Here is a 57,671-nt window from a genome sequence, read left to right on the forward strand (position 1 = left end):
TTTTCTGATATTTTTTTATAGAAAAATAAGAATATAAAAATTTATCACCTTCAATTCTTATAATCTCTGGAAGGATACTGGTGTAGAATATGACAGGATTAATTGTTCCTAAATCGAGATCTAAACAGACTAAGCTGTGTTTTAGAATGTCTTCGTTGAAATCAATTAAATAAGTTTTGTAATAATTATCTATAAATTCAATTATATCATTATTCTGTATGCCAAATACCGTACTAGTGAAAATACCATATAATTGTTTTGTAAGCAACTGATTATTTGAAACTAATATGTCGGCTTTATGTCGTCTTGTAGGATCCCAATTCGTAGATCTTATCGCCTCTAAAGTACTAACATGGGATATGAGATCAGACGTTAGGAACATTTTTTGATAATCGGATAACTGAGAATCCAGATGTTTTCTTATTCTTAAAAGTTCTTTGAGCTTCTGTTCTATTACTAAAGGCGTTTTCCCCCGAAGATTTCCGAATAATTTGTTAGCCTTTAGAATGATTGTTGGCAGAATATCCAGAGGGTCGTTTAATATTTTTGCTTTTGCAAGCATTGATAATAAGGAACCTCTACTATCAAAGCATTCATTGTCTAATATTTCATCAATGTTAAATAAAGGGAAGATTATTATATCAATAACGAAATTATCATCGGTTATAAAACCTCGAGAAGTAACATTGCTGAACAAAGGTTCAATTACTATTACATCTATATCAGATGTAATAGTAAATGTTTGATTATTATGCTGGCTTCCGGTTAATAGAATACCCGTGTTCCCGGGAAAATCAGAGTTTATTATTTTTAATAGAGATTCTTTATCCATTGATAACTATTTGAGCTCATTAGGTGTGTTATTCAGAACGTGAATATCCTGGGTATAAATCTTCGTATGTCCAAGGTCTTCCTGTTTTACCACTTATCCCACCATTCCCATTTTGACTTCCAGAGCCACCACCGCTACCGGGCCAGCGAAAAACGTTACCAGTTCCATCCTGTGGATAATAACCTTCAGAACCACCACCGCCAGAATTACCACCATTACTGCCATCATCATTTGATGGAAGGTTATCGAGTGGCGAGGAAACATTTCTGATAGCAGGATTTGATTTTATTATATCTCTTGGATGTAGTAAAGTATCATCCATCATCGCTTTAAAAAGTTTAGTCTCCTTTATAAATCCATATTTATTCATAAATGGGAAATAGGTAAATGTGTCATTCAAAGATTTAATGGGGTCGTCATTTTTTCCTGTTGCCAATTTATAAGTGGAGCCAGTAGCGAAATTCTTCTCCAACACATTATAATTATCAATGTTGAAATTGCCATTAAAAAAAATATCATCCCATGCATTTTTGAAAGCTTTCTCACTTTCTGTTTGTGGATCTCCTAAAGTAACACTTATCCCTGTTCTTATATGTGAATTATCGTCATTATAAGATAAGTTATGTACAATATCATACTCAACCGTAGCCATAAAAGCGAACATAGATGCATCAATTTCACTTCTCAGATTATTTCTATATTGTTCGGAAGCTCTTGTAGCAGTTCCTGAAAATAAAACAGAACCTAAATAAGCATGGAATAGCTCATGTGATATTATTCCAAAATTTAAAGATGCACTAGAATACGGGTCTGTAGTGTTGGTGTCAAGTTGACCTAAATAAATTTTACTTACTGATGATGAGGTTTTTACATATTGAGCAAGAGCTTTTGGATCAGTAGGCATATCACCAGTGATAAATATTTTGTCACTTTGTGCGTTGTAAAGTGCTTCGAGCATTTGATAACCAACGGCTGTAGATGCTAAATCGCTAACTTCTTTTTTAAAAACAGAAATTGTATTTGCGCTAAGATTTGGATTAGTAAAATCAAATACTTGAGCAAATAATTTATCTATAAAATCATCACCACCAATTACACTCTCCATCTCAATATTAGATAGAGGCTTAAAATTATACAGAAGATTGTCTAAAGTTTTAATTATTCTCATTTAGTTCTAGTGTTTTAGATAAAATTTTTATTAAAGTGGCCATAGCTTTACCTCTTTGTTGATCGGGATCAATGAGGTTTCCATCAGAATGATATTCTAAATTCCTGAATTTTTCATTTACCTTAATCTCAAATTCATAGTTTGCATGTGAATCGTAAAGATTTTTATTTGGGTCTTTTAGAAATTTTTCATTTAAAGAGCTTCCTTTTACTCCAAAGAAGTTATTCGAAATTAATTGAGAGTAAAAATCGCAGTAATTATTCTTACTACTCTTTTGTTTTATGGTCGCAGTATTTACGGTGTAATTGTTTTTCCTTTGAACGATTTCATACTTTGGTATACCGGTTTTACCAGCTATCCGTATTTTCTTATAGGTGATGTAGGCACTGTCAGCAGTTGCCTGAAGAATCATTAAATCTATTATATCTGAGGAAATCCAAGTTGAATATACTCTTATTTCTAAAGGGAACTTACTCTCTTTGATGGATTTAATAGCCGTATATTTTACATATCTATTGTTAAAACTAAACATAGAATCTACTACAAAATTTTTAATTGATAATGTTTTTTTATCACACTTTATATAAGATTCTTGTGCCTTACAGTTGTGGAAAACACATATTATTAGGATAACGAGAAGGTTAATTACTTTCTTCATAAGATGAAATTGTGTCTTTATAGTTAGTTTATTTTTTTTAACTTTTATGCTATCAAAATTATAAAAAAACACAGTTAAATTAGTTAAAATTGTAAAAAAATAAATTCATATCAATTTTTAATGAACTTTAAATTATTTCCCTTAGAGAGGCAATTGGATATCATGGATTGTGGACCGGCCTGTTTAAAGATGATAGCAAAATATTATGGTAAATTTTATTCACTGCAATACTTACGTGATAAATGTGGGATAACAAAAGAAGGTGTCTCTTTTTTGGATATTAGTCATGCAGCAGAATCTATCGGTTTGCGTACACTTTCTTTAAAAATGACAATGACTGACCTATTGTTAAAGGTTCCAATGCCAGTAATTATCCATTGGAATAATAGCCATTTTATTGTTGTTTATGATGCCAAAGTAAAAAAAGAAAAAGATGGAAAATTAAAAGGGTATTTAAATATAGCAGATCCAGCTAAAGGTCGTGTTCGTTATACAGTTGAAGAATTCAAACTTAAATGGATTAAAGAAAATCACGATATAGGTGTTCTGATGGCTATAGAGCCACAAGCAGATTTCTATGAACGGCAGGGGGAAGAACGTATAGAAAGAAGAAAAACCTTTGAGAATTTTTTTGGTTATTTTAAACCTTATAAAAAGAGCTTTGTAAATCTTTTTATAGTTATGTTAATTGTAACTGTTTTACAGGCTTTGCTTCCTTTCATTAGTAAAGCTGTTATAGATGTCGGTATTCAAACGCATGATATAGATTTTATAAATATTGTACTTGCGGCAAATATCGCCATTATTGTAAGTGTCTTGTTAAGTAATATGGTTCGTGACTGGATATTATTACATATTACTTCCAGAGTTAACATAGCCTTGATTTCCGATTATCTTATTAAATTAATGCGCTTGCCTATAACATTTTTTGAAAATAAAATGGCAGGTGACATCTTGCAGCGTGCACAGGATCATGAACGAATCAGAAGTTTCATCATGAATAATTCATTAAACATGGTGTTTTCAGTGTTTACGTTCATCGTATTTGGTGTGATCATGTTTATTTATAATCCAGTTATCTTTTACATTTTCTTAGGTGGTAGTGCTTTATACGTGGCATGGGTAATGGCATTTTTAAAAATCAGAAAGAAACTAGATTGGGAATATTTTGAATTGGTCTCTAGAAATCAAAGCTATTGGGTCGAAACAATCAGTAATATACAGGATATTAAGATTAATAATTACGAAAAGCAAAAACGATGGAAATGGGAGGATATACAAGCCAGATTGTATAAGGTCAATCTCAAAGTATTAAGTATAACTAATACTCAAAATCTTGGTGCTCAGTTTATTGATAGTTTGAAAAACTTATTCATTACTTTCTACTGTGCAAAGGCAGTTATCAATGGAGAAATAACCTTTGGAGTAATGATTTCAATACAATTTATTATTGGTATGCTTAACGCGCCAGTAGTCCAGTTTATTCAGTTTATTATCTCTTTTCAATTTGCTAAAATTAGCTTTTTACGCTTAAATGAAATTCACCAGCTGGATGATGAACACGATAATGTGGGTAGTAATAATATTGAACTTCCAGAAAATAAAAGCTTGATTATTAATAATGTAGCCTTTCAATATACACCTAATGGTAAGTTTGTGTTACAAAACATCAGGATTATTATACCGGAAGGAAGAGTAACGGCTATTGTTGGAGATAGTGGTAGTGGAAAATCAACACTCCTGAAGTTACTACTAAGATTATATAAACCAAGTCATGGGGAAATAATGATTGGTAGTATGAATATCAATAATATTAGTTTGCGTCAGTGGCGGGATAAGTGCGGAGCAGTAATGCAGGATGGAAAGATCTTTAATGATACCATTTTAAACAATATTGTTCTTGATGATACAAAGGTAGACTATGAAAAACTAAAAAAGGCCCTGAATACGGCTAATATCGCTCAAGAAATAGAACAGTTACCTCTTGGATATCAAACTGTAATGGGTGAACAAGGAAGAGGTTTAAGTGGTGGGCAGAAACAACGGATTCTAATTGCGAGAGCACTCTATAAAAATCCTGATTATCTGTTTTTTGATGAAGCGACTAACTCTTTGGATACTATAAATGAACAGAAGATAACAGCTGCTCTTGATGATGTATTTAAAGATAAGACTGTAATAGTTGTCGCACACAGATTAAGTACGATCAGAAAAGCCGACCAGATCATCGTAATGCAGAACGGGGGAATAGTTGAAATGGGAAATCATAAGAGTTTAATGGAAAATAAAAAGCGGTATTATCAGTTAGTTCAGTCACAATTAGATTTAACAAATGTGATTGAAAATCAAACAGTGCCAGGATTAACTGTAATTTAATAAATATCAAATTGGAAAATACTAAATTAAATATTGCATTACAGACTGAAAGAAATGAAGAGGTTCAGCATATTATTGATCGCATGCCAACGCGATTCGGTTTTTGGGTGAGTATGATCGTGTTTTTTATTTTTGTACTTATGCTGTCTTTCGGATGGCTTGTACGTTATCCAGATGTTGTAAATGGACAGATTATAATCAATGCTAATTCAGCTCCTGTAAAACTCATTTCAAATAGTAATGGAAAGCTCCACTTCACTAAGATTAGATCTATGGGAACGGTTAAAACCGGTGAAATCATTGCCTATGTTGAAAATTCAACAAATCCTGTTGTTGTAAATTATATTGACAGCATAATAAGCCTTTCTAATCCGAATAATAAGACGATTACACAGCTTAAGGGGAAATTACCTGAGAATGTTTCTCTAGGCGAACTTAATGATAAATACTATTCTTTTATAAGTGCCTTACAAAAACTTATAAATTACGATCAGGATAATCTATTTGGAAAGCAAGAACAAGGATTAAATGAGATATTGCTTGAACAAAAAAAATCATATGAGGTTATAAAGCAACGGCTAGAAATGGGGCAAAATACGCTTAATTATATTCGTAAATTTTATGTGCGTGATTCTGGTCTATTGGTAAGGAAGGTGATCAGTGAGTCGGAGTTGGATAAATCTCATCTTAATTATATTTCGGCTAAGGATGCTTATCAGAATAGTTTAAATAATCTAATCAATACGAAACAACAGATCCAGCAAACTCTGAGTAAATTGCAGGAATTAGGTATTAATAAACCCGAAAAGGAAAAAGAGATCAGACTTGAAGTAACTGCGACTTATAACGTGCTGATTGATAATATAAAAAATTGGGAATTAAAATATGTTTTCAGGGCTCCTTTTGATGGAAGAGTTCAGTTTTTAAAATTTTATACTGAAAATCAGTTTGTGCAATTAGGAGAAGAGGTTTTTACTGTTGTACCTAAAGAAGATAAAATTTTGGGGCAAGTGATTTTACCTGCTCAGGGCTCCGGCAAAGTAAAAGAAGGTCAGGAAGTAATCGTAAAATTAGATAATTACCCATATTTGGAATATGGATCAATAACTGGGACGGTTAATTCCATTTCTCTAATTACCAGCACTCTAAAATCCAGTAAAGCTGATATTGATACTTATCAGGTACTGGTTAATTTCCCAAATCAATTAATCACAAATTACGGAGCTAAGTTAGCTTTTAGAGCAGAAGCTAAAGGTAATGCAGAAATTATTACTAATGATAGGAGACTAGTACAACGATTATTTGATAATTTAAAATACATCATGAAAAAATAATTTAAGGATCTCCCTTAATCATACAAATAAGTCCTCTTAAACTTCAGGTCTGATAGTTTGACATACCCAAAAAGTTGTTTTCCATTAGACATTAGTGTTGCAAAACCCCAGTCCCCTTCAAAAAGCTCTTCAATATTAATTACCTCAGGCGTATTTGCAAAACCTTTCTTTCTTGATTTATCGTCGGGTTTGCTGTAGAAATAGCAAATATCAGCGGAAACAATGTATTCTCCGGTTACGTTATCCGCAATCTTGGCATAAATGCCATTGAAACGATCTGTGAGTTGATAATTATCGCAATCCTGGAAACTCGCTTCCAATGAATCTTTTAGAAACGTAAGAGATACTTTGCAGAGCAGTGATTTTTTCTCTGACTTGATGGTGGTTTTATTATCTGTCAATGTTCCTGTCCCTGTAAATTGACCATAAGTTCCAGCCTTATTGTTCCAGTTAGCAAGGACGTTTACTTCCACCTGATCGTCTGTTCTCCTGACTGATATATTGCTCGAAGTACCATTCTCCTTATTTATTAATTTATAAGTAGCTGACTGAGAGAATATTTTTTGCGAAGAGAATAAAAGGACGATAATAAAGATATATCTCATTAATTATTAATATATAATTTAACTTTTTATTCTGATCAACTATAACAAGTACTGCTGACTATATGTTTTGAAGAATGGCTTTTATTTTTTGAACAGTTTAGCTAGATTGGGCATTATGAATATAACAATAAGAGAAATTCAGCCGAAGGATAATGCTGCAATGGCAGTAATTCTAAAAACAAGTCTGGAAGAATTTGGTCTGAATATTCCGGGAACCGCTTATTTTGATGAGAGTACAAATCACTTGTATGAATCTTTTCGTGTGTCAGGCAGTAAATATTATGTTGTTGAACAGGGAAATGAAATTTTAGGTGGAGTAGGATTGTATCCTTCAAACGGACTTCCTGAAGATACTGTTGAACTGGTGAAAATGTATCTGGGCTCAGCACACAGAGGCAAAGGATTAGGTAAAATATTAATGCAGAAATGTATTGCACTGGCAGAAGAATTAGGATATAAGAATATTTACCTCGAATCAATGCCGGAACTCTCTGCTGCGGTTTCAGCTTATGAGAAACTGGGCTTCAAACTATTAGATAAGCCAATTGGTAATACAGGCCATTATTCCTGTTCCATCTGGATGTTATACACGATAGGTTCCCGTTAAATCTGCTGACCTTATTTTAGTCAATTGATTAGTTGTTGTTTCCATTGTTTGTTTATGAGGTTAATGAATAAATTGAACAAGGTTTAATATTTACAGCGTGAATTACGCATGTCAGTATCTTTAAAACCCTGTTTGAGTTAAAGGAAGATGGCTAAAATCAGGCTGTTCATTTTAAGGAATACAAATAGCTGTATTAAATGGCACACTTGTGGATTATTTAATTAATAGTGTAATAAAATACGCAATTATTTAAACAGGTACTTAATCACAAGCTATGCTTCTACTCATTGTAGTCTTCCCTATAAAGACAAATCCCCTGTCTGTAATTAGTATTGCAAGTAGCCAGGAAAAGGAATTGATCAAAGGTCTGAAATTAATGGATATAAGAGCATTCTCTTTCTTGTATCAGCAGTATTCATCGGCATTGTTATCCATTATCATAAAGATTGTGAAATCCAGAGAAACAGCAGAAGATGTTTTACAGGAAACCTTTACAAAAGTGGCATCCAGAATTGATCAGTACGATGAAACTAAAGGCAGATTATTTACCTGGATGGCAAGGATTGCAAGAAATAAAGCCCTTGACCAGATAAAGGCACGCGGATCGGCTAACAGTGCCAGAAATATAAAAATAGAGGAAATTATGGATCTGGTAGAAATGAATAACGTCTGTTATTACAATCCTGATGTCATAGGAATCGGACAATTGACCACCACATTAAACCCTTTTCAGAAAGAAGTGTTGGATTTGGTTTATTTTCAGGGCTATTCACATGCTGAAACTGCAAAGATTCTTAATATTCCAATTGGTACAGTTAAGACCAGGATAAGGATTTCTATCCTGACATTGAGAAAATATTTTACCGTGCCACTGGTGTTTGATTTATAATGTTAAATTCTTAGAAACGTTTATTCTATTGTTCAGTATTAATAATTGCTTTTTTATTTATGTTTGTTTTATTTAAATTAAACAATAATGGTGTGTAATAGTTATTTATTTAATTTCATTTATTTGTGTTTATTATATGTTTAAGATATTCTTAAATGAGTGAGATATTTATAAATGGGCGGTAACAGACCAAGAAGAACAAATGAGCTAATAGGTGAAATAGTTAAAGATGATCCATTAGCCTTTACTAAGAACCGATGCTCAGATAATGCGAGAATGGTATTGACTAAGGCCGAAGGGATTGAATTTGATATATGGTTTGACAAGCATTATTACCATCGGGAGAGGCATGGTGATGACGATGGTAAAAGAGAGGGGATAAGTCATGATTTAGTTCAGCAGCTCATTATTGATGCTGCAAAGCATTTGTTATTCTACTCAATAAAAGTAAAGGGTTTTTCATTTGTGAATTTTGAGTTGACTATGAGAAACAAGAGAATTACTATTACACAGAATCTTAAAGAAGAGACAAAATTGAATATAGTAGCTGAATATCATTATCTAAATTTGAATAGATACGAGGTAACTGTTATAACTGCGCTAAGAAAAGATGATTTTCATTTTAGTGATGGTGAGTATCAGATTGAAATTCATCTAGATGGTACTTCTTCATTATTCAAAATGGAAAGGCGCAATATTAAGATAGCGGATCAATATTTGAAATAAATAAGGGTAAACTATTATTGTTATAATAAAAATAGTTACATTTGTATTAGTATTTGAGGCAGGATAATACTCTGGGTAGCTGTAAAAAGCAGGACAAAATTCTGGGCAGCCTCACAACATTGAAGCCCCTTAATTGGGGCTTTATTTGTTTTAGATCTTACGTCAATAATTATATACACCTAATTGGTCAATTCTGACGCCCGTTAAAATCTACTCATCAAATTTTAATGGAATTCTAATTTAAACTATCCCATATTCTTTAACTCCTATAGTTATGAAATTTAAAACTCATACTTATGAAAAAGATTGCAAAAATTAGTCTTTTGCTTTTAGCAATGACTTTTGCCAGGACAGCTGCATTTGCGCAGATTAGTGTAGGCATTAATATATCTGCAAGAATTGCTCCGCCAGCACTTCCGGTTTACTCACAACCCCCTTGTCCGGCGGATGGTTATTTATGGACTCCCGGTTACTGGGCATATGACGACGCTGATGGATATTACTGGGTTCCGGGTGTATGGGTACATCCACCGCGTGCAGGTGTATTATGGACGCCCGCCTATTGGGGCTTTGATGGCGGGGTTTATAGTTTTCACTCAGGCTACTGGGGCCCTCACATCGGTTTTTATGGTGGTATAAATTATGGCTTTGGTTATGGTGGTTCAGGTTTTTATGGCGGAAGATGGGAGGGAGGAGCCTACAGGTATAATACAGCCATCACCAATGTAAATACTACTGTCATTCATAACACTTATATCGATAAAACTGTAATTAATAATACGGTGAATAATAACCGTACAAGCTTTAATGGTAGGGGAGGTGTAAATGTCCAGCCTCGTGAAGAAGAACGCAGAGCAATGAACGAAAACCATATACAGCCAACTGCTTCTCAATTATCTCATCAGCAACTGGCAGGTAAGGATCGCAATCAGTTCGCGAATGTAAACCATGGTAAGCCTGGAAATCCAGCGATGGAAAGAATACATAACAATGGAGGAATGAACAACCATCAGGCTAATGATAATAATGCCGTGAAAGGTGACAAACTAGCTGGCGGTGCTAAATCACCTCAGCAGTGGCATCCTGGAATTAACAGGCATCCAAACGCGATGCAGCAACAGCCACAACAACCAAATCATGTGCAACAGCCACATCCTAATCAACAACAACAACATCGCATGCAACAACCACATCCGCAACATGAAGCTCACCAGCCTCATGAAGGTAACCCGCACCGCGAAGAAAGGGAACACCGATAATTATCAAAGAAAAGGCCTCTTAAACTTAAGAGGCCTTTTTAATATTATTCAGATAATAACCTGATTTCATGATCACCGATGGTAATCAAACGCTCCTTGTAAAGTGCACCAGTTGTTTTCTTGAAAGCTTTTTTACTGATCTTCAACAGGTCATAAACCTCTTCCGGTGAACTTTTATCACCCAAAGCGATCAGACCCTGGTTTTCTTCCAGCATTTTAATCAGAACTTCCTTCGTATCCAGAATATGACCATAACCCATAGGCTGTAAACTCAGGTCAATCTTTCCTTCTACTCTAACCTTTTTAATCCATCCTTTTCTTACTTCTCCAGGATTAAGCTGATCAAATAATTCATTCTGATATAATAAACCTATATACTTATTATCAACAATAGCATTGTAACCTAAATCACTGCGGTCTGCTATTAATAAGCTTACTTCATCACCTTCTTCAAAATTGATTTCTTCTTCTTCCACATAATTCGTTAATCTGGATGAAGCTACCATACGGTCATTGCTATCATCAAGGAAAACATAAACTACATGTTTATCACCCTTAAACATCGGGCGTTTTTGTTCCTTTTCAGGTACATATACATCTTTATCGATACCGATATCCATGAAAACACCATTCTCACCATCTTCAACAACAGTCAGGTAAGCAAAATCGCCTACACAAGCCAGAGGTTTCTGTGTGGTTGCATGAAGTTTTCCATCTTTATGCATGTAAATAAAAACATTGATATTATCTCCAATTTCCGCATCCTTAGGAACGTGGTTGTAGGGCAATAGCGCTTCCTTATCGCCATCAGACAGTATTAGTCCTGATTCTGTCTTGTTTATAATTCTTAACTCGTTGTATTGTCCTATCTGTATCATTGGTATTTCTTAATATTCAATCTGCAAAGGTAGCAATATCAGCAAGAATATGAGAACATCTTTCCACCCTGTGTGTTATAAATATATCATTAAACCCTGATCATAAACCGATATAAAGAATGAACGAGCCAATTATCCCTCCACTGAAAACTGCCTTTCCACCAATTGTTGATCAAAACTGTAAAGTTCTGTTACTCGGCACTATGCCCGGCGACCGGTCTTTAAGTCTTCAGCAATACTACGGACATGCAGGTAATCATTTCTGGAAACTGATTTATACACTTTTTGAAAAACCAGTTGAGTCTGATTATGAAGCAAGGAAAAGATTCTTGCTTGATCATGGGATTGCGCTATGGGATGTGTTGGAATCCTGCACCTGCGAGGGTAGTCTGGACAGTAATATTAAAAATGAAGTAGTCAATGACTTTGGTACCTTCTACAAACAATATCCCGCTATCACGGAGATATTTTTTGATAGTAGAAAAGGAGAGCAATTTTATCTTAAATATGTGAAGAAAAGCGCGGATAAAAACTATCATTTGTTACCCTCTCCAAGCCGTGCAAATGCTTCAAAAACATTTGAACAAAAACTGGAACTATGGAAAGATCTTTTGCCATATGTTAAATTATAAGAAGCAATAATTTAACGATTTAAATATAACTCCTTCTTATATTTGCACTATAAATGAAGGATACAATCACCAAAAACAAACACAGAATATATCTAAGTCTCTTTTTCTTTATGTCCGGCTTCAGTTTTGCGACCTGGGCATCAAGGATTCCAACTATCAAAATGGCCTTTGGCTTTAATGAAGCTGAACTCGGGACGATTTTACTGGCTATGCCCATTGGCTCTTTGATCGGTTTACCAATTTCAGGCTGGCTGGTCTCTAAATATAACAGCCGTGTTCCGCTTGCCGTTGGTTATGGTTTAAATGCAATCGCACTTGCGATCATCGGATTTTCTCAAAATACCTTTAGCCTGGTTGTAGCAGTTGTACTGTTTGCCTTTACCACAAGGATTTTCAATATTTCAGTAAATACGCAGGCCATCACCCTGCAAAAACAATTCAGTCAGAAAATTATTGGTTCTTTCCACGGTTTCTGGAGTACCGGTGGAATTGCCGGAGTTGCCTTTTCTACACTGTTATTGACTTATAACGTCTCCTTACACATGCACTTATTGATTGTAGCGATCATGTGTTTGCTGATTACCTGTTATTCCTATCAATTTTTACTCAAAGGGGACCGGTCTGAAAAAGGTAATAAAATCATTGTGGGCAAGCCCGATCCATATATTCTATATCTTGGATTTATTATCTTTTTTGCTGCAATATGCGAAGGAGGGATGTTTGACTGGAGTGGAATCTATTTTCAGGAAGTACTGCATGTAGAGATCTTTACTTACGGCTATTTAATTTTTATGACCTTTATGGCTGCATCAAGATTCCTGTCCGATCTGATTATTGCAAGGATTGGAATGCCCGCTACTTTCCTGATGTGCGCACTGCTTGTGGTTTCCGGAATTTCACTCGCTATTATTGTACCACAGTTCTGGCCTGCTATGGTTGGCTTTTCGATGGTTGGTTTTGGTACGGCAGCAGTAGTACCGATGAGTTATGCCCTGGCAGGCGCTTCCAGTAAATATTCACCAGGAATGGCGATCTCAATTATTGCCACTTATGCGATTACCGGGATGTTGCTTGGGCCTCCGATTATAGGATATCTTGCACATGCTTTCGGGCTGAGGGTTGCATTTATTATTTTTGGTTTCAGTGGATTAATGCTGATACCGATTTCACAATTATTCTTCAGCTATCAAAAGAAGATGAAGACTATGGCCGGGAATATAGAATAGAAGCCTGGGCAATTATAACAGTAAACAAAGAATAAGCTAACCAAAAATACATGAATCAGATCATTGATAACGTCAGACAAGTCAGAGCAAATTTCATTGAAAGTATCAGTGGATTATCAGCTGAACAATTAAATGAAATACCAGAAGGATTTAACAATAACATCATCTGGAACATGGCGCATATGGTGGCTGCTCATCAGGGAATCTCTTACATCAGGGCGGGACTGGAAACTTTCGTGGATAAAGAATTTTATCTGAGTTATACCGGAGGTACTAAACCAAATGGCCCGGTTTCTGAAGAAAATATTGCGGAGATCAAGCACTTATTAATCTCCACACTCGATCAGTTTAAAATAGACTATCATAACCAGATATTTGATAACTATAAAGGATGGACTACCCGTTACGGCGTTAATTTAAATACTATTGACGATGCAACAAACTTCCTTAGTTTCCACGAAGGCATGCACTTAGGCTACATTATGGCGCTAAAAAGATTAATCTTAAAAAATATTTAAGGTCATACATAATAATATCAAATTATAAGCGTCTATATATTTGAGAGCGTTAATTTAGATGGCGGGGATACTGCGAGAGTGGGATCCCCGCTTCTTTTTTAAACCAATATCCTTATGGCAAACTTTGCAGAAATTATTAAATCAGATAAACCAGTATTGGTAGATTTTTCTGCCGAATGGTGTGGCCCTTGTAAAATGATGGCGCCAATCCTGCAACAACTTAAAGGGATGCTCGGTGATCGCGCAACCATTTTGAAAGTTGACGTAGATAAAAATCAGGCCGTTTCCAGTAAATATCAAATCCAGGGCGTACCCACTTTAATACTTTTCAAAAATGGAGAGATCAAATGGCGTCAGTCCGGTGTAATTCCTGCCAATCAATTACAGGGAATTATAGAAAGACATTTATAGCGGTTACAATTCTTTAGCCTTGTATCTTCTTAAATCTATGTCTGTAACATAGAAGTAACCTTGTGCATTTCCGGAAACATTACCTTGCGCGTTTACCGGAACACTGGAAAAAAGACCGCTCCAGTCCGTCTCCAGGAAAACATCATAAAGGTATCTCGCGTATCCTTTGGACAGAGAGAACTTATAAATGGTAATTACATCCTCGCTCAGCAGATTAAAATCACGTTTAAGATTGTTCAGTGGATATAGAGAATTTGGTGAGCCCAGAAAATGAGTGTAATTATAATATTGTACGCCATCAAACTTCGAAGGATTCCACGCTGGTATTCCTGTATAATTTATCCACCATTTATTAGGATTAAGATAACCAAAAGTATGTTTAGGTATTGTTCCATCATAAGAACCACTGCTGTTTATCTTCACCTTCAATGGTAAAAAGTCATCTACAATATTAACGACCTGTCTTAACGTATCCACTGCCGTATAAGTTTTTTTATTATAAGTGATGGTCAGCAGATAAGCTTTATTGTAATTTGGGCTATTGTTATTCGTTGCTGTGTATAAACCAGGTGTCGTTGTTTCTTTAAATATGATATCCGATTTACTATCATTTACAATAACAACTGCCTTTGAAATTGCTGCCGGCATTACGCCAAGACTTAAAGAAGGCTTGCTTAGTTTAATAAACTGCGTTTTCGTTAACGTATTAATTCCCCCCTCCACAGCCAGATCATATTCATGCTTAGGTTTATCAAATGAGATCTTATCATCCTTTTTACAAGCGCTGAGCAGTATTGTACAAAAAAACAAAACGAAGAAATAATGCTGCTTTTTCATCTTATAATTTAAAACTGTAAGAGACCCATGGTGAAATTCCAAATGCATATTCCAGAGAACTTTTCTGATCAATTGAAGAGTCCGTAGTCAAATGATAATACAATGGATTTTTTCTATTGTATAAATTATACACCCCCATAGAAAGTGTACTTGATAAAGCTCTTTTCCTGGATAATTGCGTCTGGAAATGATACTGACCTGAAATATCCATTCTGCTGAAATCAGCAAACCTGGAAGTATTCCTGCCCTCATAAATGGGGACATTGATTCCATCATGCTGATAATAACCAACAGGCAGGGTCAATGGCCTGCCGGTAGCATAAGTGAAAAATGTCTGGACAGAAAACCGATCATTGAAAAGATAAGTTGCACTTAATTTCACCTCATGCGGGATGTCATAATTCGCAGCAAACCGGTTTCCATCATTGATACCCTGAATCGTTCTGAAGGCTCTGGAATAGGTGTAAGCCAGGCTGCCCGTAAACTTACCAGTTGTTTTATTGAGTTCCACTTCAACACCATACACATCAGATTTACCTGCTTTAAGCTGATTTCTGATATCAGGGTTCTGAATGATCTGTGCGTGACCGGTTAAATCCAGCTGATTGTGTAATTTCTTATAATATCCGCTCAGGGAAAAAAGGAAGCCATCCGGTGAATAATTATACCCGGCTGAAAAGAGATCTGAACGCTGCGGAGCTATAGTTGCAGAAGCGGATACCCACGGTTCCAGAGAAGAAAATGCCAGTGTGCTGTTTTGTACTAATTGCAGGTATTGAAAACTGCGGTTATAAGTGACAAAGAGTCGCTTTTTATCATTTAATAAGTAACTCAGGTTAACTCTCGGTTCCGGATTGATAAATGTTTTATAGTCATTTTGTTTGACCCTGTTTCCCTGCGGATCAAAAACATCAAGACGTTCTTCCGCATTTTGGAACATTCCCAGGCGCAGGCCATAATTCAGCGTGAAAGAATTGTCAAAGGAAATCTCCTGATTATAATAAACAGCAGACTCCACAGATTTGTCTTTTGCAATATTGAACTCGTTACTTTCTTTATTCTTGGTCTGACCGGGAGTAAACTGGTGGTAAGTAGTTGAAACTCCGAATTTGATCAGGTTAACCGGACTGCTGTAAAAAGTATAATCTGCTTTAACGGTGATATCCCTTACCCCGGTACTCCATTGACTTTTCTGCGACAACGTGTCTGAATTCAGATCCAGCAGATTGCTGTAATTGCTGTAAATTGCGGAAGCATTCATAAACAACCTGGAATTAAAGATATGATTCCATCTTAGCGTAGAGGTTATATTTCCCCAATCATTACGGAATGAATTCTCTGAGAGCAGTCTGTCCTGGCCGGCATAAACCGAATAAAACACGCTATTGTTCTTGTTGATCCTGTAATTTGCCTTAGCATTGAGATCGTAATAAATAGAATTCGGATTGAATAATTTAAACTTACTTCTAAAGACGTCGAGTAAACTTCTCCTGAAGGCCACAATGAAGGACCCTTTATCTTTGACGATAGGGCCTTCTGCCGAAATCCGTGCAGATAACATATTGATCCCTCCATTGATATGAAACTCCTTGTTATTACCCTCGGCCATGCGGTTAACGATAACAGAAGAAAGTCTTCCACCAAAATTAGCTGGAATATAATCTTTATACACCTGTATATTATTGATGGCATCGGGGTTGAAAACAGAAACCAATCCATATAAATGGGAAGGATTATAAACTACGGCTTCATCCAGTAAAATCAGGTTCTGATCTGAATTGCCACCCCGGATAAATAAGCCTGAACTTCCCTCAGAAATCGATTTGATGCCATTCTGCATCTGTAAAGCCTTGATCACATCAGTTTCGCCAGCATAATAAGTTTTCATCTCTAAGGCGGCAGGACTATAACTCTGCTGATTCTGTAAAATCGGGTTCGGCGTAAGTGTTTGCTTAATCTCTACTTCAGGCAGTGATTTGGTTTGTGCGGACAACTCAGTTTCCAGTTCTGTATTTTCAGTGAGACGAATATTTTTGCGTTTTGTTTCATAACCCAGATTAGAAATCAATACCTCATAAGTTCCCTTTGGAATACTTAGCGAATAAAAACCATACTGATTAGTGACTACACCCACCTTAAGTTTAGGAATATATAAAGTGGCGCCGATTAATTCTTCCCCATCTTCCCCGTCACGTATATGCCCATGAATTGTACAGATATTGGCTCTTGATTTTGTAATAACAATGTTATTTCCAATCAGGTTAAATGTTAGCGCTGTACCCTTAAAAACCTTTTTTAAAACCGAGGTCATGGGGGTATTTACGAAATGCATTTCAGTGATCTGGTAAGCGCCGAGCAGATCAGACTCATAAGAAAAAGTTACCGCATAATTTGCCTGCAACTTAGAAAGTACGCTGACCAGAGAGCCAGCCTTTAAATCAATACTTACCGGGCGTTCGAGGATTGTTTTATTCTGAGCACAAAGTCTGCCTGTCTGCAATAAACATACAAAAAGTAACAATGCAAAAACCTTATTTAACATACATCTTTTACCAGGGAACAGAAGTCGTTTGGAAATTTAGTTATTTTTCCGCTAAAATATAACTTCCTTCTTCATTAATAACCTGGCATTGTAAAGTTGCAGCAATAACTTTTAAAGCGCTGTCTGGTGTCTGGTAGTGCAGGTGTGCGGTTAACTTGCGGTTTTCCAGGCTGTCTCCATCAATGGTGATCGAGTTCTTGTAAACTCTGCTCAATTGTTTAACAACTTCGTTAAGTGGTGTTTCTGTAAAGATGAACTCTTTATTTAACCACGATTTATAATTGATATCTGTATTTTTTTCGGCTGTAAGTTTTCCGGTGGCAGAAGAATAACGGCCTGTTTTTCCGACTGTCAGCAGTATGGACTTTGAAGCTAGAGGCTGTTGTAAAGCAACTTGTCCTTCTTCTACGGTTAGTACAATATCCCGGTTACGTTTAGAAATATTGAAACTTGTGCCCAGATCCAAAGCATGGACATCACCAAGGTCTACCAGGAACGGGTATTTAGTCTGATGGATAACTTTAACAAAGATTTCACCATTTAATAGCTGGACTCTTCTATTTGTTTTGAAACTCCCGGCAGCATATTTTATTGTTGCCCCGGCATTAAGCTGTACAGATGTGCCATCAGGAAGAGTGATCGTTTTTGCAGTAGCGCTCTGCTCATTGCTAACTACCGTGTAGGTATTCTTGTTGATGAAATAATAGCCTAAAGCAACGACCAGCAAGACAGATGCTGCAATACCATACCAAATTTTAGTATGTGCATTTCTCTCTTTTTGCTTCCATGCGTATTCCAGGTTGTCAATTTTATAATCCAGCGCTTCCCACGAAGATTCAATCGTATAAGGTTCTGTACTATATAGTTCATTAATATTTTGCTCTACCTGAACAAATCCCTGGTATGTTTTCTCATTCTGGTCACTTGCAGCCCGCCAGTTTTCCAGAAGGATTTTGTGCGCAGGACTGATTGTCTCTTCGAGATCATCAAGAATCAGTGAATAAATGAACTGTTCGTTACTTTCAAATGCTTTCATGGTATAATTTATACTGGCTCTAATATTTATAAAGTATCAGAAGCAGCAATAATAGATTTTGCTGTTGTTTTTCCAATAGTTCTCTCAATTTTTGAAAACCGTAAGTCAAATGATTTTTAACTGTTTTAATAGATATATTCATTTGTGTTGCGATTTCCTGTTGTTTTAATTTTCCAAAACGGCTTAAATACATTACCTCTCTGCATTTTGGAGGCAAAATAGCCATTGCATCCTCCAGGCTATTCAGCAAAGATTCTTTTTTGGCGCGTTGTTCATTTTCAATGTCCGGATCACTTTCCACTACCAGGAAAGCATGTTGCTTTCCATTGTTAATCTTTTCTTTTTTGATGAAGTTCAGAGAAGAGTTAATCACTGCTCTGGATAAATAACTTTTAATAGAATACTGAACCTTAAGTGCCCCGCCTATTTTCCAGATCGTCAGAAACACATCATGAACAATTTCCTCAGCAACCGGCGCCTGTCCAACATAACGGTAGGCCAGTGCAAACAGTCGCCTGTAATGTTCTTTATACAGTTTTTCAAAAGCCTTCCGATCATGCATTTTTAACGCTGCGATCAATGCTTGTTCTTCATCCGGAAGAGAGTATTTTTGTTCCTCGCTCATCCGATCATTATTTTTGCTTCAGGGTCAGATATCCAGAAATATCAGGCGCATCAGACACTGTATTCATAGCTACAAACCATAATCCTTTTAACAGATTCCGTTCTTGCAGCGGATTTAAATTAAGCCTGCCGGTAATTTCCAACTCGGAAATTTGTCCGTTGCTCTTGTATATCTCCTTGACCAATTCTCCAACTGATCCCTTGGTGCCGCTTCTCAGCGTAATTATTGTGGGCGCAATTTTCTCAAAATTAAGTGTATAAGTCAATTGCTTGGTACCTTCATCGTATGTTCCTTTTAAAATGCCAGTGCCTTCAGCGTTTGTATTCGTACCTTTTTTATCAATTCTAGCTGTGATTATGTAACTTTTTACTGGTGGGTTAATTTTAGTTTCTCCAGTTGAAGATTCTTTTTTGCAGGATACCGATAATACGACCATCAAAATTAAAACCACCCCTAAAACATTATATAACCTTGATTTTCTAACCTTCATTGCATTTAATACAGGAGGCTAAAATACTAATTATAGCTTAAACGTATTGTTAATTAAATCTAAATGTTCTCATACTCAGGAACCCATATTCCAAAGAACGTTTGCTATGAAAATTTTTATAGTAACCCAATAATGTGAATAAGACATATTTTCTGGTATTTAGTTTAATCCAAATATTATCTTCTGATAATTCGTGAGCAGTCTTTTCGGCGTTAACCTGGTATATTTCTGCTTCCGCAACCGAAAGTGCTTTAGTATATGGCTTATAAATGTGCCTAGCTACCTTACGGTCCAGGTAATAACCCGGTGAAGATAAACGGTAGGCATCGCCTTTAATATACTGGAAATCATGGAAATGATAAAAAACAAGCTCAAAAGAAGCCTGTGTGTCCAGCTCTTTACCCTTAACCTGTTTATCCTGAGTTGCAAACTCATATTGCTGCACATTCCACGGTGCAACCCCGCCACCAATATTCTTCAATACATGAACGGTATCAAAACGGGTAGTCCAGTCATCGAGATATTTCTGGTCACCGAATTTGTTGTCTTCAAAACGGTTAAAACACCATTCTATACAAGCATCTACCCACCAGTTCAATACTTCCATACCTGCTTTTGTATTTTTAAAAGTCATAAATTGCACGCAATAAATGCCACTTGTTGAGGACTGGTCATAACGTGGTGTATATCTGTGTTCGGTAATCAGCACAGATTTTTCACCCATTTCATTTATTAAACAAGCAGGATCACTGAAAAATAACAGATCCGCATCAATATAAGTACAATGATCCAATGCATATTTTTCAATACAATACTTAATCGTTGAGGATGCACAGGTCCAGCAATATTCACCTGCGGTACGGCCAGCTTTTATAGCAAGCAGCCGGTCATTCTCAAAGGTAAATAAGCTGATAATACTTGCATTTTTTAATGCCATTTTTGTAAGCACATCAAAGCAATAATCATCAAAAGCGAAAATATACAAATGGAAATCCTCACAGTGTTGTTCCAATGAATTGTACATCGCGATTCCGCGGGAAAGATAAGTTGTATTAAATAAGGTGCAGAATTTAAGCATATTGTGATTTATTTACGAAGTAAAATCCTTTGTTATAGCCAATTGGTTCGTGATCAATAGGGATTACCGATTCTCCCTTAACATAAGAAGGGAATTCACAAACTGTCTCGTAATCAGCAGTGAAATGGGTTAAAAACCGGTCTTCCTGAAAAAACCATGCAGGATAAGCCGCTTTGTAAATTTCAGGAGGTACAATTTGTAAGGTTAACCGGTCTTGCTTGCCATAATGAAAAGCAGTGCGGTCAAAAATCACAAAATCGAAATCATAAGACACTAATTCTTTAAGAAAGCGGTGCGGTTCAGGCAGGTATTGAACAGAGCCTGACAGTAAAATCAAATCTGCATCCTGTACGCGCAGACAGGCGTCAATGGATGGATAAAATTTTAAACGCTCATCTTCAAAATGTTCCCTGCCGGCAGTTACATAATGTGGTTGTTCTACTACATTCCAGCTGGCGCAGATGTCTGCTCCGATCAGGTCTTTAGTTTGAAAGTAGGTACTGCCTAATGATCCTCCAAAATCAATAATATGAAGAGGTCTTTGTAGTATGGCAGCGCTTCGCAGTATGCAGGTTAACAAAGGGAAAGGATGCTCCACTTTATCAAACACGACTGAGTCGCGTTCGTATACAGCATTTCCACTTTTAACTTTTAATAAAGCATCCTTGGTTTTTTCCAATATGCTTACTTCACTGTAGCCACCGACAGAATCGGTCAAATCGTCCCAGTTGGAATAATTTCCAAACCAGCCGTAAGATGATTTTTTAGAGTTAGAGGAGAATAATTTGAACATTATAAGCTTTGCATAAACGATTTTTCATATGCATGACAACCGATTATGCAAAAAGTCCTATAAGGATTTCAGAATTATTTTTTTATTTAATGCAGGCTTTAATGATGGCTTTGTATCAATGTAATTTCAAAGGTAGTTCCGTTTCCGATCTCAGAATGGATGTCGAAATTTCCATGTAAGCTATTCACCAGATGTTTAACCAGTGAAAGTCCGAATCCATAGCCTTTTTCTCCGACAGTACCATTTGTTGTAGCGGTTTTCCCTTCCATAATACAGTTGATTGTATCTTCATCCATCCCCACACCCGAATCTTCAACTTTGATCTTTAATTTATACTGACCAACATCTACTTCAAGATCAAGATTTACCGTTACGGTACCATCTTGTGGGGTAAATTTCATTGCATTGGAAATAAGATTTCCTGTAATCTGGAGCAGCTTATTTTTGATGAAAGGAATATGTTCGTTTTTCTCGTTGATATAAATCTGAAAAGTGATGTTTTTATTCATCGACTGTGGCAAATATAAACGCTCCAGCTTTTCCTTGAATACCAGCAGGTTAAATTCATCATTCTTTAAAACAGGCGTTTTTCCTTCGGTCAGGATTTCATCGGCAAGCTCAAGAACAGACCGGCCACTCTTATGGATCATCGTGATAAACTCCAGAACCTCATCCAGATTATTGTTGTTGCCTTGTTCTGCAATAACTGCCGCCAGACCAACAATACCGGCAATAGGCCCCCGGATATCGTGTGCTACCTTTTTCTGAGTTTCTTTAACCTCATCTAATTTATGTTTAAGACCATCGATAGCTTTTAAAGCTTTTAATCTGTTGACCACCTCATCAGCTACAATTTTTAGCAGCTCAATCTTTTCAGGGCTTTGTTCTCTCAGTCTATGGTCCATTACGCAAAGTGAGCCAATGTGAGATCCCTCAGAAGTTGTTAAAGGAACGCCAAAATAATAACGCAGATTAGGTGGCCCGGTCACCGCAGGAAATCCTTTAAAACGATCATCGGCCGACATATCAGGTACTTCAAAGTATTCCTCTGTGGAGGATAATGATACTGTATATTGACAGACAGTCTCTTCCCTGGGATTTTGAACTATACCATCAAGCCCATAACTGGAATAGGTCCACTGTGTAAAAGTATCAATTAAATTGACCAGGGATATTTCCGTACCAGCGATTTTTGCCGCTAAATGAGCCAGATCTTTGAAATTATTCTCCATACAAGAATAATCAATGTCAAATTCGGCCAGACTTAATACGCGTTCCTGCTCGTTTTCGGGGATAGGATGCTGAAACATCTTCATACTGTTTATGAATTTCGGTTTAACCTGCTAATTAATTCTGCACTTTGTAATCTGCCCTGTTCCAATCTGTCATTAAAGAAGTTTTTAGTCTGATCAAAGTGTTGTTTATAGCCATTAATATCTCCATAACCAATAATAGACGACCATTCCCTTACTGAAGAATGGAATTCAAGATCATCTGCGCGGATTTGTTTGTCATAAATGGCAGCGGCAATCGATTCTTCCAGTAACTCTTCGTTTCTGAACAAATATTCCACAATTCCCAGGCGTAAACGAAAGGGTGGGGTCTGACAAATCAGGTTGTCATATGGATTGATTTTCAGGTGGTACCAGGCATCGGCCATACTCAGTAAGCTTAAATGTGAATTGGGTGTATGTGGTGCCCCGGTTCCTGATAATGAAAACTCCTTCATGACCTGGTTGTCCAGTAACAGGAATTGTTTGTCATCAGGAAAAAGGAAATGCTTAACTTCTTTAATACGTTGGCGGAATTCTGCCTCTTTTTCCATGATCATCAGCTTAAACAGCTCTGATTCGGATTGCGCATAACGTTTGATCTGGTGACGTGCATAAGGGTTCATGATTGCCAGACCTGCATAAATGTGAGATTTGTAGCTGAAAATCCGCAGCATTGTCAAAATCTTTACATTATCTATCCCACCCAGGTAAGATGGGTTTTCCCATGGAAAAAATCCTGCTTCTTTCCATGCCGTTCCCATACTTTCAAAACCCATGTGGGTTACTGCTTGTGTATCGGCTACAATTTTATCGTGTTCATGGTAATCTTTCATTTCTACGATGTCAGAACCTAAAACTGCAAGCAGATCAGTCATTCGGGTATAAGCAGCCGTATCACAACGGTGTGGAATAACAATTAAAGTTTGCCCTTTGGGGTCAAAGCCAGGGCCATGTAAAGAATGACAGGTAATAATATTAACGTCCTTCGGTAAATATTTCTCAAAGGCGGCGATCTCCGGATGTTTTACAGAGGTTTGGCCGGCGACAATAGCACCGTATTTAGTAGAAGCGCCATAAAGTGCAACTACTTCTTCTATTTTTTCCGCTTCCACAGCATAAAATATCACGTCACACTTGCGGGATACTGCATTTCCGTCAATTAATATTTCTATACCGAAAGGGGTTAATTCCTCTTCCAGCTTTTCTCTGAAGACCGGGAGGTCTGCACCGCAAACCTGATGTCCTGCTTTAGCAAAATGCTTTGCATAAAGTTTGCCCATGTCTCCCAGGCCAATAATTCCTATATCCATCTCAATATTATATATGGCAAATAAGCGAAATTCTATGGGAAATGGAATGATTATCGCCATTTTTATCATAACGATCACGGTGATAATTATTTGTAAAATAGTTTATTTTTGTAATTATTTATATTTGTACTTTATTTAAAAAATAATCATGCGTCAATTTCTGGTACAGAATTTTGCTGCCGGAGATGGTAAATTGATTAGAATATATTTATGATGGATCAAAAACAAAACGAGGTTAAAATTATTCAGACTTCCCGTGAAAATTCAAATGCTGCTATTCTTAAAGGAGATGCAGCGGGTGTTGCACAGTATTGGATGGATGATATTATTGTTATTTCTGGTGAAGGTGGTCAGTATGCAGGAAAAAAGCTACTGTTGAAAGTGTTTACAGAAATGTTCCAGGAAGACAAGCCTGTTTTTGAACGGATACCTTCGGTGATTACGATTGGGGACAGTGGTGTACTGGCATGGGAAACAGGAGAATGGAATTATAAAACTGAAAAGTTCAGAGGTAATTATTCGGCTATGTGGCGGAAAATTAAAGGAAAGTGGCTTACACAAGCTGAGCTTTTTGTTTCGCTGGATTAGAAGAGATAATATAACTTATTTTAATTAATAGTTTATACTGGGTTTGTTTTGTTACAAAAAATACTAGAAACTGCCTTTGTTTTGTTACAATATTAGGTTAGATTTGGATTTGTTATGTTACAAAGTCTGATAATTTAATATTATGGCATTTAGAGAAATGTTGAAAACTATCTCAATCATTGGAAATTAAGCACCGGTCGCAAACCTCTTATCCCAAGGGGCGCACGTCAAGTTGGTAAAACTACTTTGATACGTGATTTTGCTAAGACTTATAAATATGGAATAATCTTAAACCTTGAAAAATTAAATGATCGCAGTTATTTTGATGATTTCGATGATGTTCAGACAATTTTAGAGGCTTTATTTTTGGCTTATAGTATACCCTCATCGGCTATTTCAAATACGCTATTATTTATTGACGAAATACAAGAAAGTCCAAAAGCTATTCAGTTATTGCGTTATTTCTATGAAGAAATACCCGATCTTCATGTGATTAGTGCTGGATCTCTTTTGGAGTTTGCAATGCAAAAAGTCCATAGTTTCCCAGTGGGGAGGGTAGATTTTTTATATCTTCATCCATTAAATTTTCAGGAATATCTGTAAGCTACAGGAAAACAAGAATTGTTGAAACATTTGCAATCTGCTCCTGTCAATATAATTGCTCATAAACTATTGATGGAAGCATTTCATCGTTATGCAATTATTGGGGGGATGCCAGAAGTGATAAAAACAGACGTCCAGCAACATAGCCTTTCCGATTTACCCAGGATATATGAAAGTATTTGGGGTACTTATAAAAATGATGTCGAGAAATATACATCCAATGAAACAGAGAGGAAGATTATTAAGCATTTAATGGACACTTCTCCCTTATACCTTGATGAACGGATTAAATTTCAAGGATTTGGTAATTCAAACTATAAATCAAGGGAAGTTGGAGAGGCGTTCAGGACGCTTAATGACGCGAAAATTGTACTTTTAATTTATCCTACAACCGACATGCATCCTCCGGTGAAAGCAGATTTGAAAAAATCGCCGCGTTTACAATTCCTTGATACTGGTTTAGTTAATTATTCTGTCGGTATTCAGTCGGAAATGCTTGCGATGAATGATTTAAATAATGCTTACAAGGGGGCAATTATACCACATTTAGTCACGCAGGAACTAATATCGCTACAAAGTATTTCAGCACACACACCTAATTTTTGGGTGAGGGAAAAGTCTCAATCAAATGCGGAGGTAGATTTACTTTATTCTTATCAGCGTTTTGTTATTCCTATTGAAATAAAATCGGGAAGCACAGGCAGTTTAAAGTCACTTCACCAATTTATTGACGCATCTGATCATCCTTATACTATTCGTATGTATGCAGGTTTTTTTAATATTGAGAAAGCAATTACACCAAACAAAAAACCATACCTGCTAATGAATTTACCTTACTATGCAGGTACTTCACTGCCACAATACATCGAATGGTTTGTCAAACAGGAATTTTAATTCAAACTGACTTCTACAGGCATCAAAGGAAATTCAAAAATCTATTTACAATATACTTTTACTAATTCCATCAATTCACGGTTTTTTCCAGCTAAATATACTTTTTGCTTTTCAAGCCAGAGTGCTTTTCCAGCAACATCTTCTTTACCGGTAGTCAACATTTGCGTCACTGAAGCCATGGCTGGCATACCTGGCCCTGTTTTATGTTCCACGCTTTGCACAGGATCAAGCGCTGCCTGTAACTGCTTTTCAGAAATGGCCAGTTCCTGTCCTAACCTTTCCTTAGCTGCGTGCTGAATCATTGCTATAGTAATATGATCAGCGGTTTTCTTTTCCTTTATCGCCTGATTAACAACAGCTGCAATGACTTCATGTGCATCTCTGAAATCAAGATCAGCACTCCTGACCAATATATCCGCAAGATCAGTCATGGTAGAGAAATTTTCCCTTGCGTATTTAAGCATAGTTTCCTTATTGACATGCAAAGTACTCACCACACCGGTCATAGTATGTGTTGCGGCCAAAAGTGCATCCAGAGACTTTGGTTCCAGCATAACCCTGACACCACTATGCTGATACTCAATACCATTTAATGAGGTCAATATGGACATCAATTGTCCGGTAGTTATTGCTGCTGCTTTGCGGGTTCTCTCCAGCGCATCAGGATTCTTTTTCTGCGGCATCATGCTACTTATCCCCGCATAGGAATTATCCATTTCTACCGAGTTATATTCATCAGTACTCCAAAGCTGTAATTCCGAAGCCAGGCGACTCAGCTCACTCATGAAAATTGCGTTATCAGCAGCGAATTCAGCGATATGATCCCAGCCAGCAGCTCCTTCTATGGTATTGACTACAAGTTTATTAAAGCCCATCAGCTCAGCAACTCTAAATCTATCGAGGTTCCAGCTCGTACCACCGCTGGCTCCAGATCCCAGAGGACATTGATCAATACGTTCATAAAGCTGAAGATAGCGGTCCGAACTCTTTGCAAGACTTTCATCAATCGCCGTTAAATAATGAGCTAATGTACCCGGTTGTGCCTCTTTTCTATGCGTATAAATCACCATTACAGTTTGCAGGTGATCCGCAGCTTTAGTCTGAATTGCTGTGCGCAGTTTGAGGACAGCTCCGATCACTTCAAGCAGCTGGTCACGTAAAAACATGCGATTGATAGTATTGTCCAGATCATTACGGCTGCGGCCAATGTGCATTTTTCCACCAACACTGCCCACTTCTTTGATCAGTTGTGCTTCATAAGGAAGATATACCTGTAAAGACGGATTTCTTAGTGCAAGCTGATCTGTTTTTAGCAAGCCGTTAAGTATAGTTTTAGCTTCTTTACCGCTGATGATCTTTTGTTCGGCCAGCATGATTACATAAGCTTTATGCGATAGTGTCTGATAAGGGAATGTAACGCTGACCAGATTCTTAGTACTGACTTCATAATCATAAAGCTCCTGAAATTCCGGAGCCTTTGATCCCGAAGTACGTCCGATCCGGCTGGCATCTTGCAGGTTTTTGCCCGTGGTATTATTTGAACTCTCCATTGTTAAACCTTTTTCGTTTATTAACTGCGCTTCCAATTTTAATGGCAAAAACAAATTAATTGCCGTTACGAATAAATAGTAAAATTTAAATTTCATAATGAACGCAAAGTATGGAGAAATATTTATTTAATGAAACAAAGTTGCATTAAATAAATAATGAATAAGTATTGGAAAGCCTGCTTGTTGTAAATGGATTGTGCAGCTTTTATGATTTGAAATTACCTTGATATAGAAACGTTTACAATATTGAATATTTGTTGAACTTCTTTAAGCTTTATCTTGAAATCTGTGTAGATTGCCTTATCAGGATTTAAGGAATGACATGTTATTATACCTTTTTCAACATCATGATCAATAATTCTTTTAATTACTATTCCATCATTTCTAGTTACAATCACATAATCCTTATACCGGTGTGTATGGAATTTTGATCGCCAATAATCTTGTACGATTTCACGACCGGTGGCAATACTTCCATCAGGAATACTTTCTTTTGTATTATCATCCATGCTGTCACCAACTATTTCAAAAGCTCTGTAATTTCCCTTATGCTGTTTCTGAACAATAATTGAATGTTTGGGCAGCTCTTCAATATAAATGGGGTCAGTAAAACCAGAAAGATACCCAGCGTAAGCATATTCACTTACTAATGGCATGATCATTAAATACTGTCCATCAGATAAATTAATAAATGGTGTTTCTCCTTGTTCGATAGGATATGCTAAGTTGCCAATAGTTTTTGCGTTTACCATATTACTCTCAGAAGATTCATCAAGTTTGTTACGCTGTAAACTATTAATTATTTCGGTGTTAGATATACCAAATACTTCAGCTTCAGATGTATTAAAGGTATTTATTATTTTATTTACAGTTTCTCTGGACATATTCACGCTATCAAAATAATCGTAAATAGCCGATCTCGAAATACCAAGTAATGTTGCCGCCTTAGTTTTAGCTATTTTATGAGAAACTAGAAAATTCTTAAATTTTTCTCCTTGATAATCAGACATATATTAAATATTGTAAAGTATAACGCTACATTTATATTGAATTGTGTAGTTTATCACTACATTTGTTGTGTGAGAAAGATATTTTGTGTTCAGTGTTGCGCTGCAAATATAAGGATTAGTTTCACAGCTAAAATTATTATATAGACAATAAGCGATAGTTTATTGTAATGTTGTCCTGCTTAGAGATAGGCCGGGTTTTCTGCGTGCCAGGCTAAACAACTGGCTTAAAAATATGCAAGTAAACTCAATTACAGATTTGATCAACACTATCGACCCTGCCATAAATAAGTTTAACAATGTTTTAGGCTATTATTCTCCTGGAGATAATGGAGGTGGTGATTTCTATTGGGATAGTTCCTGTACAGAAGTTGTAAATAATGGAACTGTATTGAGTTCTGTTTTTACAACATCAGGCAGATGGAAAAGAGTAATCAGTGGTGAAACCAATGTAAAATGGTTTGGTGCCAGAGGTAACGGGAGTAATGATTCAGTACATTTTAAGAATGCAATCGATACGGGAAAAAATATATATGTTCCAGAAGGCATTTATTCTGTATCTGGTTTGGTTTTAAAATTGAATCAGGTCATTTATGGGCAAAGTACTTTGTCCGAACTTCACGCTATTGAGACTGATAAACCGCTGTTAACAATCACTCGTTTTGGTGGAGTAAGCCAACTCACTTTATATTCTTCGTATTATGTTTCTGATATAAATTTTTGTGCAATTAAGGTTTTAAATGAGGGATACAATGTAATCTGTGAAAAATTGAGGATTGTTGGTGGCTTTACCAATGCAATTAATTGCTCTGGCTCAAGTAATGTTAATATCAGCAATAATTTCATCAGCGGAATGATGGGGCCGCAAATATTTATTAGTTATGGAACACATAATATAATTGAGAATAATAAAATGGAAAAATGCAGGGGCACTTCATTTATAAAATTAATGAACGCTGCTTCTGTTATTATAAAACATAATTATATTGGTGGTGGAGATACCGATAGGCCGGGTGCCCAAGGTATTTATGCCGAAACTGTACCTCCGGCAGATCATAAAGAAGGAGACCCTTTTTATCATTACACCTACCTCGTTATTGATTCTAATGATATTGACAACATTGGTGGACAGGCTGTTGCAATAAAAAGTTGTTTTTCTGTTAAAATCAAGGGAAATTGGTTTTCGGCGGGTAGAACTAATGGAGTGAGTTCTGTCTTATTAAATGATTGCAAACGTATCGATATATCTGGTAATGATATCTATACAAGTGGGTACATGGGACTGCAAATTACAGATTGTGAAGTTGGTTCAATTACAAATAACCAAATAGAAATGAGTAAAGATACGGGTGTGTTTTTGCTGCGCTCAAGGCTATTTTCAATTACTGGTAACCAAATTGGTAACTTAACCGGACTAGAAGACGGCTATGGAGGTATGATGAAAGTAGGTGTGTCAGAAAATCAAGGAGACAATAATATAATTTCTAATAATATTTTCAGAGCGATTGAAGTAACTAACTTATATCATGAAGGCTCTAATAATATTGTGAATGATAATATTTTTATCAAGTAACTTTAAACAAGATATAGGAATAGGATCTTATTAAATTGAGATCCTATTCCTATTTAAAATCTGACTTAACAATCTTAAAAAAAATGCTTACTATTCAGAATTTTCATCCCGCAGAATGTCTCAGAAATCATGTTAAATATTTCTGGAAACTGGAAGCAGGTGAACTGAATAGTACCCGTCAGTGTTTTCAGATTTTTCCGGATGGTTTACCTGGATTACTCTTTCATCATCACCATGGCAAGCAGGCATTGGAACTGCCTGACAAACAAAAACTACCTGCTTCCTTTGTATATGGCCTTTCAACCCGCGCCTTTACCAATTATACCAATATTGGATTTTCTGCCATTGGTGTAAGTTTATATCCATGGGCACTTCATACGATCTTTAAGATAAACAGCGCTGAATTCAGTAATCAAATGGTAGCTCTTGAAGACCTGACCGATTTTACGCTAAATGAAAGGCTGTTTAATGCTCCTGACGCTGATAACGCAATTAAAATTCTATCCGGTTATCTGATTCAAAAGATAAATTACACCCTCAGTGAAGATCTTGTTATAAAGGACTCAATCCAGCAGATCAGCAATAACCCTGAAGCTTTAATTCGTGATTTAATCAGGAATTATCAGTTAAGTGAGCGGCAATTTGAACGGCGTTTTAAACATACGACAGGCGTTAGTCCATATCAATATTCCAAAGTTCTCAGATTTCAAAGATCGCTTACCAAGCTTAACTTTTACCCGGATGAACATCTTTCCGCTATTGCTTACAGCTCAGGGTTCGCAGATCAATCTCATTTTATCCGGGAATTCAAGCAGTATTCCGGAGTTACGCCAAATTCCTATCTGAAAATAAAACAGCAAAACCAGCACTTATTATCCGGTCATGTTCAGCATACTATACCGCAACGGATTTTGTTGATTTAATTTTCACCTGCCGGTTTTATTCTATTCCGGACCTCAGTAATTACTGAGCTTTGAAGAAAATTCTAAATCATGGTTAAAATACATCATATCAATTGTGGCTCTTTACAAAGAGATCCTGCCAGCCTCAAAGTGCTGTGTCATTGTTTACTATTAGAAGATGCAAACGGTCTGGCACTGGTGGATACAGGAATAGGTGTTCAGGATATTTTGTATCCATTGGAAAGGATTGGTAAAGTAACTATTGATCAGGCAGGTTTTAATTTTGACCGTTCGGATACAGCAGTTTCAAAGCTTAATAACCTGGGCTTCCGGGAAGACGAAGTGAAACATTGTATCATCAGTCATCTTGACCCGGATCACATTGGTGGACTGGCAGATTTTCCTCAGGCAACAATCCATGTTTCTGCGGTTGAATTACAAAGTTTTCTGACAGGTGACCCACGGTATCGTCCACAGCAATTGGCGCATCAGCCATTATTAAAAATATATACTGATTTTAACGAAAGCTGGTTCGGCCTGACCGCTCAACGTGTAGTCCTGAATTTTGAATCGGCAGTTTATTTAGTATGCCTTCCCGGCCATACTTTGGGGCACTGTGGCATTGCGGTTCAGCAAAAAGATAAATGGCTATTGTATGTTGGTGATGCCTATTATTTAAGAGATGAACTTTTTATAGCAGATCATCCTGTTAATGAGCTGGCTGCATTGGCGGCTATGGATAATAAACTGCGGCTTGAATCGTTGAAAAAGCTGGAGATTCTGGTTCAGGCTTATAGAAGAGAAATAGAACTTTTCGGCTATCATGATCCTTCTGAATTCAAATAAGTATGTCCTGTTAAGAGCGGCGGCTGACCGATGTTTTCAATTTTTTGAAAAGTCTCGATGCTATACCCTTCGGGCGTGTGGGGCTATTAAGTGGTAAACTTCTCATAAAATCTGCAAATGCATGATAAGCATCCTGATCAGCAATAACTTCAGTTTCCACAGATAATGGAGACAAAGATAGCGTTACATCATAATTGTTACTGTGCCCGCAATGGGTTCCGCTAGCATCATGACCAATGTTTTTCACCAGGGACTGACCCGGATAGAGTGTTAATTTCTTTGCAAGAAAAGCAGAAGCATACCACCTGATATCCCAATGTGTTGTATTGCCAATTGCCTGTTGTTCCAAAGCTTTGACGTAAGGATATGTATTGTCGAAATCGAATTCTTTCTGAAGTCCCTGTGCATTGATTTTTTCTAATAATTTAGCCCCATCATGCTCAAATAAATCCCACGCTCTCTTCCAGGTTGCCCAGCCCCAGCAATCGGCACCTTTTATAAAGAAAACTTCCTTTAATCCTTGTGGAATGGGGTAGACATATCCATGTATAGAAGCAACTTCATCGTTGTTTTCATAAAAATCAAGCGCTTCGTTCATATACTTTAAAAACCAGGGTGCAGTAACCAGATCATCTTCAAGTACTATCGCTTTACCATGTATACTGATTACCTCAGTAACTCCCAGAATAGTATTGTCATCAACACCCAGATTAGTTTCACGCAAACAAATATGTACACTTTTAAAACCGGTTATAGTGGTCAGAAAGCTTCTAAGCTCATGAACTGACTGTACAGCATCTGCATTTTTTGCAGCATCCGCATAGATATACAATTCACTTTCTGCTGACAATAGATTTTCCCTTAATGCTGCTATAACCTGCTGTGTATGTGATAAACGGTTATATACAAAAAGGATGATTGGAGCTGTAGTGATCATTGTGTTTTTTTACGAATGTAAAAAAATTACTATTGACTCATTAATAAGTTTAGCATTTCCTTAACTTCTTCCAGTTCCTGTTCCAGTTTAATGACCCTGTTTTCCAGATCAGCAGAAGATTGCTGGCTGAGTTCCGGCCCAGGGATTTCTTCTTCCTCTGCATCGCCTCCAAACAAATGTTTATACCTCGCTTCTTTTTGTCCCGGTTTTTTAGGGAGTTGTTTGACATAAACAGGTTCTTCCTGTGCTAATTTATGCAGGATTTCCTGAACCTCGCCGATAGTTTCAAATTCATGTAATCTTGCCGCATTCGTATTGATTTCACCGGGAGTTAATGACCCGCGTAAGAGTAATAAACAAATAACTGCCAGTTCTGCCGGAAGCAGCGGATATACAATAGCAAGGTTATGTTTGTATTTTGTGCTTCTGCTGCTGCCACCCATAGCTGTGCTGCTTAAACCTTTAATTTTTAAAGTGTTTAAGGTGAGTGTAACGGTTTCTTCATCGTAATTTACAATAGGATTCCTTGATGTTTTCTGATTACAGGCAGTCGTTAACGCAGAAATAGTCATAGGATAATAGTCTGGTGTAGTTCTGCTCTTTTCCAGTAACACACCTAAGACGCGTTGTTCTGCTGCATTTAATAAAATTAAAGGCTGATTATTTTCCATGTAATAAATATAGAGGAAGCTGTTAATATTTGATACAAAAAATATTGAAATATATCATTTAAAAAGAACACCAGTCTTCAATGACTATGCTAAATCATTTTTATATCAAAAAATATTTAGATTGTTTATCATTTTTATAAAAAAGTTATATCTTTATTTTCAATCAGGTTTAAAACGCTCTATGGTCATAATTCGCTCTCACATGTTTGAATTATTACTCATGTTTTTCATTTGAACTCTATTAGCTATATAATAGATGAATTTTAAAAATATGCAGTTCAATAACTGCGAAAGAAATAGGCTTCGGCTTATAAATAGGTAGTTAATAAAAAAAATGCTGATGGATGTCAGCATTTTTCTTTGTTACCTGTTTCATCAAACTGTAGCATTATTCCACAGTCTTTTACTTAAGCTTAATATTTAATGTATTGATTTACAGTATGTTGTTTTGTGTGCCAGCTTTTGGCATTATTATGTAACTATACTATTCAGATTAAATAACTGAATTATACATATAACAGTAGCGAAATATAGATTTTACCAGAATTGAAAATTTCGAATGCTTTAACACAAATCTTAAAATTATGAAAAATATCATTTTAACAGCAGCAGCATTATTAGCAGTAACAGGTATATCAACAGTAAAAGCATCAGAAACTAAAGCTCCATTAGCAGTTACTATGAAAATGGACAGTACGGCTACAATGAAAATGGATAGCACAGCTACAATGAAAATGGATAGTGCAGCTATAATGAAAATGGATAGTGCGGCTACTATGAGAACAGATAGCGCTATGAAAGTAAAACAAGATAGTTCACAAAAAGTACCTGTGAAACTAGAAGAGCTTCCAGCACCGGTAACTACCACATTAAAAGCAGATGCTTACAAAGACTGGACGCCAACAACAGCGTTTTTAGTAACAGCAGCAGATAAATCACAATTCTACCAGATTGATGTGACAAAAGGTACTGAGAAGGCCTTCATCAAAATCAATAAAGATGGTGTAGTTGTTCAATAGATAATATTACAATACGTTTTAATATCATAATGGGAGCCGGATTTTATCCGGCTCTTTTTTGTATAAAAGGATTTAATTTCATTCTCTGCAAGGCTGACAGTTTTCCTGAACGTATCAGGTAGCCTATAATTAATGCAATCAGCATAGCCAGGCTATTTAACGAGCTTAGCAAAACGCTGATAAAATGCGGTAGGGCTATTTTCATGTTTAGGTTCATATTTACCAGCAATAATCGGTAAATAGATAACTCTTCTCCGGCTTTGTTCACCAGTAACCGCAGATTGAGCAACCCGGTGCCATAAACGGCCATCATGTATTGTCAGATCCCCGGCTTCCGGCGCAATTGCTACTTCTTTTAAATCAGCTTTATTGTCCAGGAAATATTTCTTACGGAATAACATATGATAAAGACTCTGTTTATGTGTTCCTGGTAATACTCTTAAACCACCATTTTCTGGTTTAAGGCTGCTCAGGTGGATACCCACATTCAGCATCGGATTTAATTTTTGTCCGTGAAAGATATCACGTAAACCATCAGTATGCCATCCCATTTGGGTAAACTTACTTTCAGGGCCATTGACATAATGATTTAAAACCATTCCGTCTTTTTCTTCTGTACCTAACCTGGCACCCGGCCCGATCAGGCTTAACAAAGTTTCAAACCGGGGATCCTGGGTTAGTCCGGCAAATAAAGGATGATGCTGATTCAGAAAAGCAAAGCGCTGCACAATTGCAGAACCATCCAGATCCTTTCCATATTTGATAGGGATGCCGTTTACCTTGATTTTTTCCTGTTTTATCCAATCCTGCTGGACTTTTAAAGAAGCCTGTATAATATCATTTACCGTTTCTGGCTGAATGAAGTTTTTAAAATGGATGAAGCCATTTTTATTAAAAAAATAGTTTTGTTCATCTGTAATAGTGCCGCCTAAAGTGAATCTGGTATAAGTAGGGTTCATGGTCGTTGAGGTTTAAGGGTTGAAGATTGGATATAGCAAGTCCTGCTGCTTAGGTTAGCAGGTTCTAAAGGATATTAATCAAAGAAATTTTTTCAGAGAATTAACAACAACAATAGCAACAACCTGCCCTTTCAGAGAAGGGCATTCGCATGAAGTGCGCGCTGGAAATAGGGTTGTTGTAGTTCATATATTGTAATGTATACTAAATTAGTATACATTACAAATGTAGGAAAATATTTTATTTATAAAAATATTTGAAAATAAATATTGATTCTTTTTTTATTGTTTGTATAATCCTGCTGTAATGCTTTCAATCAGTGACTTAGGAAGTAACCAGGTTCCAAAAACAGATACCTTATTTAAGAAGCCCGGGACAATTTCTGCTTTTCTTTTAAACATACCTTTTAAGCCGGTTTCTGCCACATTTTCTGAAGTCATGTTGAATTTTTCTGCAAGTTCTGCTAAGGAATCCATACCGGCGCGGCTTGAAAATCCAGTAGCTGTAGGGCCGGGGCATAAACAACTCACGCTAACCGGGCTATCTTTTAGTTCATAACGTAAGGCACGGCTATAGGATAGTATAAATGATTTACTGGCAGCATATAACGCCAGGGTAGGTACGGCCTGGTAGGCGGCTGTACTGGAAATATTTAAGATATAAGACTGTTTTTGTTTTCTTAAAATAGGTAGTAGGTGCCAGGTTAATTCAATTACTGCATCTATATTCAGTCTGAGCATATTGAGTTGTTCGGGAAGACTTAATAGCTCAAAATTGCCCCACAGTCCGTATCCTGCATTATTGACCAGAATGGATAAATCTGGTGTGATACCGGTGCACCATTCTTTTACCTGCGTAGCAGTTGTGCTGAGCGAAAGATCGGCAGATAAATAATGTGCTTTAACTTGATATGCTTGTTCGATACTTTGGGAAAGCAGCTGGAGATCGGTTTCATTACGCGCAACAAGCAGTAAATGATAGCCGGAACGGGCCAGTGAATTTGCCATAGCCTTTCCTATTCCTTTACTGGCACCAGTTATTAAAGCGTATTTATTCATAAATGAGATCTGTAATCGGGTGTAAAATAGTATTTTTTTCGGAGTTAATAGTTTATCCACATTAAGTGTTGATAAGCTGTTGGTTACATCATGTTTATTGTGAGTAAGTGCCAAAAGACGAGGTTTCAATACAGTTTTTTTAGTTAAAAGGTATCTGTTTGGGTATCAGGATGGTAGTTATTCACAATAATTGTTGATGAATATGTTAAGTTATTGATAATCAGATGTGTTTTTGTGTGGATAAACGTTTTGGGTTTAGTGGAATTAAAGCTGGATTTCCGGAAATAGGGCTGAACTTTTAAAAACGTGGCCTTGACGTGAAGAACAAGTGTTGGAACTGGGTTGAATAGTGCCTTGAAATGACGTTGCAATGAGGTTGTAATGACGTTGGAATGACCTTGCAATGACTACAGTCATTCCAACCTCATTGCAACGTCATTTTAAGGTCGTTAGAAAGGGTAAGCAGACTACTGTTTAACTATAACTGAAACGGTTCTCAACGGGTTAATAGCTTGATTCTGGGTTTTTCTAATCAGTTAACATAAATAAATATATATTAATTGATTTTTAATGTGTATCTTGTTTTTGTTCTGTATTTATTTAATAGTTTATTTATTGTTAAAATATACGGTAAAACCCCATTGGTTAATATTCACAGCATTTTTCACCTTAATAAAAAAGTTATGGCTATTGTTACAAACAGTTATTTAGGAACATTCACTGGAAGAATAGGAAATATGGTTATTTATCCTCTTGCAGGACAGATAGTTGCCAGAACTATAGGTAAATCCTATAAAAAACCCACAAATAATCAGCTGAATTCAAGGATGGCGCTTAAAAAGATGAATGTTTTTTTACAGGACATCAAGGGGTTTCTTAAAGTCGGTTTTGAATTAGAAGCTAAAGGCACGACAGCTAATGCATTCAATCACGCGCTTAAATATAACCGAAAACACGTTACAGGTACATTCCCAGACGTCGCAATTGATTATGCAAAAATACTGGTCACCAAAGGAAACATGCCCATTGTAGAGAAGGCAAAAGCCAGTCTCCTGACCGACAGGCTTAAAGTGAGCTGGGATACTGAGGTCATTAAAGGGCAAACACATCAGGATGACCAGGTATTGCTATTGGCCTATTTTCCTGGGGAAACAGGGAAGACCCGTATTTTTACCACCTCAGTCAGAAGATCTGCGGGTACTTATAAGTTCAACCTGAACAGGAGTGCTACAATGCGCAACGCACATTTGTACCTATCCTTTGTCTCAGATGATTATAAAAGTATTTCTGACAGTGTTTATCTTGGAGAGGTTTCCTGGGATAAAGTGGCTAAATAGCTGGAGTTCTTCCGCCGTCTACAGGAATGCTAACGCCTGTAACATAAGAAGCAGCGGGTGAAGCCAGGAAAGCAATTACATTTCCGATTTCTTCCGGCTGGCCAATTCTTTTCATAGGAATGGAATTGGTTAGCTGTTTTTCTACATCACTTCTGTTGCCTTCTTCAGAAAGACTATCCAGCAGTTTTGTATATCGGGTGGTATGGGTTAAACCCGGCAGTACATTGTTCACTGTAATATTATATTCCCCCACTTCATTTGATAAGGTTTTTGCCCATCCAGCTACGGCAGCCCTGATTGTATTGGATACGCCAAGATTCGGAAGTGGTGTTTTTACTGAAGTGGAAACAATATTAATGATCCGTCCATAACCTGCTGCTTTCATTCCAGGCAAAACAGCCTGAACTAATATCTGGTTACAAACCAGGTGCTGACTAAAAGCCTGTTCAAACTCATTGGTCAATGCTGTTGTTATCGGGCCTGGTTTTGGCCCTCCACTGTTATTGATCAGAATTTCTACCTGATCGAGTGTAACGATTTTCTGGATTGCAGTACTGACCGTTGCCGGGTCGGAGAAATCTGCGACAGCATAAGCATGTTGTTGTCCTTCAGTTAATGGCAATTCCTTTAAAGCACTGATTAATGATTCCTCATTTCTTGCGACCAAAATACAGTTTGCACCTAAGCGGGCAAGAATAATGGCCGTAGCCAATCCAATACCTTGTGTACTTCCGCAAATTACTGCAGTTTTATTTGAAAGGGATATATTCATCGTCATTAGGTTTTAATTGGGATATGCCTGTAATATCACCAGGCTTACAGGTAAAAATATCAAAAAAAACCGGCCCTTGTGTAAGGCCGGTAATTTTAATTGTGTGTGCGTGTTATCTTTCTCTACCACCTCTTTGTGGCTGGTTATTGTTATTTCCTCTGTGCTCATCCCTTCCGTTTCCCTGCTCATGGCCGGCTCTGCCTTTCATCTGCGATCTTTCATTGGAACGGGGATTGATATTTTGCGCTGGTCTGTTGTTCCTTGCTGCAACGTATCTTTTATCTTTACTATCCCTGATATTTCCTTGTTTACCATGATAGTTTTTGTATTTACCATATTGTTTAAGGTTTTGAGCATGATTTAAATATGGGTTCGGTGTATTCATAACAACCTTATAGCCATTGTATAAATTATAATTACTGTATCTGGCTGGTAAGGTTCTTCTTGATACCCATTTCCCATTCACCAGGTAGGTGTAATTTTGTGACGATACATTGTAATATGAATCTACATCTGGCAGATAGTAGTTATCCACATGATCATATCCTGTAGGTCCCCAGGCAGGCTGAGATCCTATATTTATATTCAGGCTGATCTGTGCACTGGCTTTGATGCTGCTAAACGAAGCTACTCCGATAATGACAGCTAATACAATTCTTTTCATTTGTGTGGTTGGTTATCTGCTGGGGGTATTCCAAACCAGATGCCATCATTCAGTATATCAGGTGTTTTATCTATGAGCGAAGGTTATTTGCCGATGAAGAAGGGATACTTATCGCCCGTGGATGATTTTTTTAATATTTTAGCGTAATGATAGATGTATCCTGTGCCCTGATTATTAGTCAGAACGGACAAGTTTTAGTAGCTCAAAGAAGTTTGAGTATGCAATTACCACTTAAATGGGAGTTTCCTGGTGGGAAAGTTGAGCCGGGTGAAACTGCTGAAGAATGTCTGATCCGGGAAATCCGGGAAGAACTTAGTGTGGAGATTCGGGTGATGAAGAAGATGCAACCGTCGGTTTATGACCAGGGAAAACAACTCATCCGTTTACTTCCTTTTCAATGTAAACTGATTGCAGGAGAGATTAAACTGACTGAGCATGCTGCTTTTCAATGGCTGCTGCCTGCCGGATTAAAGAAACTGGACTGGGCGGAAGCAGATATTCCAATCGTACAAAACTTTATAGATGAAATGATGTTGTAAAGAAAATCTATATTATGAACTCATTTTTCAAAACAATCATCGCAGGCTGGGGCGCTAAGAAACTTGGCGGAGGCTGCTTGTCTACTATCCTTATTTTTGTCCTTATTTATGTTGCTTTAGGCCAATGCAGCAGAACGCCTCAACGTACAGCCGCATTGCACAAGACTGTACCCGTTATAGAAAACAGGCAGTAATTCCTTATTATTTTGCGATCGCTGCAAAAAGCTTGGGTAACTCGGTGTCGCCGCTTGTTTTGAAGGTAAGCGCATTTTTAGGAGAGTATAAAAATAGAGATGGGTATTTTGTAGGCTGAAATAAAGGGATAAATACATGATCACGATCTTCCAGCAGCAATACATTTTTCTTTCCAACCAGGTTTTTACCGTATTTACTCATGAAATCGTTCATCGTAATATGCTGATCAAGAGAAACAAGGTAGATATTCAATTTTTTTAAGTCTTCGTATTTCTTAGACAGTTCAATCATAGTCTTCTGGCAATGGACACAGGTTGCATCAAAGAACACAAAAAGAGATTTGTGGGCTGGAACAATCTGCGCTTTTGTAAATGTTTTTCCGTCAGCTTTGTAGAACTGGAAATTCGGGATATCCGTAGCAGGCATTTGTGCCGAAGCAGTAAAAGAAATCAGGGCTATTATAAAGCTGAATAAATATGTTTTCATAAGATCATATGTTTTTTCAATATTCGTGATGCCAGGCTTACTTATACAGGCTTCATTCATATTGTTAGGGTAATCAAATATAATAATAATTGGGATTGTCGGAAATGATAAGAAAATTAATTTTTAATGGAAAAAGAAACGGGGACCATCCAGGCGGACGGTCCCCGTTATCTAATTAACGCTCTCGTATATAAGACGACCAAATCTTCAATTTATTGTATACGATTAAAAAAAATTGAGAAATTTAATTTGCCCGGTAAGAAGCGACAGGTCTGGCCAGTTCATATTTAATCCAAAAATCGGAAGCTGCTGTACGCTGATCATTTGAGCTATCTGCACTACGGGCTCCTTTACCACCGCCCATACCGCCGCCGCCATGTCTTCCACCTCCGCCACCGCCACCACGCATGCCGCCACCTTTTCCTCCCGGCATGCCATGACCACCACCAGTTGAACTTTCGCCCGCTGGCATTTCTTTATGATGATGTTCCGCGCCACTGTTTATTTTGATATTATAGGCAACCGCCTTAGTTTCATTTCCTTTTAAACCAAGCTGATTTAATGGAATTGCCAGTTCACAGATATAATCTCTCTGCTTATTGAAAGCTGCTGCGACCTCTATGCCATCTTTATTTGGCATAGTCAAACTTCCGTCAGGAATATTTTTAAAGCCTGAAACCTGTATCGTATGTACCCCGCCATGTTCAAATTCATTGGTTTCGGCAGCCGGATGTGATGAAGTGTCATTTTGTTCGTGAGGAGCAGGAGGCTGGTTCATTCCCAGGAAATTGAGTTTGATACCATCTTTCTTTTTTCCTGCGGTATTGATATCCAGTGTGAGCCCTGCGTACATCAGTTTCCTGGTGGTCACTTCATCCAGTGATTCAATGATGATATAAAGGTTTTGCTGGTCATTAGCCAGTGCAAATGCAAGTTTGGTATCTGTATTGTAATTGTTGAGCGGCTCATGCCATTCGTCAGAGATCCCGTCAACTTTAACGGGCTGTTGTACCCATAAATTTACGTCCGCGTCCGGATCTGTTTTTTGCGCATAAAGCGACGTGGATGAAAGGCAGCTGATACTGCTAAAGAGCGCTAAACTCAGGATGGTTTTCAAATCCATTTTTTTGCAGCAAGGGGGATATATAACCTCGCTTAACAAAGCTATCTGATCAACTACATATTCTAAATAAATTAACATTTTTTAACGCATAGAACCGCAACAAATGGGCTTATCATTTTGTTCCTTTTATTCATAATATACTTATGGGACTATTGTCTATTGTGTAATTTATGGGTTCAGTGTATCTTGGCTTAAATACTAAATATAAACATGACAGCTGTTGACCTCCAAAAGAGACAGAAATTATTCTATAGTATTATAGATCAGGTGGAGAAAGATTATCACTTATACTTTGGTCTTAAATCTATTCAAAAGAGATTAAGCCAGACAGAGCGCATCTATGATCATTTTATACTGGATCATCAATCTTTCAAGATATCTTTTTATCCGGAAAGTGACTTACCGCAAGAAATCAGAGATTTGATTCTGGACGCCTGTCATCAGACGTTTTCTGAGCAAATAAACGCAAGCTAAAATTGACTTTGTGATTACTTAGCTAAAGGCTTTTAAAACTTAATTATAGTTGAAATTTGAGGTTTTGTCTCTAATTTAGGTTTCTAAATCTTCACTGATTTTCAAGCCTATGAAACCTCTCATTTTCATTATTTTATGGTTATTTGTACAGAATGCTTCCGCACAAAACAAAGAAAGGGTTTTGTTGAGTGATCTGTATCAGATAAAAACAGCTTCTAATGTGAAATTTTCTCCCGATGGAAAGTGGTATGTTTATAATGTTCAGTCTATAGTTGCGAATGAAGCTAAGACCGGGGAATATGATTATCAGCGGCAATGGTTTCTGGTAGCTGCCGGTTTGAGTTCAGCGCCAAGAGCAATAACTAATCAGAAAGAGAATAGCAGCAATGTCTGCTGGTCGGGAGATAGTCAGCAATTATTTTTCACCAGGGTAGTCAAAGGAAAATCTCAAATATTCAAATTGCCACTAAATGGTGGTGAAGCTGTGCAGTTAACAGATTTTCAATACGGCGCGGAACGCCCGATGGTAAGCAAGGATGGAAAGACACTGTTTTTTTCTGCTTCACTGAGCCTGGACGAACTGGAAAAGGATTCAGTAATGAATCCACAAAAAATGTCGCCCCTTTGGAATCTGGAAAAGCCTGAAGTTACTGCTGATGAGATTTATACAAATTCAGCTAAAGGAAATCCTGATGGCAGTTTAAAGGAAATCAGAGCTTATTTGCAACAAAATGAAAAAGAGAAAAAAGCAAAAGTTTTTAACCGGTTAGATTTTCAGGATGAAGCGGTCACTAATCCTGAGCTGAATTTCACCCAGATATTTACTTTATCACTGGTTCACCTTCCTGCTGTTCCTGTGCCTTTAACCAGCGGCTTTTATAGTTATGAATTGATAGCTGTGAGCCCTGACAACAAATCTATTCTGGTGAATGCCGATCTCAATCCTTCGGTACATCCCGACAGAAGTATGGAGTCTGCTATTTACAGGTTAAATATAAACGGAGGAAAACCAGAGTTAATTTTAAGTGGTGCCGGTCAGCAGTTTAAAGCAACCAGTATTTCTGGCGATGGCAATTGGATGAGTTTTACACAAACTCCTGGAAAAGGAATAAATATCGGAAAGACCTTTGTTTACAATTTTAAATCGAAGGAACAGTTTCAAGTACCTTTAGAACGCAATTTCAGTAGTTTTAACTGGAATAAGGAAAATACGCAGCTTTATTTTACAGCCAGTTCCAATGGAGGAAATGTATTGTATAGCTATAAACCAGCTGATCATGCTGTAAAACGTCTTTCCGCTTTTGATAGTGGAATAACATCATTTGATATTAATAAAACACAAATGGTTTATTCGCAAACGAATACTTCCGATCCTTCTGAAGTATTTACGGCTGATCTGCTGAATAAAAATCCTAAAAGGATAACCAGCCTCAATACAGGATGGCTTGCAGGGAAAAAACTGAGTTATCCGGTTAAAAAAACGTTTACCAATGATCAGGGAATGGAAGTGGAGTACTGGGTAATGAAACCCGCAGGAGCAGAAGCTGGACAAAAGTACCCGGTAATGCTGGAAATTCATGGCGGGCCATCAGCGATGTGGGGGCCGGGTGAATCCAGTATGTGGCATGAATTTCAATATTATACTGGTTTAGGTTATGGCGTTGTTTATGCCAATCCGCGCGGATCGGGTGGTTATAATGAGGCTTTTTTAAGAGCTAATGTCAAGGATTGGGGAGCGGGGCCAATGCGTGATGTGATTAAAGCACTCGATCTGACGATTGAAGAGGGCTGGGCTGATACGACTAAACAATTCATTACCGGAGGTTCCTATGCAGGATATCTGACGACCTGGATCATCTCTCATACCAACCGGTTTAAAGCAGCCTGCGCACAGCGCGGTGTTTATGACCTGAATACATTTTTTGGAGAAGGTAATGCGTGGCGGCTGGTGCCGGAGTATTTTGGTGGTTACCCCTGGGAAAAGGAAGCGGGGAAACTTCTCAGAGCTGAATCTCCATTTACCTACGTAGACCAGATCCATACACCATTGATTATTTTTCATGGGGAAACGGATTTAAGGACTGGGGTTGTCCAATCTGAAATGCTCTATAAAGCACTTAAAGTTTTGGGCAGGCCCGTAGAATATGTAAGACATCCGGGTGGTACCCATGAACTCACCAGGTCCGGAAATAACAGGCAGCGTGCTGACCAGATGTTAAGGACGATGGAATTTTTTGAACGATACAAACAATAATGATTAAAAAAGTATATACCACCTATAAAGATTCTTTCTCTGGATTAAGCGCTGAAACCTGGTTATTAAGCATAGTGATGCTCATCAACAGGAGCAGTAGTATGGCTGTACCTTTTATGAGTTTATATATGACCCAATACCTGCACAGACCACCCTCTGATGCAGGATTAATCATCACCATTTTTGGGGTAGGTTCTATTCTGGGTGCAACCGCAGGCGGAAAGTTAACTGATGTGATTGGTTTCAGGGCTGTACAGATTATTTCTTCCATTGTTGGCGGGTTGTTTTTTATCCTGTATTCTACGGTAACACATTTTCATACCTTATGTATGCTGACTATTGTAATCAGCTTTTTCTCTGAAGCCTTTAGACCGGCAAATTTTGCTGCAATTGCAACGTATGCGAAAGAAGGGACTCAAACCCGTTCTTATTCACTGAACAGGCTGGCCACGAATATGGGCTGGGCAGTGGGGAGTGCTGTAGGAGGGATTGTCGCTTCTTTCAGTTATCCTTTACTCTTTGTGCTGGATGGAGCGGTAAGTGCACTTTCTGGTTTTGCTATTTTATTGCTTTTACCCGCAACTGTAAAGGGAGCACGAAAAGCAGTCGCTGAAAAAATTAAAGGGATGCAGGTACGCAAGCCGTGGGAAGATGTGCTGTTTATCAAATTTTTATTGCTGACGACCATGTTAACTACTTGTTTCTATCTGATGTTCAGGGTAGTCCCTTTATTTTATAAAGAGGTTTGGCATATCAATGAGCTGGAAATTGGTTTAATATTGGGGATGAATGGTTTGATCATCGCACTTTTTGAAATGGTCATGATCAGCAGGATTGAGAATAAACGTTCCCCAATTCATTATATCGTTAAAGGTGTATTGTTTATTGCCAGTGCATATATTATGTTATTACTGCCAGGAATGACCCCTGTGATGCTCGCTCTTTTATCTGTATTGCTGTTTACAATCGGGGAAATGTTTGCACTTCCTTTTATTAATACTTTTGTAATGAGCAGAACCAATGAGTTTAACCGCGGACAATATGCTGCCGGATATACTTTAAGCTGGTCGGTTTCACAGGTGATCGGCCCTTCAGCTGGTTTTTACCTGGCTGAAAAATATGGGTATAACTGGTTGTGGATTATGCTGATCTTATTGTTAGTCGTTTGTGCGTCAGGTTTTAAATTACTGAAACATAAAATGGATTAAACTGTCTTTAATAGTGAATGCAATTTTGTAATATTATTGAAAAAAAACAAAACTATGAAACGTAATGCAACAGCCGTTTGGAATGGCACAATTAAAGAAGGTAAAGGTCATTTAACAACTGACAGCACTGTACTGAACCAAACTCAATATTCATTTAGCAGCCGTTTTGAAGATGGCATAGGTACTAATCCAGAAGAGTTGATGGCAGCTGCACACGCAGGATGTTTTACCATGAAATTAAGTCTTGATTTAACTGAAGCTGGTTTTAACCCAACATCACTGGAAACTAAGGGAACAGTATCTTTAGATAATGGAGTGATTACAAGTTCTAACCTGGTATTGAAAGCAAGTATCCCTGATATTACTGAAGCGCAATTTCAGGAAATTGCTGCTGGCGCAAAAGAGAATTGCCCGGTAAGTAAAGCTTATAATGTGGCTATTTCTCTGGAAGCCAGTTTGGTTTAGGAGAATAATTAATATAATTTTTAAGAAGCTGTTTGACTGCTTCAAAGAAATGCCTTCTGTAAAGAAGGCATTTCTTTTATTTTCCGGATTAGTATTTTGGCGGGGCGATAAGATTGCGCATCACTAAAAAGATAACAATCAATGCCAGCAGAATGATCATAATTTCTGACAATCCAATCTTGGTATTATTTACCATATATAATATTGTATTCATCTTATTGTCTGGTTTATGGAGGGTGATTTACCTTCCTGTTTACGTTTATTGGAGGTGTGTGGATTTCAATGTATTGAATTTTATAGTAAATGGGCTTTTAAATTTAATCTTTAACCAAACAATAAGCCTTTTCATTCCTTTTTAGGGTATAGATTTCTAAAAAATTAAATTATGGACAGGTTAGTTATTGAATCAATCCTTGCGGAGACTGAAAAAATATATGTATCTAATGATAGTGAAAGTGCTGAATTGGGTACGATACTAATGCTTGGCTTTAAGGCCGATCATGCGGAACAAGTTGTTAATGCCTTTACGGCTTTGAAAAATATAACGCATGGTAAGGTGGTAGAACTGGTCATTTGTAAAACACTGACTTCAGGGATTTATGATCTGGAGCTTAAAACAGATGCATTGGATGAACCAGTCAGAATCCTGAATAAAGCCATACCAGATGATTTACTGTTGCGGCTTGAAAGTCAGTTACAAAAAGATCAGGAAATCCTGCTGGGGACTAATGTATCGGAACAGGAGAGCTGGATTACTTTAACAGGTGCACAGGTCAAAGAGTGTGCAGTTAAAGAAAAATAAATTGTTTCTCAGCCAGCTTCTATAACCACTTTCTGCATTTGTGCCGAGGATGGTTATAGAAGCTGGTTTTTAGTTAATCATCAGTCCCCCTGATGTATTAAAATTCCTTTAACTGTATTTCATTTTTTTTAAAATCTGGTTTTGCTTTTCAGGTAAAATACCTTGTTAAATAAATCATCTGGTTATGTCTGTTTTTTGTTATTTTCGTGACAGATAAAATTAATTATGAGTGAGGAACCAGCTAATAACTCCTTTGGGATTTTAAGAAGCTTAAAGAAATTAATCTTTGAAGATAGCCCTGAGCCTTTTGTCCCTGAATTAAAACAGACAGTAACACCAGCGCCAGCTAAAACGGGTGAAGTTGTAACTAACAACCCTCAAACTAATCTAACACAAAATACTTCTGATCTGCCGCCGGCAGATGTCAAGCAGATGAAGCTTAAAGTGCTGGAGATATTGGAAAGAATTAACGAACCGGGTTTGGACTTTTTTGAAGTTTGGAATGCAGCTGCCGAAATGGGCAGTGTAAATGCAGGCTCTATCAAGGCAGCTTTTACTTCTTTAAAGTACGTGGATAAAACGCTGGATAAGGATAAGCTGGTCAGGACTGGTGAGAATTATGCGGCCGAATTGCAAAAGGTTATTGAAAAGGAAAGTAATCAAAAACAACTGCAAAAGGAAAGTATTGAACAGAATCAGGTGGCAGAAAAAGCCAGTTTGACTGCGGAGATTCAGCGCCTTGAACAAAATATGGAGGAGTTGCGTGAAAGGCTGGGCGCCAGACAAAAGGAACTTAAAGAAATCAACAATAAATATGAACCTCAGTTGAAAGATATAGATGCAAAAATTGCTGTCGGTAAAACAGCAGTTGCAGAAGTAATCACTGATATTAAAAATGCGCTTAACATAATCCAAACCAATATAAACTAAAAATTAAGATGGAAAATAAGTCCCAATTTGTAAACATACCGGCCGAACTGAAAAGCCAGTTACCAATATTCCAGGTACTGGGTGATCATTTACCGAGCCAGATGCAAACGCCAGAAGCCAAAAAAACAATGGCCAATATCTTTTTCTGGGTTATTGTTTTAGGCGGAGCTTTTGCCTTTTTTAAATTCCTGCCTATTATGCTGGAGTATGCTGCTAAAAGCATTCTGCTGGTAATTTTTAGTATTATCCTGATTGTTTTATTATTGCTGGCACCAAAAATTATTGCTTTACTGCACCGTTTAGGAACAATACTGATTTTTAAAGGAGAGAAAGCTATTATCCGTAACAATCCGATTGAAACATTGCAATTGTTATCAAAAGATGCTAAAGATACTTTGAAGCGGGTAAAAGAGAAGATAACCAACGTAGACGGGGTACGCATTGATATGATCCAGAGCGGAGAGACTGCACAGAAAACAGCAGAGGAAAAATATACTTATGCAAAGCGTTTTACGGTCGAAGCGGCTAATCTGGATGAAAAAGGAAAACAGGAAGCGGCTAATAACAATACAGAGAAAGCGAATGGTTATGGCAGAGACGCGAAAGAAACCCGCACTAAAGCATTTTTACTAGGGAAAGAAGGGGAGTCTGAAGAACAGAACGCAAGAAGTTATGTTCAGTATGCCAACCAGTTTGCCAAGGTGCTGGAAGTTTTAAAAGACAATGAAAGTGCTGCCCGTATTTATGTAAGTACACTTGATAGCAGTATTTCTATCATTTCCAAGAAACTGGAAGCAACACAGAAAATGAAAAATGCAACTGATGGTTTAGCAGAAGTATTTAATATTAAAGATAGCTGGGTGTTTCAGGAGGCGATGAACGCTGCAACCGGGGCAATCAGTCAGAATATTGCTTCGATCCGTTCTAATCTTGATTTTCTGGATCAGAATAATAACATTACTGTGGGGGGTGCACCAACGCAGGGAGAATTGGAAGAATTCATCCAAAAAGTGGATCAGCGTAACCTTAAAATGCTTAATGTTAGCCAGATGTCGGATGCTTCTTATGAATTAAAAGCGGAAGAAAAGGTGGATAAGGGCTTTACTTTGCTGGATTAATTAGTTTATTAACAATAAAAAATATAAAAAAAAGAATATGGAAGAGAAATCAACATGGGGCAGATTACGCTGGCCGGTTAAGGCAATAATTATTGCTATTCCAATTATAGGATTAGGTTACTGGGCGTCTGAAAGTGGTAAGCTGGATGGCTCAACAACAAAAGCAGCTCAGGATAGTACAGGTATTAGCCGTAGTGTCAGTACTTCGGGTTCTCCTTCGGTAGCAACTAATGATGAGAAACGTTCTTTTAACTACACACCTGAAAAACCTGTAAATGGTGAGTACAAAGGTGTGGTTGAAGTTGGTGCTTCTGGTTTTAACTCTTTTGTCGTTAATATTGACAAAGAAAAACGCTGGGAAATTATCTCTAAGGACTTTGGGAAATCTTTTGTGTATGAAGGTATGGCTACTACCGCCGACATCCGTACAGGATTAAAAGATTATATAGGTGCTATGTTTGATAAGGGCGTAAAATCTAAAAACATACATTTTGTAATCAGTTCTGGTGCACAGAAAGAACCTAAAACTGCTGCCATTACTTCTGAGTTGAAGAAAATGGGGTATATAGTCAATTTGGTTACTGCTGAACAGGAAGGTAAACTAGCTTTAAAATGTGTATTACCTGCTTCTTATTATGATAACTCTTTTGTGGTTGATATTGGTTCAGGTAACACTAAAATATCCTGGATGGACGGTATAGTTAAATCTGCTGAGGCACCGGGAGCTAAATATTATGAGAAAGATTTAAAAGATGCTGCTGTTTATGATCAGGTTAAAGCTATTGCGGAGAAAATCCCTTCAGCTAAACGTGAGGTTTGCTTTATTATTGGTGGTGTTCCATTTGAACTGGCTAAACAGACGCGCAATGGTGAGGAAAGATTTACGGTATTAAATAATCCTGAAAAGTATAATACTGATAAGGTAAAGATCAAAAGTGGTGTAAATATTTACAAAGCGATCAAATATGCGACGCATTGTGATACTTTCGTTTTTGACTGGGATGCTAACTTTACCATAGGATTCTTGTTGTCGGTTAAATAAGCTTATAAATTTCAAAAAGAAAGCTGCCTTGTCATTGATAAGGCAGCTTTCTTTGTTTAAAAGGGATGGTTATGTTTACTTCACGAATTCCATCAATGGCCCGAGAATTGTCGTTTCATATTCTAATTGCTCTCTATGTCCCTTCTTCGTGTTTGAAAAGGGTTCGCTGATCGGGTAGCTATTTATAAAACGCGTATTCTTCGCGCCAATAGTATAGGTCAATTCACCGTAACTGGTATCATTGACCAGCCTGATCTCTTCAAAGTCCATCAGCGTTTTTGTATAAATACCAGGTGTCTTTTTATATACTTTTCGGGTACCCTGATCAAAAATCATCGTTACATTTGCTAAAAAAAGAAATTCATAAACTACGTAACAGCAAAGTCCCGCTGCAAAAATATAGAGTGCAACTTTTATATCATGTGCTATCGGTAGAAATGGAACGACGGCATAGCATAAAAAAATCCCTGCTAAAAAGGTTTTTATTTTAGTATAGTAACTCAGGTTGGGTTGAATACTGAACCGGCCGTCTGAGATTTGTAGATTGTAAAGCGCCATAATTCCTGATCTTATATGTGGTCTTCAATTTTCATGATGTGCATAGCTTCATTAATCATATTGTTGAGGGGTGCTGTAGAAAATACGGACTGGTTTAACATTAAAAGTTTCTCCTCACCGTTGATGTTTAAGATCATACTTGCAGTAGCGTTCATTGTAATCCCGAATATGGAAACTGTTTTGGCAACGAGGAAAGTTTCGAAATTATCCAGGCTATAGGCCACTTCAGCAGAGAACAAGTTCTTTTTTAACAGAATTTGACGGGATCCCATATCAATGGCAGTTTTTGAGGTAAGGCGAAGTAAGGCCATTGCACCAAGCAGGGCGATGCCATAACCAATCCATCTGTTGGCTTTATCAGTTGTGCCTATTGTAAAAGCAGTCGCAAGGCCTGCTATAATACATAAGCCACCAATAAAGGCTATAAATGCGAATTGTGCTTTCAAATGATATTTATCACCTTCCTGTTCAAAGTACTTGTAATTTTCCATGCTTTTTCTGTTTAGAGGTTAATTGGGTTGTTTAAACAATAGTATATTTATTGTGGTTCATTTGTTGTATTGTTAAAATATATTTATTTTATCAACTAAATAAAATTTGACGACAAAATTAATGCCATCTGTACTGATGTTTGTTGTTAAATATCAGGATTTGCGGTAACTGTTTGATTTTTTGTTGAATACAGGTGTCCCGGGCACGTTGAAAAAGAATTGCCGGTTATTATTTGTAGAGGAAATTGTAGTAATTTCTGAGCTAAAGGCAGCAATAGTAATTATTTGAATTGGCTTTTAATGCTACTATTATGGCAAATTCGCCATAATTAAAATTTGGATTACTGATCTGTTACAGTTCTTTAACTTTGGCAAATCTCATCTTCCCTGAATCTGCTGAGGATAATGTTATTTTTTGCTCAGTTATTTCTTCAATATTGTAAACCATTGTTTTAGGCGAAATATAATAGATTGTTGCGGCTTTGAGTTTTGCTGCTATTTCTGAGTTTTTCTTTTTTAACTTGGAAATTGGAATTATAATCCGGTAAGTGCCTATGTCATCAATTGTGATAAAAGCAATTCTCTTATCGTTTTTAAGAGTAATCAATAATTGACCATCTTTGTCAGTGAAAAACTGTTCAATTCTCTTATGATGTTTATCGCGGATGGTAATCATGCCTTGTATTGGATAGTCTTGTTCATCAAATACTTTAATATGAACAATCGAAGAATCAATGTTTTTGATGATAGTTTTGATAGAATATGCTGAGGTATCCTGATTTAATATCTGCTTGAATTTTAGTTTGAGTAAGTTATTTTTTATCTGGAATTTTCCACTTCCTTTTTGAGAATTCAAACAACCTCCTTGTTCATACACGAAATTATTGTGGTCGAATGTTAAGGTTACTCCGGCATCAACAAAATTTTGCTGAACAAATTTTCCTTGAATATTTTGTGCATGCACATAGGTAGCCGTGCAAACCAGGATGATTATCAGTCTTAATTTCATACGATCAGCAATTTACAAAAACCGCTTCCAAAAAGAGAAACGGCTTTGTAAATAACTAACATTTTTTAATTCACATTAATTTTCACTTTAATGATATCAGTAATAGCAGGTAAAGTGGTAAAAGGATTTGGATTTGGTACGCCAGCAATCACGTTGCTTTGTGATGTAGTAGCTCCGCCAAGGTTGAACTGGTTATTTCCTGCGCCAGGAAACTGATCAACAGCAGTGCCATTATCATATAGCTTGATGGAACTTGAAATATCCGCTGTTTGTGTAGCATCCGAACCGTTCCCGGAAGAAGCAAAAAACCAGTCGTTCGAAAAGCCATACATCGTTGCAATAGCAATGCGGTCACCTTTGGCTACTGAAAGTTCTTGCGAAACAGAACCACCCGGCTGGTTACCGATTATTGGAAGCAGGACAGTAGAGTTTGGTGCTGGTAATACATAGACATTTTTAACACCTGTTCTGCCTTTCAATGCTGCGGCTAATAATGTCGCATTTCCTTGCTGCGCCAATTCTTTTAATCCTTCATTGCGGTCTTTCTCACCAGTCTTGAAAATCGGATTATCTATACCGTTGTAAACAACCACGAGAATCGGAGATAAAGGAGTGAAGATTCCAGTATTGCTTTTTATATAAGTATATAATGGTGCATTATTTCCGGCTTCGGCAAGTTGCGTCAAACCATTTGCTGTAGGCTGCCCGCTGGTGAAAATAGGTGCTGGATTAAGCAACTTTCCACCGGCAATGTAAGATACTGCCCATACGCCGGGACTTAAAGGAGTTGGGTTAGCTGTGCCCCCTGAAATATTCTGTAATGTCAAAGTGAAATAAGAGTCACCTTCATATTTTAAGCTCGCTTTGACCAGTGATGAAGCCGGAAGATAAGTGTTTCCCTGAGCATCTTTTCCATTCACTTCTGTAATTGCATTATGTTCTGCTATGCCGGGATGAACAACATTCGCACCTGGCGCCTGATTCACTCTTGTCCCATTATCCCATAGTTTGATTTGTGCTGAAACATCACCTTCAATTGGTTTTTTATTCTGATCATAAAGCGCAATCCCCGGGTTTGCTGGTGCAAAGAACAAATCGTTAGACCAGCCATACATACTCGAGAAGGTAACGGCCTGCCCGATAGAAGCCGAAAACCGGAAAGAAACAGTTTGACCAGGAAGTATAACTGGCGGAGTACCTGTACCCTGAAAAGTACCTGATTCAACAAGGCTACTTGAATTCAATACGTTTTCTACCGTAATTGTTGTTTTGTTACCGGCCGCAGGAGTTACCGAATCTTTTTTACAAGCTGTAAATGTTAAAGGTAAGATGGCTGCAATAAGCCATTTCCAGTTGTTTTTAATTGAAGTCATTTTGTGTTTGTTTTTTGTTTATACCACTTTGTCGCGGTCATAGATAAAACCTTACAGCAGATCCGAAATTAATTTCCGGAACCCGATCCCCGTAAATTATATTGCAGATATTTGAAACAAGAGGGGACGGTTTTACTCTAACTATTATTGAATGAAAGGATATCAAATATGAAACTAAACTCTTTACTAATTATTTTACTTTCCTCGGGGCTGGCATCTGCTGTGGCCAATGGCCAGGAAAAGGAAACTTTATTGCTTAGAACTCCTTCGATCAGCAAAAATCATATTGCTTTTGCTTATGCAGGGGATATATGGGTTGCAAATCGGGATGGCAGTTCTCCACGCCGGGTAACGGTTAATCCTGAAGTGGAAATGAATCCAATTATCTCTCCCGATGAGCGCAATATTGCTTTTACGGGTAGTTATGGTGGAAATCAGGATGTTTATGTGATCCCAATTGATGGCGGCACTCCTAAAAGATTAACTAATCATCCTGCCGGAGATATGGTCAGGGGGTGGATTAATAATGAAGAAGTATACTTTAGTTCTACGCGGAGTTTTGATTATGGATTTAATGCGCGTTTATATCAGAAAAGCCTGAAAGGCGGAATGGCTAAGGCATTACCTATGCCTGAAGCAACTCAGGGCTCTGCATCGCCCGATGGCAAGCGATGGGCTTATTCTAAAAATGGGTTTCCGAATGAACGTACTGATGTCGCTTTTAAACGTTATCGTGGTGGCGGTATGCCTGATATCTGGCTTTTCGATCTCAAAACGAATGCTATAGAAATTGTTCCGGGGGCTAAATCAAACAATATATCACCGCAATGGATCGGGAATAAAATATTCTTTATTTCAGACCGGAACCATATACAAAATATATTCAGTTATGATACCAGTACTAAGAAAGTTGAGCAGGTTACTTCCTATAAGGATTATGATGTAAAATCATTGTCAAGTGATGGTTCAACCCTTATTTATGAAGAAGAAGGTGGCATTTATACGCTTGATCCTGCAACGGGTAAAAGTAACCGGCTGAGTATTCTGATTCAGGCGGATATTCCCTATAAACGTGCCCGTTACGAGAATATGGACAAGGACATTACTGCAATGGAACTTTCTCCAACTGGTAAACGTGCGTTGTTTGAGAGTCGCGGGGAGATCTTTAGTGTACCTAAAGAAAATGGGGATGCAAGAAATATTTCAAAATCTCCGGGTTCTCATGAGCGTTCACCGGGCTGGTCACCGAATGGGAAATGGATCTCTTATGTTTCTGATCGTAACGGAAACTATCAATTGGTACTCAGAGATCAGTTAGCAGAGAAAGACCCGGTTTATATCAAGCTTGGTGAATCTGGTTTCTATTTTGGGCTGACATGGTCGCCTGATAGTAAAAAGTTATTCTATTCGGATAGCCATCTTAATCTTTTTTATGTAGATATAGCTACGCGTAAAGTTGTAACAGTTACGAATGATAAATTAGGTTCTGTAACCAACAGGACAGAGAATAACTTTAATTCTTCGTGGTCTGCTGATTCTAAATGGATCTCTTATATTAAAACGCTGGAGAATGGAAATAGCGCTGTTTTTATTTATAGTCTGACTTCGGGGAAGTCAACTCAGGTAACTGATGGTATCGGTTCTGCTGGTACAACAGTATTTAGCCGCGATGGTAAGTACCTGTTTTTTACTGCCAGTACTAATATTGGATTGGGAAATAGTGGTTTACACATGACTGCTTATGACCGTCCGAATACCAGCAGTATTTATGCTTTGATATTAGCAAAACAAACCCCTTCTCTTTTCGCAGCCCAGAGTGATGAGGAAGTGGTGAAAGATGAAGATGAGGTAGTGAAAAAAAATGCAAAAACACCTAAGAGCACGAATGCTGAAAAAGTTAAAGTAGTGAAAAAAGACCAGCGGGACACTGTGGCACTGGTCAAAATAGACCTGGATAATCTGAGTGACCGTATTGTGGCTTTACCGCTGTCTGCTGGTGATTATAATAACTTAAATGGGAATATTAAGGGCAAATTGTTGTACGTGAATGGTGGAGAGGTGAAAGCTTTTGATCTGAAATCATTAAAAGCGGGTACACTGGTTCCGGGAGCCTCTATTTACACAGTGAGCAGTGATGGTAACAAATTAATGTATAACGCGGCATCAAATTATTATATAGTCGATGCTTCGCGCAAGCCGCAACCTGAAGAAGGCAAGCTTAAATTGAATACGGTTAAGCTATATATTGATCCTGTTGCGGAATGGAAACAAACATTTGATGAGGTTTGGCGTATTGAGAAGGATTACTTCTATGTGGAGAACATGCATGGGACTGATTGGGATGCTGTTAAAAGGAAATATGAAAAGTTTCTCCCTTATGTTGGGCACCGTGAGGATCTGACTTATTTGTTCCGTGATATGCTTGGTGAGCTGGTAGTTGGGCATAGTTATATCAAAGGGGGAGATCAGCCTAAAAGTTCAGCGGTAGAGATCGGTATGCTTGGTGCAGATTACGAAATTGATCACGGATATTACAAAATATCAAAGATATTAAGTGCTTTATCCTGGAATCCTGAGTTAAAAGCGCCGCTTAAAGAGCCCGGATTGAACATTGAAGAAGGAGTATATCTGGTGGCTGTAAATGGAGTACCGCTAACTGCTGATCAAAGTATCTATAGTTTATTTGAGAATACTGCGGGGCAGCAGGTGCGCTTGATGGTGAATAAAAAACCTGGTTTGGATGGTGCACGTGAAGTAACGGTGGTGCCTGTTTCTTTTGATGCTGAAACAAATTTACGCCGGGTCAACTGGATGGAAGGTAAGCGCAAGCAGGTGGATGAGCTGAGTGGGGGTAAAATTGCTTATCTCTACATGCAGAATACCGGTAGTGAAGGGTACGTGAGTTTTAACAGGTATTATTTCTCTCAGATGGATAAGAAGGCTTTATTAATTGATGAACGCAATAACCGCGGTGGTTCAGTAGCTGATTATGTGGTGGACTTGTTAGGCCGTGAGGTGATCAGTCATTGGGCAATACGTGATGGCCAGAATTTTACTACGCCGGGAAACGGGATTTTTGGCCCGAAAGCGATGATCATCAATGAGTATGCTGGCTCTGGTGGTGATATGATGCCTTATATGTTCAAATTTAAGAAGTTGGGTAAGCTGGTTGGAAGAACCACTATGGGTATTTTAGTCGGCATCAGTGGTTATCCTTCGTTAATTGACGGAGGAACAGTGACCGCGCCTAATTTTGGTATATATGGGAACGATGGGGATTGGATAATTGAAAATCAGGGTGTTGCACCTGATGTGTTTGTGGAACAAACACCAAAGGATTTACTGGCGGGGAAAGATCCTCAGCTGGAAACTACGGTTAAAATCTTATTAGAAGAGATGAAGACTTATCCTTATAAGGATGTAAAAAGACCGGCTGATCCGGATAGGGCGCATCAATAATATTTGATCAGACCCGGGTTGCTCCAAAGCACCCGGGTTTTTTATTACCCGGGTCAGGGCATAAAAAAAGCCCCTGTACGGAGCTTCTAAAAGTTCTTTAATCCTATCCTAGAAAGAAAAATCATCATTCTGGCCTTTTGCAGCACCTTCATGGTTTTCTGAATATTCATAGCGTTTTTCAACAACTTCCTGGTGATTCTTGATATAATCAACCGTCTCATTTAATCCTTCAGCGAATTTCTCAAAATCTTCTTTGTATAAAAAGATCTTATGTTTTACAAATACACCGTCTTCCAGTCTTTTCTTGCTTTCAGTAAGGGTTAAATAATAATCTCCTGAACGTGTTGCTTTAACGTCGAAAAAATAAGTTCTCTTACCGGCCCTTACTTTTTTAGAAAAAACCTCTTCTCTCTCTTTGTTGTCAAATTCTCCCATGTTTGGTATCGCTGTTGGTTTTTGGTTCGGGTAAATATAAAGTATTAATTAGATAAGATCAAAATAGAAATTAAAGAGATTTATTTTCTTCTTCCAATAACTGGTTCTGATACATCTCTTCGTAGATCCCATGAAGGTTAATTAGTTCATCATGAGTGCCTTGTTCTGCAATACGGCCTTCTTCAAGTACCAGAATCTTGTCTGCTTTTTTGATCGTGGAAATCCTGT

60 protein-coding genes (2 of these 60 cut by a window edge) are annotated in these 57,671 nt (G+C 37.4%); 29 read left to right on the top strand and 31 right to left on the bottom strand.

The window, feature by feature from the left end:
• The 3 genes in view from HDE70_RS00245 to HDE70_RS00255 are tightly spaced (at most 28 nt apart) and all read right to left on the bottom strand, a layout consistent with a single transcriptional unit that may run on beyond the window.
• Positions 1-832, bottom strand: partial view of a hypothetical protein gene (locus HDE70_RS00245; RefSeq protein ID WP_183887338.1) — the 5' portion only. It extends 737 nt beyond the left edge of the window; 832 of the gene's 1,569 nt are visible here — the first part of the coding sequence; the start codon lies at positions 830-832; its stop codon lies beyond the left edge, outside the window.
• 28 nt (positions 833-860) lie between these two features.
• Entirely contained in the window at positions 861-2,000 is a 1,140-nt protein-coding gene (locus HDE70_RS00250; RefSeq protein WP_183887340.1) for a hypothetical protein, read from the bottom strand.
• Entirely contained in the window at positions 1,987-2,658 is a 672-nt protein-coding gene (locus tag HDE70_RS00255; RefSeq protein ID WP_183887342.1) for a hypothetical protein, read from the bottom strand. The genes HDE70_RS00250 and HDE70_RS00255 overlap by 14 nt, the downstream gene beginning before the upstream one ends.
• A 120-nt stretch (positions 2,659-2,778) precedes the next feature.
• Between HDE70_RS00255 and HDE70_RS00260 the strand changes: the two genes are divergently transcribed.
• Both HDE70_RS00260 and HDE70_RS00265 read left to right on the top strand, forming a co-directional pair.
• Entirely contained in the window at positions 2,779-5,034 is a 2,256-nt protein-coding gene (locus HDE70_RS00260; RefSeq protein WP_183887344.1) for a peptidase domain-containing ABC transporter, read from the top strand.
• Between the two features lie 11 nt (positions 5,035-5,045).
• Positions 5,046-6,368: an HlyD family efflux transporter periplasmic adaptor subunit gene (locus HDE70_RS00265; RefSeq protein WP_183887346.1), complete on the top strand. Its 1,323-nt coding sequence runs from the start codon at positions 5,046-5,048 to the stop codon at positions 6,366-6,368.
• Positions 6,369-6,382: 14 nt separating this feature from the next.
• On the opposite strand, the gene HDE70_RS00270 is transcribed toward HDE70_RS00265, so the two are convergent.
• Entirely contained in the window at positions 6,383-6,973 is a 591-nt protein-coding gene (locus tag HDE70_RS00270; protein WP_183867408.1) for a hypothetical protein, read from the bottom strand.
• A 115-nt stretch (positions 6,974-7,088) separates the two neighbouring features.
• On the opposite strand from HDE70_RS00270, the gene HDE70_RS00275 reads away from it, so the two are divergent.
• The 4 genes from HDE70_RS00275 (at position 7,089) to HDE70_RS00290 (ending at position 10,454) form a co-directional block, all read left to right on the top strand.
• On the top strand, positions 7,089-7,580 hold the full coding sequence (locus HDE70_RS00275) for a GNAT family N-acetyltransferase (protein ID WP_183887348.1): 492 nt from the start codon (positions 7,089-7,091) through the stop codon (positions 7,578-7,580).
• Positions 7,581-7,854: 274 nt separating this feature from the next.
• Entirely contained in the window at positions 7,855-8,469 is a 615-nt protein-coding gene (locus HDE70_RS00280) for an RNA polymerase sigma factor (RefSeq protein WP_183887350.1), read from the top strand.
• A 174-nt stretch (positions 8,470-8,643) separates the two neighbouring features.
• On the top strand, positions 8,644-9,195 hold the full coding sequence (locus tag HDE70_RS00285; protein ID WP_183887352.1) for a hypothetical protein: 552 nt from the start codon (positions 8,644-8,646) through the stop codon (positions 9,193-9,195).
• A gap of 296 nt (positions 9,196-9,491) precedes the next feature.
• Positions 9,492-10,454 carry a YXWGXW repeat-containing protein gene (locus tag HDE70_RS00290; RefSeq protein ID WP_183887354.1) on the top strand — a complete coding sequence of 321 codons (963 nt, stop codon included), beginning with the start codon at positions 9,492-9,494 and terminating at the stop codon, positions 10,452-10,454.
• Between the two features lie 44 nt (positions 10,455-10,498).
• Here HDE70_RS00290 and HDE70_RS00295 read toward each other — a convergent pair whose 3' ends face one another.
• The gene (locus tag HDE70_RS00295) at positions 10,499-11,332 is read right to left on the bottom strand and encodes a S1 RNA-binding domain-containing protein (RefSeq protein ID WP_183867412.1); all 834 of its coding nucleotides are present in this window, start codon (positions 11,330-11,332) and stop codon (positions 10,499-10,501) included.
• A gap of 119 nt (positions 11,333-11,451) precedes the next feature.
• Between HDE70_RS00295 and HDE70_RS00300 the strand changes: the two genes are divergently transcribed.
• From HDE70_RS00300 to trxA, 4 genes are all read left to right on the top strand, one after another.
• Entirely contained in the window at positions 11,452-11,964 is a 513-nt protein-coding gene (locus HDE70_RS00300; RefSeq protein ID WP_183867413.1) for a DNA-deoxyinosine glycosylase, read from the top strand.
• A gap of 53 nt (positions 11,965-12,017) precedes the next feature.
• A complete protein-coding gene (locus HDE70_RS00305; RefSeq protein WP_183887356.1) occupies positions 12,018-13,190 on the top strand; it encodes an MFS transporter in 1,173 nt (390 codons plus the stop codon).
• 50 nt (positions 13,191-13,240) lie between these two features.
• Complete coding sequence (locus HDE70_RS00310) at positions 13,241-13,708, top strand: DinB family protein (RefSeq protein WP_183887357.1); 468 nt, start codon at positions 13,241-13,243, stop codon at positions 13,706-13,708.
• A gap of 114 nt (positions 13,709-13,822) precedes the next feature.
• On the top strand, positions 13,823-14,119 hold the full coding sequence (gene trxA, locus HDE70_RS00315; protein WP_183867416.1) for a thioredoxin: 297 nt from the start codon (positions 13,823-13,825) through the stop codon (positions 14,117-14,119).
• Between the two features lie 3 nt (positions 14,120-14,122).
• On the opposite strand, the gene HDE70_RS00320 is transcribed toward trxA, so the two are convergent.
• From HDE70_RS00320 to HDE70_RS00360, 9 genes are all read right to left on the bottom strand, one after another.
• Entirely contained in the window at positions 14,123-14,956 is an 834-nt protein-coding gene (locus HDE70_RS00320) for a hypothetical protein (protein ID WP_183887358.1), read from the bottom strand.
• A 1-nt stretch (position 14,957) separates the two neighbouring features.
• A complete protein-coding gene (locus tag HDE70_RS00325; protein WP_183887359.1) occupies positions 14,958-17,498 on the bottom strand; it encodes a TonB-dependent receptor in 2,541 nt (846 codons plus the stop codon).
• A gap of 40 nt (positions 17,499-17,538) precedes the next feature.
• Complete coding sequence (locus HDE70_RS00330; protein WP_183867419.1) at positions 17,539-18,534, bottom strand: FecR family protein; 996 nt, start codon at positions 18,532-18,534, stop codon at positions 17,539-17,541.
• A gap of 19 nt (positions 18,535-18,553) precedes the next feature.
• Entirely contained in the window at positions 18,554-19,159 is a 606-nt protein-coding gene (locus tag HDE70_RS00335; protein ID WP_183867420.1) for an RNA polymerase sigma factor, read from the bottom strand.
• A gap of 7 nt (positions 19,160-19,166) precedes the next feature.
• Entirely contained in the window at positions 19,167-19,649 is a 483-nt protein-coding gene (locus tag HDE70_RS00340) for a CHRD domain-containing protein (RefSeq protein WP_183867421.1), read from the bottom strand.
• Between the two features lie 49 nt (positions 19,650-19,698).
• The gene (locus HDE70_RS00345) at positions 19,699-20,727 is read right to left on the bottom strand and encodes a glycosyl transferase (RefSeq protein ID WP_183887360.1); all 1,029 of its coding nucleotides are present in this window, start codon (positions 20,725-20,727) and stop codon (positions 19,699-19,701) included.
• Entirely contained in the window at positions 20,720-21,520 is an 801-nt protein-coding gene (locus HDE70_RS00350) for a methyltransferase, TIGR04325 family (RefSeq protein ID WP_183867423.1), read from the bottom strand. The genes HDE70_RS00345 and HDE70_RS00350 overlap by 8 nt, the downstream gene beginning before the upstream one ends.
• 98 nt (positions 21,521-21,618) lie before the next feature.
• Complete coding sequence (locus tag HDE70_RS00355; RefSeq protein ID WP_183867424.1) at positions 21,619-22,836, bottom strand: GAF domain-containing sensor histidine kinase; 1,218 nt, start codon at positions 22,834-22,836, stop codon at positions 21,619-21,621.
• Between the two features lie 5 nt (positions 22,837-22,841).
• Positions 22,842-24,104 (bottom strand): prephenate dehydrogenase, encoded by a 1,263-nt coding sequence (locus HDE70_RS00360; protein WP_183867567.1) that lies wholly within the window; start codon positions 24,102-24,104, stop codon positions 22,842-22,844.
• A 210-nt stretch (positions 24,105-24,314) separates the two neighbouring features.
• Between HDE70_RS00360 and HDE70_RS00365 the strand changes: the two genes are divergently transcribed.
• The 3 genes from HDE70_RS00365 to HDE70_RS27120 all read left to right on the top strand — a co-directional run bounded on the left by HDE70_RS00365 (position 24,315) and on the right by HDE70_RS27120 (position 26,189).
• Complete coding sequence (locus HDE70_RS00365) at positions 24,315-24,692, top strand: YybH family protein (RefSeq protein ID WP_183867425.1); 378 nt, start codon at positions 24,315-24,317, stop codon at positions 24,690-24,692.
• Positions 24,693-24,902: 210 nt separating this feature from the next.
• Positions 24,903-25,295, top strand: coding sequence for an AAA family ATPase (locus tag HDE70_RS27115; protein WP_317617408.1), 393 nt, complete (start codon positions 24,903-24,905; stop codon positions 25,293-25,295).
• 72 nt (positions 25,296-25,367) lie between these two features.
• Positions 25,368-26,189 (top strand): DUF4143 domain-containing protein, encoded by an 822-nt coding sequence (locus HDE70_RS27120; RefSeq protein ID WP_260160496.1) that lies wholly within the window; start codon positions 25,368-25,370, stop codon positions 26,187-26,189.
• A 41-nt stretch (positions 26,190-26,230) separates the two neighbouring features.
• Here HDE70_RS27120 and argH read toward each other — a convergent pair whose 3' ends face one another.
• Together argH and HDE70_RS00380 are read right to left on the bottom strand one after the other, a co-directional pair.
• A complete protein-coding gene (argH, locus tag HDE70_RS00375) occupies positions 26,231-27,739 on the bottom strand; it encodes an argininosuccinate lyase (RefSeq protein WP_183887361.1) in 1,509 nt (502 codons plus the stop codon).
• Between the two features lie 218 nt (positions 27,740-27,957).
• A complete protein-coding gene (locus HDE70_RS00380; protein ID WP_183887362.1) occupies positions 27,958-28,749 on the bottom strand; it encodes a helix-turn-helix transcriptional regulator in 792 nt (263 codons plus the stop codon).
• 232 nt (positions 28,750-28,981) lie between these two features.
• Between HDE70_RS00380 and HDE70_RS00385 the strand changes: the two genes are divergently transcribed.
• The 3 genes from HDE70_RS00385 to HDE70_RS00395 all read left to right on the top strand — a co-directional run bounded on the left by HDE70_RS00385 (position 28,982) and on the right by HDE70_RS00395 (position 32,067).
• Entirely contained in the window at positions 28,982-30,319 is a 1,338-nt protein-coding gene (locus HDE70_RS00385; protein ID WP_183887364.1) for a right-handed parallel beta-helix repeat-containing protein, read from the top strand.
• An 83-nt stretch (positions 30,320-30,402) separates the two neighbouring features.
• The gene (locus HDE70_RS00390; RefSeq protein ID WP_183887366.1) at positions 30,403-31,242 is read left to right on the top strand and encodes a helix-turn-helix domain-containing protein; all 840 of its coding nucleotides are present in this window, start codon (positions 30,403-30,405) and stop codon (positions 31,240-31,242) included.
• A gap of 69 nt (positions 31,243-31,311) precedes the next feature.
• On the top strand, positions 31,312-32,067 hold the full coding sequence (locus tag HDE70_RS00395; protein ID WP_183887368.1) for an MBL fold metallo-hydrolase: 756 nt from the start codon (positions 31,312-31,314) through the stop codon (positions 32,065-32,067).
• A gap of 10 nt (positions 32,068-32,077) precedes the next feature.
• Here HDE70_RS00395 and HDE70_RS00400 read toward each other — a convergent pair whose 3' ends face one another.
• On the bottom strand, positions 32,078-33,004 hold the full coding sequence (locus HDE70_RS00400; RefSeq protein ID WP_221301987.1) for a glycosyltransferase family 2 protein: 927 nt from the start codon (positions 33,002-33,004) through the stop codon (positions 32,078-32,080).
• A gap of 29 nt (positions 33,005-33,033) precedes the next feature.
• Positions 33,034-33,675, bottom strand: a complete 642-nt coding sequence (locus HDE70_RS00405) for a YceH family protein (RefSeq protein WP_183887370.1) — start codon at positions 33,673-33,675, stop codon at positions 33,034-33,036.
• Positions 33,676-34,259: 584 nt separating this feature from the next.
• Here HDE70_RS00405 and HDE70_RS00410 point away from each other — a divergent pair.
• The gene (locus HDE70_RS00410) at positions 34,260-34,694 is read left to right on the top strand and encodes a hypothetical protein (RefSeq protein ID WP_260159831.1); all 435 of its coding nucleotides are present in this window, start codon (positions 34,260-34,262) and stop codon (positions 34,692-34,694) included.
• 152 nt (positions 34,695-34,846) lie between these two features.
• Here HDE70_RS00410 and HDE70_RS00415 read toward each other — a convergent pair whose 3' ends face one another.
• Positions 34,847-35,653, bottom strand: coding sequence for a phytanoyl-CoA dioxygenase family protein (locus HDE70_RS00415; RefSeq protein WP_183867431.1), 807 nt, complete (start codon positions 35,651-35,653; stop codon positions 34,847-34,849).
• Between the two features lie 279 nt (positions 35,654-35,932).
• Positions 35,933-36,709, bottom strand: a complete 777-nt coding sequence (locus HDE70_RS00420) for an SDR family NAD(P)-dependent oxidoreductase (protein ID WP_183867432.1) — start codon at positions 36,707-36,709, stop codon at positions 35,933-35,935.
• Between the two features lie 683 nt (positions 36,710-37,392).
• Here HDE70_RS00420 and HDE70_RS00425 point away from each other — a divergent pair.
• On the top strand, positions 37,393-38,046 hold the full coding sequence (locus tag HDE70_RS00425) for a DUF6266 family protein (RefSeq protein WP_183887372.1): 654 nt from the start codon (positions 37,393-37,395) through the stop codon (positions 38,044-38,046).
• Here HDE70_RS00425 and HDE70_RS00430 read toward each other — a convergent pair.
• Together HDE70_RS00430 and HDE70_RS00435 are read right to left on the bottom strand one after the other, a co-directional pair.
• Positions 38,039-38,818, bottom strand: a complete 780-nt coding sequence (locus HDE70_RS00430; RefSeq protein WP_183887374.1) for an SDR family oxidoreductase — start codon at positions 38,816-38,818, stop codon at positions 38,039-38,041. The genes HDE70_RS00425 and HDE70_RS00430 overlap by 8 nt on opposite strands.
• A gap of 112 nt (positions 38,819-38,930) precedes the next feature.
• Entirely contained in the window at positions 38,931-39,482 is a 552-nt protein-coding gene (locus HDE70_RS00435) for a hypothetical protein (RefSeq protein ID WP_183867435.1), read from the bottom strand.
• A 146-nt stretch (positions 39,483-39,628) separates the two neighbouring features.
• Here HDE70_RS00435 and HDE70_RS00440 point away from each other — a divergent pair, with 146 nt between their 5' ends.
• Both HDE70_RS00440 and HDE70_RS00445 read left to right on the top strand, forming a co-directional pair.
• A complete protein-coding gene (locus HDE70_RS00440) occupies positions 39,629-40,021 on the top strand; it encodes a (deoxy)nucleoside triphosphate pyrophosphohydrolase (protein ID WP_183867436.1) in 393 nt (130 codons plus the stop codon).
• 14 nt (positions 40,022-40,035) lie between these two features.
• Complete coding sequence (locus HDE70_RS00445) at positions 40,036-40,215, top strand: hypothetical protein (RefSeq protein ID WP_068402612.1); 180 nt, start codon at positions 40,036-40,038, stop codon at positions 40,213-40,215.
• A 7-nt stretch (positions 40,216-40,222) separates the two neighbouring features.
• On the opposite strand, the gene HDE70_RS00450 is transcribed toward HDE70_RS00445, so the two are convergent.
• Together HDE70_RS00450 and HDE70_RS00455 are read right to left on the bottom strand one after the other, a co-directional pair.
• Entirely contained in the window at positions 40,223-40,702 is a 480-nt protein-coding gene (locus HDE70_RS00450; protein ID WP_183887376.1) for a TlpA family protein disulfide reductase, read from the bottom strand.
• Between the two features lie 244 nt (positions 40,703-40,946).
• A complete protein-coding gene (locus HDE70_RS00455; protein ID WP_183887378.1) occupies positions 40,947-41,825 on the bottom strand; it encodes a hypothetical protein in 879 nt (292 codons plus the stop codon).
• Between the two features lie 210 nt (positions 41,826-42,035).
• Between HDE70_RS00455 and HDE70_RS00460 the strand changes: the two genes are divergently transcribed.
• The 4 genes from HDE70_RS00460 (at position 42,036) to HDE70_RS00475 (ending at position 46,226) form a co-directional block, all read left to right on the top strand.
• A complete protein-coding gene (locus tag HDE70_RS00460) occupies positions 42,036-42,299 on the top strand; it encodes a hypothetical protein (RefSeq protein WP_183867439.1) in 264 nt (87 codons plus the stop codon).
• A 109-nt stretch (positions 42,300-42,408) separates the two neighbouring features.
• Complete coding sequence (locus HDE70_RS00465) at positions 42,409-44,553, top strand: alpha/beta hydrolase family protein (RefSeq protein WP_183887380.1); 2,145 nt, start codon at positions 42,409-42,411, stop codon at positions 44,551-44,553.
• The gene (locus HDE70_RS00470; protein ID WP_183887384.1) at positions 44,553-45,761 is read left to right on the top strand and encodes an MFS transporter; all 1,209 of its coding nucleotides are present in this window, start codon (positions 44,553-44,555) and stop codon (positions 45,759-45,761) included. Before HDE70_RS00465 ends, HDE70_RS00470 begins: the two co-directional genes overlap by 1 nt.
• Before the next feature lie 54 nt (positions 45,762-45,815).
• On the top strand, positions 45,816-46,226 hold the full coding sequence (locus HDE70_RS00475) for an OsmC family protein (protein WP_183867442.1): 411 nt from the start codon (positions 45,816-45,818) through the stop codon (positions 46,224-46,226).
• An 88-nt stretch (positions 46,227-46,314) separates the two neighbouring features.
• Here the strand turns inward: HDE70_RS00475 and HDE70_RS27200 are convergent, their stop codons facing one another.
• Positions 46,315-46,440: a hypothetical protein gene (locus HDE70_RS27200; protein WP_260159835.1), complete on the bottom strand. Its 126-nt coding sequence runs from the start codon at positions 46,438-46,440 to the stop codon at positions 46,315-46,317.
• A 171-nt stretch (positions 46,441-46,611) separates the two neighbouring features.
• Between HDE70_RS27200 and HDE70_RS00480 the strand changes: the two genes are divergently transcribed.
• From HDE70_RS00480 to HDE70_RS00495, 4 genes are all read left to right on the top strand, one after another.
• On the top strand, positions 46,612-47,028 hold the full coding sequence (locus HDE70_RS00480; protein WP_183867443.1) for a hypothetical protein: 417 nt from the start codon (positions 46,612-46,614) through the stop codon (positions 47,026-47,028).
• 225 nt (positions 47,029-47,253) lie between these two features.
• Positions 47,254-47,958, top strand: coding sequence for a hypothetical protein (locus HDE70_RS00485; protein WP_183887386.1), 705 nt, complete (start codon positions 47,254-47,256; stop codon positions 47,956-47,958).
• Positions 47,959-47,966: 8 nt separating this feature from the next.
• Positions 47,967-49,076 (top strand): hypothetical protein, encoded by a 1,110-nt coding sequence (locus HDE70_RS00490; RefSeq protein WP_183867445.1) that lies wholly within the window; start codon positions 47,967-47,969, stop codon positions 49,074-49,076.
• Between the two features lie 37 nt (positions 49,077-49,113).
• Positions 49,114-50,118 (top strand): hypothetical protein, encoded by a 1,005-nt coding sequence (locus HDE70_RS00495; protein ID WP_183887388.1) that lies wholly within the window; start codon positions 49,114-49,116, stop codon positions 50,116-50,118.
• 75 nt (positions 50,119-50,193) lie between these two features.
• On the opposite strand, the gene HDE70_RS00500 is transcribed toward HDE70_RS00495, so the two are convergent.
• The 4 genes from HDE70_RS00500 to HDE70_RS00515 form a co-directional block, all read right to left on the bottom strand.
• The gene (locus HDE70_RS00500) at positions 50,194-50,676 is read right to left on the bottom strand and encodes a hypothetical protein (protein ID WP_183887390.1); all 483 of its coding nucleotides are present in this window, start codon (positions 50,674-50,676) and stop codon (positions 50,194-50,196) included.
• A gap of 11 nt (positions 50,677-50,687) precedes the next feature.
• Positions 50,688-51,167, bottom strand: a complete 480-nt coding sequence (locus tag HDE70_RS00505) for a hypothetical protein (protein ID WP_183887392.1) — start codon at positions 51,165-51,167, stop codon at positions 50,688-50,690.
• A gap of 352 nt (positions 51,168-51,519) precedes the next feature.
• On the bottom strand, positions 51,520-52,176 hold the full coding sequence (locus tag HDE70_RS00510) for a hypothetical protein (protein ID WP_183887393.1): 657 nt from the start codon (positions 52,174-52,176) through the stop codon (positions 51,520-51,522).
• Positions 52,177-52,241: 65 nt separating this feature from the next.
• The gene (locus HDE70_RS00515; protein WP_183887395.1) at positions 52,242-53,549 is read right to left on the bottom strand and encodes a spondin domain-containing protein; all 1,308 of its coding nucleotides are present in this window, start codon (positions 53,547-53,549) and stop codon (positions 52,242-52,244) included.
• Positions 53,550-53,717: 168 nt separating this feature from the next.
• Between HDE70_RS00515 and HDE70_RS00520 the strand changes: the two genes are divergently transcribed.
• Positions 53,718-57,008, top strand: coding sequence for a S41 family peptidase (locus HDE70_RS00520; protein WP_183887397.1), 3,291 nt, complete (start codon positions 53,718-53,720; stop codon positions 57,006-57,008).
• Positions 57,009-57,116: 108 nt separating this feature from the next.
• Here the strand turns inward: HDE70_RS00520 and HDE70_RS00525 are convergent, their stop codons facing one another.
• Together HDE70_RS00525 and HDE70_RS00530 are read right to left on the bottom strand one after the other, a co-directional pair.
• Positions 57,117-57,443, bottom strand: a complete 327-nt coding sequence (locus tag HDE70_RS00525; RefSeq protein ID WP_111632195.1) for a DUF3276 family protein — start codon at positions 57,441-57,443, stop codon at positions 57,117-57,119.
• A gap of 70 nt (positions 57,444-57,513) precedes the next feature.
• Positions 57,514-57,671 carry the 3' end of an ABC transporter ATP-binding protein gene (locus HDE70_RS00530; RefSeq protein ID WP_183867452.1) on the bottom strand. The gene runs 1,633 nt beyond the window's last position, so the window shows 158 of its 1,791 coding nt (coding positions 1,634-1,791); the start codon falls outside the window, past its right edge; it ends in the stop codon at positions 57,514-57,516.

It is taken from the genome of Pedobacter cryoconitis, assembly GCF_014200595.1.
GTDB lineage: Bacteria > Bacteroidota > Bacteroidia > Sphingobacteriales > Sphingobacteriaceae > Pedobacter > Pedobacter cryoconitis_C.

What these genes read in the sequence shown, in the direction of transcription:
- HDE70_RS00250 (WP_183887340.1), bottom strand. Translation starts at nt 2,000, where the DNA reads ATGAGAATAATTAAAACTTTAGACAATCTTCTGTATAATTTTAAGCCT.
- HDE70_RS00255 (WP_183887342.1), bottom strand. Translation starts at nt 2,658, where the DNA reads ATGAAGAAAGTAATTAACCTTCTCGTTATCCTAATAATATGTGTTTTC.
- HDE70_RS00260 (WP_183887344.1), top strand. Translation starts at nt 2,779, where the DNA reads ATGAACTTTAAATTATTTCCCTTAGAGAGGCAATTGGATATCATGGAT.
- HDE70_RS00270 (WP_183867408.1), bottom strand. Translation starts at nt 6,973, where the DNA reads ATGAGATATATCTTTATTATCGTCCTTTTATTCTCTTCGCAAAAAATA.
- HDE70_RS00275 (WP_183887348.1), top strand. Translation starts at nt 7,089, where the DNA reads ATGAATATAACAATAAGAGAAATTCAGCCGAAGGATAATGCTGCAATG.
- HDE70_RS00280 (WP_183887350.1), top strand. Translation starts at nt 7,855, where the DNA reads ATGCTTCTACTCATTGTAGTCTTCCCTATAAAGACAAATCCCCTGTCT.
- HDE70_RS00285 (WP_183887352.1), top strand. Translation starts at nt 8,644, where the DNA reads ATGGGCGGTAACAGACCAAGAAGAACAAATGAGCTAATAGGTGAAATA.
- HDE70_RS00290 (WP_183887354.1), top strand. Translation starts at nt 9,492, where the DNA reads ATGAAAAAGATTGCAAAAATTAGTCTTTTGCTTTTAGCAATGACTTTT.
- HDE70_RS00295 (WP_183867412.1), bottom strand. Translation starts at nt 11,332, where the DNA reads ATGATACAGATAGGACAATACAACGAGTTAAGAATTATAAACAAGACA.
- HDE70_RS00300 (WP_183867413.1), top strand. Translation starts at nt 11,452, where the DNA reads ATGAACGAGCCAATTATCCCTCCACTGAAAACTGCCTTTCCACCAATT.
- HDE70_RS00305 (WP_183887356.1), top strand. Translation starts at nt 12,018, where the DNA reads ATGAAGGATACAATCACCAAAAACAAACACAGAATATATCTAAGTCTC.
- HDE70_RS00310 (WP_183887357.1), top strand. Translation starts at nt 13,241, where the DNA reads ATGAATCAGATCATTGATAACGTCAGACAAGTCAGAGCAAATTTCATT.
- trxA (WP_183867416.1), top strand. Translation starts at nt 13,823, where the DNA reads ATGGCAAACTTTGCAGAAATTATTAAATCAGATAAACCAGTATTGGTA.
- HDE70_RS00320 (WP_183887358.1), bottom strand. Translation starts at nt 14,956, where the DNA reads ATGAAAAAGCAGCATTATTTCTTCGTTTTGTTTTTTTGTACAATACTG.
- HDE70_RS00325 (WP_183887359.1), bottom strand. Translation starts at nt 17,498, where the DNA reads ATGTTAAATAAGGTTTTTGCATTGTTACTTTTTGTATGTTTATTGCAG.
- HDE70_RS00330 (WP_183867419.1), bottom strand. Translation starts at nt 18,534, where the DNA reads ATGAAAGCATTTGAAAGTAACGAACAGTTCATTTATTCACTGATTCTT.
- HDE70_RS00335 (WP_183867420.1), bottom strand. Translation starts at nt 19,159, where the DNA reads ATGAGCGAGGAACAAAAATACTCTCTTCCGGATGAAGAACAAGCATTG.
- HDE70_RS00340 (WP_183867421.1), bottom strand. Translation starts at nt 19,649, where the DNA reads ATGAAGGTTAGAAAATCAAGGTTATATAATGTTTTAGGGGTGGTTTTA.
- HDE70_RS00345 (WP_183887360.1), bottom strand. Translation starts at nt 20,727, where the DNA reads ATGCTTAAATTCTGCACCTTATTTAATACAACTTATCTTTCCCGCGGA.
- HDE70_RS00350 (WP_183867423.1), bottom strand. Translation starts at nt 21,520, where the DNA reads ATGTTCAAATTATTCTCCTCTAACTCTAAAAAATCATCTTACGGCTGG.
- HDE70_RS00355 (WP_183867424.1), bottom strand. Translation starts at nt 22,836, where the DNA reads ATGAAGATGTTTCAGCATCCTATCCCCGAAAACGAGCAGGAACGCGTA.
- HDE70_RS00360 (WP_183867567.1), bottom strand. Translation starts at nt 24,104, where the DNA reads ATGGATATAGGAATTATTGGCCTGGGAGACATGGGCAAACTTTATGCA.
- HDE70_RS00365 (WP_183867425.1), top strand. Translation starts at nt 24,315, where the DNA reads ATGATGGATCAAAAACAAAACGAGGTTAAAATTATTCAGACTTCCCGT.
- HDE70_RS27120 (WP_260160496.1), top strand. Translation starts at nt 25,368, where the DNA reads ATGGAAGCATTTCATCGTTATGCAATTATTGGGGGGATGCCAGAAGTG.
- argH (WP_183887361.1), bottom strand. Translation starts at nt 27,739, where the DNA reads ATGGAGAGTTCAAATAATACCACGGGCAAAAACCTGCAAGATGCCAGC.
- HDE70_RS00380 (WP_183887362.1), bottom strand. Translation starts at nt 28,749, where the DNA reads ATGTCTGATTATCAAGGAGAAAAATTTAAGAATTTTCTAGTTTCTCAT.
- HDE70_RS00385 (WP_183887364.1), top strand. Translation starts at nt 28,982, where the DNA reads ATGCAAGTAAACTCAATTACAGATTTGATCAACACTATCGACCCTGCC.
- HDE70_RS00390 (WP_183887366.1), top strand. Translation starts at nt 30,403, where the DNA reads ATGCTTACTATTCAGAATTTTCATCCCGCAGAATGTCTCAGAAATCAT.
- HDE70_RS00395 (WP_183887368.1), top strand. Translation starts at nt 31,312, where the DNA reads ATGGTTAAAATACATCATATCAATTGTGGCTCTTTACAAAGAGATCCT.
- HDE70_RS00400 (WP_221301987.1), bottom strand. Translation starts at nt 33,004, where the DNA reads ATGATCACTACAGCTCCAATCATCCTTTTTGTATATAACCGTTTATCA.
- HDE70_RS00405 (WP_183887370.1), bottom strand. Translation starts at nt 33,675, where the DNA reads ATGGAAAATAATCAGCCTTTAATTTTATTAAATGCAGCAGAACAACGC.
- HDE70_RS00410 (WP_260159831.1), top strand. Translation starts at nt 34,260, where the DNA reads ATGAAAAATATCATTTTAACAGCAGCAGCATTATTAGCAGTAACAGGT.
- HDE70_RS00415 (WP_183867431.1), bottom strand. Translation starts at nt 35,653, where the DNA reads ATGAACCCTACTTATACCAGATTCACTTTAGGCGGCACTATTACAGAT.
- HDE70_RS00420 (WP_183867432.1), bottom strand. Translation starts at nt 36,709, where the DNA reads ATGAATAAATACGCTTTAATAACTGGTGCCAGTAAAGGAATAGGAAAG.
- HDE70_RS00425 (WP_183887372.1), top strand. Translation starts at nt 37,393, where the DNA reads ATGGCTATTGTTACAAACAGTTATTTAGGAACATTCACTGGAAGAATA.
- HDE70_RS00430 (WP_183887374.1), bottom strand. Translation starts at nt 38,818, where the DNA reads ATGAATATATCCCTTTCAAATAAAACTGCAGTAATTTGCGGAAGTACA.
- HDE70_RS00435 (WP_183867435.1), bottom strand. Translation starts at nt 39,482, where the DNA reads ATGAAAAGAATTGTATTAGCTGTCATTATCGGAGTAGCTTCGTTTAGC.
- HDE70_RS00440 (WP_183867436.1), top strand. Translation starts at nt 39,629, where the DNA reads ATGATAGATGTATCCTGTGCCCTGATTATTAGTCAGAACGGACAAGTT.
- HDE70_RS00445 (WP_068402612.1), top strand. Translation starts at nt 40,036, where the DNA reads ATGAACTCATTTTTCAAAACAATCATCGCAGGCTGGGGCGCTAAGAAA.
- HDE70_RS00450 (WP_183887376.1), bottom strand. Translation starts at nt 40,702, where the DNA reads ATGAAAACATATTTATTCAGCTTTATAATAGCCCTGATTTCTTTTACT.
- HDE70_RS00455 (WP_183887378.1), bottom strand. Translation starts at nt 41,825, where the DNA reads ATGGATTTGAAAACCATCCTGAGTTTAGCGCTCTTTAGCAGTATCAGC.
- HDE70_RS00460 (WP_183867439.1), top strand. Translation starts at nt 42,036, where the DNA reads ATGACAGCTGTTGACCTCCAAAAGAGACAGAAATTATTCTATAGTATT.
- HDE70_RS00465 (WP_183887380.1), top strand. Translation starts at nt 42,409, where the DNA reads ATGAAACCTCTCATTTTCATTATTTTATGGTTATTTGTACAGAATGCT.
- HDE70_RS00470 (WP_183887384.1), top strand. Translation starts at nt 44,553, where the DNA reads ATGATTAAAAAAGTATATACCACCTATAAAGATTCTTTCTCTGGATTA.
- HDE70_RS00475 (WP_183867442.1), top strand. Translation starts at nt 45,816, where the DNA reads ATGAAACGTAATGCAACAGCCGTTTGGAATGGCACAATTAAAGAAGGT.
- HDE70_RS27200 (WP_260159835.1), bottom strand. Translation starts at nt 46,440, where the DNA reads ATGAATACAATATTATATATGGTAAATAATACCAAGATTGGATTGTCA.
- HDE70_RS00480 (WP_183867443.1), top strand. Translation starts at nt 46,612, where the DNA reads ATGGACAGGTTAGTTATTGAATCAATCCTTGCGGAGACTGAAAAAATA.
- HDE70_RS00485 (WP_183887386.1), top strand. Translation starts at nt 47,254, where the DNA reads ATGAGTGAGGAACCAGCTAATAACTCCTTTGGGATTTTAAGAAGCTTA.
- HDE70_RS00490 (WP_183867445.1), top strand. Translation starts at nt 47,967, where the DNA reads ATGGAAAATAAGTCCCAATTTGTAAACATACCGGCCGAACTGAAAAGC.
- HDE70_RS00495 (WP_183887388.1), top strand. Translation starts at nt 49,114, where the DNA reads ATGGAAGAGAAATCAACATGGGGCAGATTACGCTGGCCGGTTAAGGCA.
- HDE70_RS00500 (WP_183887390.1), bottom strand. Translation starts at nt 50,676, where the DNA reads ATGGCGCTTTACAATCTACAAATCTCAGACGGCCGGTTCAGTATTCAA.
- HDE70_RS00505 (WP_183887392.1), bottom strand. Translation starts at nt 51,167, where the DNA reads ATGGAAAATTACAAGTACTTTGAACAGGAAGGTGATAAATATCATTTG.
- HDE70_RS00510 (WP_183887393.1), bottom strand. Translation starts at nt 52,176, where the DNA reads ATGAAATTAAGACTGATAATCATCCTGGTTTGCACGGCTACCTATGTG.
- HDE70_RS00515 (WP_183887395.1), bottom strand. Translation starts at nt 53,549, where the DNA reads ATGACTTCAATTAAAAACAACTGGAAATGGCTTATTGCAGCCATCTTA.
- HDE70_RS00520 (WP_183887397.1), top strand. Translation starts at nt 53,718, where the DNA reads ATGAAACTAAACTCTTTACTAATTATTTTACTTTCCTCGGGGCTGGCA.
- HDE70_RS00525 (WP_111632195.1), bottom strand. Translation starts at nt 57,443, where the DNA reads ATGGGAGAATTTGACAACAAAGAGAGAGAAGAGGTTTTTTCTAAAAAA.